The 41461-nt window shown below is 68.0% G+C and carries 37 protein-coding genes, 1 pseudogene and 1 riboswitch; of the genes and pseudogenes, 15 read left to right on the forward strand and 23 right to left on the reverse strand.

The features are described 5' to 3' along the window. From RKE40_RS22695 to RKE40_RS22720, 6 genes and pseudogenes are all read left to right on the forward strand, one after another. A pseudogene (locus RKE40_RS22695) lies at nucleotides 1-107 on the forward strand (IS5/IS1182 family transposase); the annotation flags it as partial. A gap of 648 nt (nucleotides 108-755) precedes the next feature. Next, nucleotides 756-1535 carry a cellulose biosynthesis protein BcsN gene (gene bcsN, locus RKE40_RS22700; protein ID WP_316020480.1) on the forward strand — a complete coding sequence of 260 codons (780 nt, stop codon included), beginning with the start codon at nucleotides 756-758 and terminating at the stop codon, nucleotides 1533-1535. A gap of 21 nt (nucleotides 1536-1556) precedes the next feature. Then, nucleotides 1557-3740, forward strand: a complete 2184-nt coding sequence (gene bcsA, locus RKE40_RS22705) for a UDP-forming cellulose synthase catalytic subunit (protein ID WP_316020481.1) — start codon at nucleotides 1557-1559, stop codon at nucleotides 3738-3740. Continuing rightward, nucleotides 3737-6190, forward strand: a complete 2454-nt coding sequence (locus RKE40_RS22710; RefSeq protein ID WP_316020482.1) for a cellulose biosynthesis cyclic di-GMP-binding regulatory protein BcsB — start codon at nucleotides 3737-3739, stop codon at nucleotides 6188-6190. Before bcsA ends, RKE40_RS22710 begins: the two co-directional genes overlap by 4 nt. 11 nt (nucleotides 6191-6201) lie before the next feature. Next, nucleotides 6202-7221 carry a family 8 glycosyl hydrolase gene (locus RKE40_RS22715; RefSeq protein ID WP_316020483.1) on the forward strand — a complete coding sequence of 340 codons (1020 nt, stop codon included), beginning with the start codon at nucleotides 6202-6204 and terminating at the stop codon, nucleotides 7219-7221. Then, nucleotides 7212-9407, forward strand: coding sequence for a hypothetical protein (locus RKE40_RS22720; protein WP_316020484.1), 2196 nt, complete (start codon nucleotides 7212-7214; stop codon nucleotides 9405-9407). Before RKE40_RS22715 ends, RKE40_RS22720 begins: the two co-directional genes overlap by 10 nt. 76 nt (nucleotides 9408-9483) lie before the next feature. Here RKE40_RS22720 and RKE40_RS22725 read toward each other — a convergent pair whose 3' ends face one another. Together RKE40_RS22725 and RKE40_RS22730 are read right to left on the reverse strand one after the other, a co-directional pair. After that, nucleotides 9484-10395: a polyphosphate kinase 2 family protein gene (locus RKE40_RS22725; RefSeq protein ID WP_316020485.1), complete on the reverse strand. Its 912-nt coding sequence runs from the start codon at nucleotides 10393-10395 to the stop codon at nucleotides 9484-9486. A 161-nt stretch (nucleotides 10396-10556) separates the two neighbouring features. Then, complete coding sequence (locus tag RKE40_RS22730) at nucleotides 10557-11450, reverse strand: LysR family transcriptional regulator (RefSeq protein ID WP_316020486.1); 894 nt, start codon at nucleotides 11448-11450, stop codon at nucleotides 10557-10559. A gap of 141 nt (nucleotides 11451-11591) precedes the next feature. On the opposite strand from RKE40_RS22730, the gene RKE40_RS22735 reads away from it, so the two are divergent. Both RKE40_RS22735 and RKE40_RS22740 read left to right on the forward strand, forming a co-directional pair. Continuing rightward, nucleotides 11592-12581, forward strand: coding sequence for a Bug family tripartite tricarboxylate transporter substrate binding protein (locus RKE40_RS22735; RefSeq protein ID WP_316020487.1), 990 nt, complete (start codon nucleotides 11592-11594; stop codon nucleotides 12579-12581). Between the two features lie 83 nt (nucleotides 12582-12664). Further along, the gene (locus RKE40_RS22740; protein ID WP_316020488.1) at nucleotides 12665-14128 is read left to right on the forward strand and encodes a sulfatase-like hydrolase/transferase; all 1464 of its coding nucleotides are present in this window, start codon (nucleotides 12665-12667) and stop codon (nucleotides 14126-14128) included. A 47-nt stretch (nucleotides 14129-14175) separates the two neighbouring features. Here RKE40_RS22740 and RKE40_RS22745 read toward each other — a convergent pair whose 3' ends face one another. The 10 genes from RKE40_RS22745 to RKE40_RS22790 form a co-directional block, all read right to left on the reverse strand. Next, nucleotides 14176-14913 carry an aspartate/glutamate racemase family protein gene (locus tag RKE40_RS22745; RefSeq protein ID WP_316020489.1) on the reverse strand — a complete coding sequence of 246 codons (738 nt, stop codon included), beginning with the start codon at nucleotides 14911-14913 and terminating at the stop codon, nucleotides 14176-14178. Next, a complete protein-coding gene (locus RKE40_RS22750; protein WP_316020490.1) occupies nucleotides 14910-16058 on the reverse strand; it encodes a saccharopine dehydrogenase family protein in 1149 nt (382 codons plus the stop codon). Before RKE40_RS22750 ends, RKE40_RS22745 begins: the two co-directional genes overlap by 4 nt. After that, nucleotides 16051-16860 carry an amino acid ABC transporter ATP-binding protein gene (locus RKE40_RS22755; protein ID WP_316020491.1) on the reverse strand — a complete coding sequence of 270 codons (810 nt, stop codon included), beginning with the start codon at nucleotides 16858-16860 and terminating at the stop codon, nucleotides 16051-16053. Before RKE40_RS22755 ends, RKE40_RS22750 begins: the two co-directional genes overlap by 8 nt. Before the next feature lie 12 nt (nucleotides 16861-16872). Further along, nucleotides 16873-17535 carry an amino acid ABC transporter permease gene (locus tag RKE40_RS22760; protein WP_316020492.1) on the reverse strand — a complete coding sequence of 221 codons (663 nt, stop codon included), beginning with the start codon at nucleotides 17533-17535 and terminating at the stop codon, nucleotides 16873-16875. 49 nt (nucleotides 17536-17584) lie between these two features. After that, nucleotides 17585-18412: a transporter substrate-binding domain-containing protein gene (locus RKE40_RS22765; protein WP_316020493.1), complete on the reverse strand. Its 828-nt coding sequence runs from the start codon at nucleotides 18410-18412 to the stop codon at nucleotides 17585-17587. A gap of 127 nt (nucleotides 18413-18539) precedes the next feature. Continuing rightward, nucleotides 18540-19448 (reverse strand): 4-hydroxy-tetrahydrodipicolinate synthase, encoded by a 909-nt coding sequence (dapA, locus tag RKE40_RS22770; RefSeq protein ID WP_316020494.1) that lies wholly within the window; start codon nucleotides 19446-19448, stop codon nucleotides 18540-18542. A 20-nt stretch (nucleotides 19449-19468) separates the two neighbouring features. Next, complete coding sequence (locus RKE40_RS22775) at nucleotides 19469-20872, reverse strand: aldehyde dehydrogenase family protein (protein WP_316020495.1); 1404 nt, start codon at nucleotides 20870-20872, stop codon at nucleotides 19469-19471. 4 nt (nucleotides 20873-20876) lie between these two features. Further along, nucleotides 20877-22163 carry an FAD-dependent oxidoreductase gene (locus RKE40_RS22780; protein WP_316020496.1) on the reverse strand — a complete coding sequence of 429 codons (1287 nt, stop codon included), beginning with the start codon at nucleotides 22161-22163 and terminating at the stop codon, nucleotides 20877-20879. Further along, a complete protein-coding gene (locus tag RKE40_RS22785) occupies nucleotides 22156-22419 on the reverse strand; it encodes a 2Fe-2S iron-sulfur cluster-binding protein (RefSeq protein ID WP_316020497.1) in 264 nt (87 codons plus the stop codon). The genes RKE40_RS22780 and RKE40_RS22785 overlap by 8 nt, the downstream gene beginning before the upstream one ends. Continuing rightward, complete coding sequence (locus tag RKE40_RS22790) at nucleotides 22416-23573, reverse strand: NAD(P)/FAD-dependent oxidoreductase (protein ID WP_316020498.1); 1158 nt, start codon at nucleotides 23571-23573, stop codon at nucleotides 22416-22418. The genes RKE40_RS22785 and RKE40_RS22790 overlap by 4 nt, the downstream gene beginning before the upstream one ends. A 158-nt stretch (nucleotides 23574-23731) precedes the next feature. Here RKE40_RS22790 and RKE40_RS22795 point away from each other — a divergent pair, with 158 nt between their 5' ends. The 5 genes from RKE40_RS22795 (at nucleotide 23732) to RKE40_RS22815 (ending at nucleotide 28658) form a co-directional block, all read left to right on the forward strand. Beyond that, on the forward strand, nucleotides 23732-24640 hold the full coding sequence (locus RKE40_RS22795; RefSeq protein WP_316020499.1) for a LysR family transcriptional regulator: 909 nt from the start codon (nucleotides 23732-23734) through the stop codon (nucleotides 24638-24640). Nucleotides 24641-24659: 19 nt separating this feature from the next. Then, nucleotides 24660-24871, forward strand: a riboswitch (cobalamin riboswitch). 280 nt (nucleotides 24872-25151) lie between these two features. After that, complete coding sequence (locus RKE40_RS22800) at nucleotides 25152-26186, forward strand: ABC transporter substrate-binding protein (protein WP_390893499.1); 1035 nt, start codon at nucleotides 25152-25154, stop codon at nucleotides 26184-26186. Next, nucleotides 26183-27220 carry a FecCD family ABC transporter permease gene (locus RKE40_RS22805; RefSeq protein ID WP_316020501.1) on the forward strand — a complete coding sequence of 346 codons (1038 nt, stop codon included), beginning with the start codon at nucleotides 26183-26185 and terminating at the stop codon, nucleotides 27218-27220. The genes RKE40_RS22800 and RKE40_RS22805 overlap by 4 nt, the downstream gene beginning before the upstream one ends. Beyond that, the gene (locus RKE40_RS22810) at nucleotides 27217-28005 is read left to right on the forward strand and encodes an ABC transporter ATP-binding protein (protein WP_316020502.1); all 789 of its coding nucleotides are present in this window, start codon (nucleotides 27217-27219) and stop codon (nucleotides 28003-28005) included. The genes RKE40_RS22805 and RKE40_RS22810 overlap by 4 nt, the downstream gene beginning before the upstream one ends. Further along, nucleotides 28002-28658 (forward strand): class I SAM-dependent methyltransferase, encoded by a 657-nt coding sequence (locus RKE40_RS22815; protein WP_316020503.1) that lies wholly within the window; start codon nucleotides 28002-28004, stop codon nucleotides 28656-28658. Before RKE40_RS22810 ends, RKE40_RS22815 begins: the two co-directional genes overlap by 4 nt. A gap of 30 nt (nucleotides 28659-28688) precedes the next feature. Here RKE40_RS22815 and RKE40_RS22820 read toward each other — a convergent pair whose 3' ends face one another. The 11 genes from RKE40_RS22820 to RKE40_RS22870 all read right to left on the reverse strand — a co-directional run bounded on the left by RKE40_RS22820 (nucleotide 28689) and on the right by RKE40_RS22870 (nucleotide 39018). After that, nucleotides 28689-29654 carry a catechol 2,3-dioxygenase gene (locus tag RKE40_RS22820; protein ID WP_316020504.1) on the reverse strand — a complete coding sequence of 322 codons (966 nt, stop codon included), beginning with the start codon at nucleotides 29652-29654 and terminating at the stop codon, nucleotides 28689-28691. Further along, a complete protein-coding gene (locus RKE40_RS22825; protein ID WP_316020505.1) occupies nucleotides 29651-30760 on the reverse strand; it encodes a 5-methyltetrahydropteroyltriglutamate--homocysteine S-methyltransferase in 1110 nt (369 codons plus the stop codon). The genes RKE40_RS22820 and RKE40_RS22825 overlap by 4 nt, the downstream gene beginning before the upstream one ends. A gap of 25 nt (nucleotides 30761-30785) precedes the next feature. Further along, entirely contained in the window at nucleotides 30786-31511 is a 726-nt protein-coding gene (locus RKE40_RS22830) for an ABC transporter ATP-binding protein (protein ID WP_316020506.1), read from the reverse strand. Next, the gene (locus tag RKE40_RS22835) at nucleotides 31504-32256 is read right to left on the reverse strand and encodes an ABC transporter ATP-binding protein (RefSeq protein ID WP_316020507.1); all 753 of its coding nucleotides are present in this window, start codon (nucleotides 32254-32256) and stop codon (nucleotides 31504-31506) included. The genes RKE40_RS22830 and RKE40_RS22835 overlap by 8 nt, the downstream gene beginning before the upstream one ends. Next, nucleotides 32256-33260 (reverse strand): branched-chain amino acid ABC transporter permease, encoded by a 1005-nt coding sequence (locus RKE40_RS22840; protein ID WP_316020508.1) that lies wholly within the window; start codon nucleotides 33258-33260, stop codon nucleotides 32256-32258. Before RKE40_RS22840 ends, RKE40_RS22835 begins: the two co-directional genes overlap by 1 nt. Beyond that, entirely contained in the window at nucleotides 33257-34114 is an 858-nt protein-coding gene (locus RKE40_RS22845) for a branched-chain amino acid ABC transporter permease (protein WP_316020509.1), read from the reverse strand. The genes RKE40_RS22840 and RKE40_RS22845 overlap by 4 nt, the downstream gene beginning before the upstream one ends. A gap of 34 nt (nucleotides 34115-34148) precedes the next feature. Then, nucleotides 34149-35324, reverse strand: a complete 1176-nt coding sequence (locus tag RKE40_RS22850) for an ABC transporter substrate-binding protein (RefSeq protein WP_316020510.1) — start codon at nucleotides 35322-35324, stop codon at nucleotides 34149-34151. Between the two features lie 55 nt (nucleotides 35325-35379). Next, nucleotides 35380-36069, reverse strand: a complete 690-nt coding sequence (locus RKE40_RS22855; RefSeq protein ID WP_316020511.1) for a 4-carboxy-4-hydroxy-2-oxoadipate aldolase/oxaloacetate decarboxylase — start codon at nucleotides 36067-36069, stop codon at nucleotides 35380-35382. Continuing rightward, complete coding sequence (locus RKE40_RS22860; RefSeq protein WP_316020512.1) at nucleotides 36066-36791, reverse strand: PIG-L deacetylase family protein; 726 nt, start codon at nucleotides 36789-36791, stop codon at nucleotides 36066-36068. The genes RKE40_RS22855 and RKE40_RS22860 overlap by 4 nt, the downstream gene beginning before the upstream one ends. A gap of 26 nt (nucleotides 36792-36817) precedes the next feature. Beyond that, complete coding sequence (locus tag RKE40_RS22865; RefSeq protein ID WP_316020513.1) at nucleotides 36818-37900, reverse strand: 4-oxalomesaconate tautomerase; 1083 nt, start codon at nucleotides 37898-37900, stop codon at nucleotides 36818-36820. A 212-nt stretch (nucleotides 37901-38112) separates the two neighbouring features. Further along, nucleotides 38113-39018, reverse strand: a complete 906-nt coding sequence (locus RKE40_RS22870; protein ID WP_316020514.1) for a LysR family transcriptional regulator — start codon at nucleotides 39016-39018, stop codon at nucleotides 38113-38115. Between the two features lie 294 nt (nucleotides 39019-39312). Between RKE40_RS22870 and RKE40_RS22875 the strand changes: the two genes are divergently transcribed. Then, a complete protein-coding gene (locus tag RKE40_RS22875) occupies nucleotides 39313-40437 on the forward strand; it encodes a metallophosphoesterase family protein (protein ID WP_316020516.1) in 1125 nt (374 codons plus the stop codon). Then, nucleotides 40434-41461 (forward strand): AAA family ATPase (locus RKE40_RS22880; protein WP_316020515.1); only part of this gene is annotated, 1028 nt, incomplete at its 3' end. The genes RKE40_RS22875 and RKE40_RS22880, both read left to right, overlap by 4 nt.

Genomic DNA, 41461 nt, shown 5'->3' on the forward strand with positions numbered 1-41461 from the left:
TCGCCAAGCTCAAAGACTGGCGGCGCATCGCAACCCGCTACGACCGATGCGCCCACACCTTCTTCTCAGCCATCTGCATCGCCGCAGCCGTCATCTTCTGGATCTGATCAATGAGTCCTGAGCCTAGGCCGTGTGCCGGGCGCGACGCGCGCAGAGCGGTGTCGCCCCCCAAGCCTCGCGGAGAGGCCTGCAATAGGCTGCCGGCTGCAGTCCTGGCACGCATGGCGCCGGCCGGCGCGTCGCCTTTTGGCGCCGCAGGACACGAATCGAACATGTGACGCGAAACCGGGCGCCCCGCTCTCCTGCGGCTTGGCCGGCGCCCTTTCAGCAATGCGATCCGCGCCTCCGCGACGAATGCCAGCAAACTTCCATGTGCCGGCGGCAGCACAAAAAGTGATCGCCCCCGCAGCGTGTCAAGCCGCCGATTGACCTAACATTGTGCTTATCGTTGCGCTGACGGGTTGGCCGAACAGCGAGAATCAATTGTATTGGGGGCAGCGAAACTGCTTTCGACAGATGCCCGTTTAACGCGAAGCGCCATGTAAGCTCCCGTTAACGAATATTAACGATGGTCAAGACATGACGGCACGCAACAACCGCTTCGCGCGACCATGACAGGTTGCCGGCAGCTGCCGACCGCTCTTGGTAACAGGCGCGCGTTACGGCGCACCCGACGAGCGGCTCTGGCAGCAGCGGCCGGCGTCGCGGCGATCCTCGCCGGCTGCGGCGAGCAGCGGCTTTCGGAAAGCGATCTGGTGTTCTCCACCCGCGCGGTGAACGTCGACCCGAGCCGGGCGATGGTCGTGCTTCCGCCCGGAGGCCCGCCCGCCGTCGCCGTCACGCAGCGCCAGTACGACAACGCCATCGCTCAGACGATCTCGCTCGCGACGCGCGGCCGCACGCCCGGCGAGAACACGATCCATGTGGCGTTCCTGACGTCTGCGGACCTTCCCGACGGCGAAGGTGTTGCCGGGAACCTGCTGAAGGAGCCCGGGCTCGACGACCATGTCCTTGCAGCGGAAATGGAGGAACGCTTCCCCGGCGTGGCGATGTCGACCTCCGCCGTGTTCGTGCAGAACAAGTACGGCCCCTTCGGTTATGCCTACGGCCGCGGCGTCGGCAATGATGGCTGCATCTATGTCTGGCAGCGCCTGATGCGCGGCGACAGCCTGTTTCGCCCCAAGACGGGTGCGGCGTCGATCCGCCTGCGCGTCTGCGAGCCGGGCGCGAGCGAAGCGTCGCTGCTGCGGCTCGCCTATGGCTACGCGCTCAACGCCTCGCTCGGGCGCAGCGGCTGGGATCCCATCGGGGAAGCGCCGGACCCGGCGCCGAATCTCGGCGAGGCAGGCGCGCCGATCTATCCGGCGCCGCAGCCCTCCTTCGAGGATGTCATGGCGCCGCGCACCACCGTGGTGCGGCCCCGGCCCCGGCCGGCGCGCGTAGCCCCCCTGCGCGATACAGCGCCTGTGGAGACCGCCGTTCCCGACCGCCCGCTCGAAGGCTACCCGACAGTGCCACCGCCGCCCTCACGCTGAGCAAGAAGTCCGTAGCATCTGATGCCAACCGCGATTTACGTCATCGTCTGGGCCGTCACGGCAGCGCTGGTCACGGCGCTGATCGCGCTGCCGATCAGCCTGCAGGCGCATCTGATCGCGGGTACCATTCTGGTCGGCGCGATGATCCTGCTGAAGCTGCTGCGCCCGCTCGGCGTCTGGCGGCTGATCGCGCTCGGCCTCGGGACCGCTGTCGTGCTGCGCTACGTCTATTGGCGCACCACCAGCACGCTGCCGCCGGTCAACCAGCTCGAGGACTTCATCCCGGGCGTCATCCTCTACGTCGCCGAGCTCTACAATATCGGCATGCTGTTCCTCAGCCTGTTCGTCGTCGCGATGCCGCTGCCCCGCCGCGCCACGCCGCCGATCGACCTTGCGAACGCCCCGACCGTCGACGTCTTCGTGCCGTCCTACAACGAGGATGCGGACCTCTTGGCGACGACGCTCTCCGCAGCGCTCGCCATGGACTACCCGACCGGGAAACTGCAGGTCTATCTGCTCGACGACGGCGGCACCGACGAGAAGTGCGCCTCCGACAATTTCGCCGCCGCCCATGCCGCCAAGGAGCGGCGGGCGACGCTGCAGAAGCTCTGCGAAGGGCTGGGCGTCACCTATCTCACGCGCGAGCGCAACCTCAACGCCAAGGCCGGCAACCTCAACAACGGCATCGCCCATTCGCAGGGCGAGCTGATCGTGGTCTTCGACGCCGACCATGCCCCGGCGCGCAGCTTCCTGACCGAGACCGTCGGCTTCTTCGCCCGCGACCCGAAGCTCTTCCTGGTCCAGACCCCGCACTTCTTCATCAATCCCGACCCGCTCGAGCGCAATCTGAAGACCTTCAAGGAGATGCCGTCCGAGAACGAGATGTTCTACGGCATCATCCAGCGCGGGCTCGACAAGTGGAACTCCTCCTTCTTCTGCGGCTCGGCGGCGGTGCTGAGCCGCAAGGCGCTGCTGACCACCAACGGCTTCTCCGGGCGCTCGATCACCGAGGACGCCGAGACGGCGATCACCCTGCATGCCGCCGGCTGGAACAGCGTCTATGTCGACAAGCCCCTGATCGCCGGGCTGCAGCCGGCGACCTTCACCAGCTTCATCGGCCAGCGCTCGCGCTGGGCCCAGGGGATGATGCAGATCCTGATCTATCATCGGCCGCTGCTGAAGCGCGGCCTCTCCCTGCCGCAACGGCTCTGCTACACCTCTACCGCCCTGTTCTGGCTGTTCCCCTTCGCGCGAATGATCTTCCTGATCTCGCCGCTGTTCTACCTCTTCTTCGGACTGCAGATCTTCGTCGCGACCGGTGGCGAGTTCATCGCCTACATCCTCGGCTACATGGTCGTGAACCTGATGATGCAGAACTACCTCTATGGCCGCTATCGCTGGCCGTGGATCTCCGAGCTCTACGAGTTCATCCAGTCGATCTATCTGCTGCCGGCCGTGATCTCGGTGATGCTCAATCCCAGCAAGCCGACCTTCAAGGTGACCGCCAAGAACGAATCCCTCGAGACGCGCCGCGTCTCCGAACTCGGCATGCCCTTCCTGATCATCTTCATCGTCCTGACGCTCGGCGTCGTCGCCCAGTACTGGCGCACCATCGCCGAGCCTTACAATGCCGACACGACCCTGGTCGTCGGCCTGTGGAACATGATGAACCTGCTCATGGCCGGATGTGCCCTCGGCGTCGTCTCCGAACGGCCGGAGGGGCGCGCCGCACGGCGCTTCGCCGTGAAGCGGCGGGGCGAAATGGTGCTGAACGGGGATGCCATGCCGATGGTCACCGAGAACGCCTCGGTCGACGGCATCGCGATCCGGATCGCTCCGGGGACCGCCGCCAAGCCCGCGATCGGGGACCAGGCGCTGATCTCGTTCGAGACCACGCTCGCCATGCCGCGCGGCACGCTGCCGATCAGGGTCAAGCGCATAGAGCAGGACCCGCAGGGACTGATGCTCGGCTGCCGCTACGAGCCGTCCGAGCCGCTGCACAGCCGGATGATCGCCGATCTCGCCTTTTCCGACGCGGAGCGCTGGAGCCGGTTCCAGAAGGCGCGGCGCAACAATATCGGCGTGGTCCGCGGCACGACCCGCTTCCTGCGGATCGCGCTCTTTCAGACCAGTCGCGGCCTGTCCTATTTCCTCGGCCTGTACCGGCTGGGCAAGGTCGCCCCCAAGCCGAGTGCCGCGGAATGACGGCGCACCGTCCACCCCTTCTGCTTCGTGGCCTGGCCGTTGCGCTGGCGATGGCGACGGCGCCTGCCCTCGCCCAGCAACCGGGCGCCGCAACCAATCCGCCGCCGCCCTTCATGATCGCTCCGGGGACGGCACCTACGGCTCCGGCGCTGACGCCGGCGGCGCCTGCCCCGATGACCAGCAAGCCGGCGGCAGCCCCGGCTCCCGCCGCCGGACCCGGCTTCAAGCCGCTCCTGCCGGCGGCAAGGGTGACGCTGGAAGGCGAGGCCGACACGCGCAGTTGGGCCTTCTACCTGACGGAGGAAGAGGCGAATTCCGACCTCGCCCTCGACATCGCCTTTCAGAACGCGCTGGTCGTCATGCCGGAAGCCTCGCGCCTGACGGTCCGGGTCAATGGCGAGCGCGTGGTCGAGACACCAGTCGCCTCGTCCGATCGGATGGCGCGCCTGTCGACCAATCTGCGCAAGGGCCTGCTCCGGCCCGGGCAGAACACGATCCGCTTCGAGGCCATCCAGCGCCATCGGACCGATTGCTCGGTCGCATCGACCTATGAGCTCTGGACCCGCATCGACGGCGCCGGAACGAAGCTGAGCTTCCGCTCCCCGAGCGCGGCCGAGCTGCGCCTGCGCAGTATCGACGACCTGCCCGCAATCGGCGCCGACGAAACCGGACAGACCACGATCCGCATCGTCGCGCCCGGCGCTTCGAGCGCTGCGGCTGCGAACATGATTTTCGCTGTCTCGCAGGCCGCGGCGCTGCGCGGGCGCTACGGCCAGGCGGTGGTGCAGGTCTCGGAACGGGCGCCGGGCCGCGCGAGGCCGGGCACGCTGACCATCGTGCTCGCGACGACTGCGGAACTGCCGGAACTCCTGACGCGGGTGCCGGAGGAGGCGAAGGCACGCAGCTTCGTCGGCTTCATTTCCGACGCGCGCCTCGGCCCGTCCACCCTCCTGGTCACGGGGGCGAGCTGGCCGGATATCGAGAACGTGGTCGCCACACTGCTCACGGCGCCGGTTTCCCGGCCGACCAACCTCAACCGCCGCATGATGGACACGTCGAGCTGGCATCTGCCCGACGCGCCCTTCCTGTCGGAGGCACGCGCGCTGCGCTTCTCCGAGCTCGGCATCGCCAGCCAGGAATCCTCCGCCCGGCGCCTGCGGACCCGCGCCGTCGTCGCCTTTCCGGGCGATTTCTATGCCGCCGCCTATGGCGAGGCGACACTCTATCTCGACGCCGCCTATTCCGCCGACGTGCTGCCGGGCGACAGCCATATCGAGGTCTTCGTCAACGGCAACGTCGCCGCGACCGTTCCCTTGAATGCGACGACCGGCGGGCTGTTCCAGCAGTTCCCGATCACCCTGCCGCTCCGGCATTTCCGACCGGGCATCAACGAAATCTGGTTCGAGGCGGTGACGCTCACCAGCTCCGACCTGTCCTGCGGTCCGGGGGCGACCCTGCCGGGCCGGAATCGGTTCGCGCTGTTCGACACGACGAGCCTCTCCTTCCCGGACTTCGCCAAGATCGGCGTGCAGCCCAATCTCGCCGCCGTCGCCGGGACGGGCTTCCCCTATTCGTTGGCGACCCGCACGCCTTTGATCCTAGGCCGTCACGACACCGCCAATTACGGGGCTGCTGCGACCCTGCTGGCCCGGCTGGCCCAGCGCGCCGCGCGGCCGCTCGCCGTCGACGCCCTGACCAGCGTCTCGACCGTGAGCGACCAGCCGGCCCTGATCGTCGGCGCTGCAAGCCAGCTGCCGCCCGGCCTCCTGCCTCGCGTCGGCGTGTCGGAGACCGTCAGGACCACCTGGCCGACCCGAGCCGATGCCGTGGTCGTCGCACCGGAGAACGATGCCGGTGCCGTCTTCGACGCCGTGATCAACCGCTTCCAGGGCCAGAAGGCCCCGGCCGTCGCCGAGAACACGCAACCGACGACCGACGCGCTGCGCGATCGCTGGCGCAGTTCGCTGGGGGGACCGCTCGCCCGCTATTTCGTCGCCTTCGACCAGTGGCTGCAGCGCAACTTCCATCTCTCCTTCGCCCAGCTGCGCATCCCGTCCTCCAACGAAGCTCTCTACGAGCCCGCGGATGGCACGGACCTGATCGCTGCGCAGGCCGTGGAGCCTGCCAGCAAGCAGGTCTGGACCGCCTTCGTCGCGCGCCGCGAAGAGACGCTGGAGGCGACGATCGCCCGTCTCGTCACGCCTGGGAACTGGGCCAATCTCGCCGGACGGGTCACGGCGTTTCGCGGCACCCAGGACGTTCACGTCGTCGCAGCGAACGATCCCAATTTCGTCATGACGCGCAGCTTCTCGCTGACGAACATGCGGCTCATCCTCGCCAACTGGCTCTCGGACAATATCGGCGCCTATGCGCTGGCCCTGCTCGCCGCCTGCATCGCCCTCGGCATCTCGACCTCGCTGATGCTCGGCCGCCTGGGGCAGAAGCCATGAGGCGCTCTCCCATGAAACGGCTGCTCGGAGCCCTCGCAGCGATCATGCTCGCCTTCGTCCCGACGGCGCAGGCTGCCCTGCCGCTCGAAGCCTGGGAGCTCTATCGACAGAAATTCGTCATGGAGGACGGGCGCGTCGTCGATGATATGAACGGCGCGATCAGCCACAGCGAAAGCCAGGGCTACGGCCTCCTGCTCGCCTGCCTCGCCGGAGACCGGACGAGCTTTGCCCGCATCCTCGCCTTCACCCGCACCGAGCTGCTGATCCGCGACGACGGGCTCGCCGCCTGGCGCTGGGACCCGAACGCGACCCCGCGCGTCACCGACGTCAACAACGCGACCGATGGCGACCTGCTGATCGCCTATGCGCTGAACTGCGCCGGCACAGCCTGGGCGATGCCGGGCTACACCAACGCTGCGCGCCAGCTGGCGCGGAACATTGCGAAGACGACCTTCCTGGCGCGCGGCAGCGAGACCTGGCTGATGCCGGCCGCGAGCGGTTTCTCCGAAAAGGACCGCGCCGACGGCCCGGTGATCAACCCGTCATACTGGGTCTTCGAGGCCCTGCCGGTGATGGCGCGGCTGACCGGCGACAATAGCTGGCTCAAGGTTCAGGCGACCGGGCTCAAGCTGCTCGACACGCTCGCCAAGGCGAACATGCCCGCCCCCGAATGGATGTCGGTCAAGGCCGAGCCGCGGCCGGCAGACGGCTTCCCGGCGCAGTTCGGCTACAATGCAATGCGCGTCCCGCTCTATCTCCTGCGGGCGGGCCTCGCCGAGCCGGCGCGCCTCGCGCCATTCCGCGAGGCCTGGGCCAACAGCCCCGCCATTGTCGATGTCCGTACCAGGAAGGTCGTCGAGGAGCTCTCGGATCCGGGCTACCGCATCCTCGTCGCAGCCATGGCCTGCGCTCTGGACGGGACTGCGATCCCTCAGGATCTGAAATCGTTCCAGCCGACGGCCTATTACCCCTCCACCTTGCATCTGCTCACCCTGGCGATGCTGAGCGAGAGGTACGCCCGATGCATGTGAAGGCAATCCTGCTCGCGGCAGTGGCATCGGGCGCGCTGTTCTACGGCCTCGGCCGCTACGGACAGGGCGTCGAGCTGCCGGCAGTGAGCCAGCCCGGCACGCCCGGCGCCCTGGCGCTGGAGCAGCCGCACGCGGAGACGGGCGAGGCGAGATCGGAGCTTGCCCAGGCGCAGCAGCCGGGGAACCAGCCCCCCGGGGCGCGCCAGGGCCAGCCTCAGGCGCCGGTGGACGAGAGCGCACTGCGCTATTTCGCCAGCCAGGGCGATACGCGGCGCTTCGAGGCGGAGCTCGCCCGCCTGCGGGCGCTCTATCCGCAGTGGCGACCGCCGACCGACCTCAACACGCCGATCCCGGTCGGCGACCCCGAGCTCGAGCGGATGTGGAAGCTCTTCGCCGAGGGCAAGCTCAGCGAGGTCCGGGCCGCGATCGCCCAGCGCGCCACGAAGGAGACCGGCTGGAGCGCACCAGCCGACCTCGTCCAGCAGCTCGACCAGGCCGAGGCCGGGATTCGCCTGGTCAACGCTTCCAATGCCCGGCAATGGGAACAGGTGATCAGGATCGGCACCGAGACGCCTGCCCTGCTCACCTGCGCCAATGTCGATGCGCTCTGGCGTGTCGCCGAGGCCTTCGTGCGGACCGAGCGCATGGACCGGGCGCGCGACGCCTATTCCTATGTCCTCGCCAATTGCGACAAGGCCGATGAGCGGCTCGGCACGATGCAGAAGGCGCTGGGAACGCTGCCGGATGAGCAGATCAGCGCCCTGCTGGCGCTGGAGAAGCAGAACGAATTCACGAGCATCCGTGACGAGCTCGCCCGCCGCCGCATCGGCCGGGCGTCCGAAGACCCGAAGCTGGTGGTGAGCGCCGACGACCTGCGCCGGCTCGAGACGCTCGCCAATGCCGAGACGACACCGGGCGACCCGATCCTGCTCGGCTTCTACGCCCTGCACCATGGCGAACCGGCCAAGGCGTCTGACTGGTTCCGGATGGCGCTCGCCCGCAATGGCGGAGCCAAGGCGGCCGAGGGCGCGGTGCTCGCCTTCGCGGCCAGCGGAAAGTACCAGGAAGCCGAGGCGCTCGGCTCGCAATGGCTGGAGGCAGGCCAACCCAACCGCAAGGCCTATCTCGACGCCCTGACGGCGCTGCTGACGCAGGAGCCACCGCCGCGCCTGGAGCCGGCCGTGCTGGCGCGCATCGTCAAGACGGTCAGCGGCGACCGCTATGCGCTCGGGGCCGCGGCGCTCGGCTGGTATGCCTATAATTCCGGCCAGATCGTGCCGGCCGAGACCTGGTTCGAGACCGCCCTGGCCTGGGACAAGGCGCATGAGCCGGCGGCCTTCGGACTTGCGCTGTCACGCCAGCGACTGCGCGACGCGGCGGGCCTCCAGGCGATCGTCGCCGAATGGCGCGGACGCTCGCAACGCATCGCCGATATTCTCGATCCGCGCCGGCGTGCCCTGCGCTCCCGCGAGCCGGCACCGCCGCGCGAGGTGCGGACCATGCCGACGGCGGCCGAACACGAACTGGTGGAACGTGCTCCAGCGGAACGGATTTCTCCCGCTCCGCCACGGGCATCCGTGCAGGCAGAACGCCGTGTCACCAGAAGCGAGCCTGTCGAAGGCTATATCCCCGTCGAGCGTCCGCCCGCCATCCGCGAAGCGGCGCGCGCAACCAGCCCTGGCAGCTGCGGCAGCGGCAATTCGGGTGCAGCGGCGCTTGCGCGCGGCTGGTGCCTGCTCAATCTCAAGCGCCCGGCTTCCGCCATGCAGGCCTTCGAGGCGGCGATGCGGACCAGCACCGGCCAGGTCGCCGCCGACGCAGCAGCGGGCAAGGCCTATGCCGCCATCCAGCAGGGACTGACCACCGAGGCGAGCGCGGCTGCGGCCTCCGCCGCGTTGCCGCCTGCCCGGCGGCGCGAGCTCCAGGCCCTGCTCCTCGCCGAACGCTTCTATGCGCAGTACGACGCGAAGAACTACAATGCGGCGCTAATCACGCTGGGCGAGCGCGCGAAATATGCGCCGGAGACCACCGATCTGATGCTGATGCGCGGCTGGTCCTATTTCAACTCAGGCCGTTACTGGGATGCGCGCAAGGTCTTCAGCGCGCTCTACAAGATCGACAGGTCGCCGAAGGCTCTTGCCGGGCTGAGCGCGATCGACGACGCGACCCGCAGGAACCGCTACTAGATCGGCGCTCGCCCGGCCGCTCGGGCCGGCAGCCTGCGCGGCTGCCTCAGACCAGGGCGATCGCTGGCCGCCGCCTTCAGCTCTTGTGCTTTCCGCCGCCGGAGCCATTACCTTCGCTGGCCAGCTCCACGCGGGCGCGCTTCATGGTTTCGCGGGCCTCGGCGTCGAGCTTCGGGAATTGCGGGTCGAGTTCCTCGAGCTTGTCGGCGACGGCGGCCGCCACGACCAGGCGGCTGAACCATTTGTTGTCCGCCGGCACGACATACCAGGGCGCGTGCTTGGCGGCGGTGCCGGCGATCGCCTCCTCATAGGCGTTCATGTAGTCCGGCCAACGCTTGCGCTCGGCGAGGTCGCCGGCGTCGAACTTCCAGTTCTTGTCGGGCTCGTCGATGCGCTCGAGCAGACGGCGGCGCTGCTCGCCTTTCGAGACGTGCAGGAAGAACTTCAGAACGACGGTGCCGTTGCGCGCGAGATGGCGCTCGAAATCGCGGATGCTGTCGAAGCGCTCCTCCCAGATGTCGTCCTTGACCAGCGCTGGCGGCAGGTTCTGCTTCGCCAGGATCGCCGGATGGACGCGGGCGACCAGCACCTCCTCGTAATAGGAGCGGTTGAAGATGCCGATATGACCGCGCTGCGGCAGGGCACAGGTCGTGCGCCAGAGGAAATCATGGCGCAACTCGACCGTGCTCGGCGCCTTGAACGAGGTCACCTCGCAGCCCTGCGGATTGATGCCGGACATCACATGCTCGATCATGCCGTCCTTCCCGGCGGCATCCATGGCCTGCAGCACGATGAGCACGGACCAGCGCCCCTCGGCATAGAGGCGCTCCTGCAAGGCGTGGAGGCGCTTGGTCCCGCTCGCGAGCAGTTCCTTCGCATCGTCCTTGTCGATATCGAGGCCCGCAGTGTCGTTGGGGTCGATGTCGGCGAGCTTGAAGCCCTTCCCGTCCGTGATCCGGAAGCGCTTAATCAGGTCGTCTTTCAGCATCGTCATCGCTCCGGTGGACGCACAGCCTTCCAGTCGGCCTCGATGTCGATGACGACCCAGCCTTCGGCTCGGCCCCGGCGGGGCCTCGCCGAACTTAGCGGCATGCGATCCGTGGTCATAGGCCCATCAGGGTTGCCCCACGCGCGAGGTGCCGGAGCAGGCTATCCCTCGCCGGCGGCGACCGCGCGTGCCACCGCGACGAAGCGCCGAAGCACCGGTGTCTCGCGATCAAGTGGCCAGGCGGCGACGAGTTCCGAGACCGTCGAATCCAGTCCCTTCAGGGACCGGTAGACCACGTTCTCGAGATTGAGCCGCGACACCGATTGCGGCACCAGCGCGACGCCGATGCCGCCGGCGACCAGGCCGATCATGGTATGGATCTGGTGGACCTCCTGCGCCACCTGGGGCTCGAAGCCGGCGCGGCGGAAGGCGGCACGGAAGCGGCCCTCGACATAGCGGCGCTTGCCGGGCGGGGTCATGATGAAGCGCTCCTCGCGCAGCGCGGTCAACGGCACAGCCTCGAGCTGCGTCAGCCGGTGGCCGGCCGGCAGCGCCACCACATAGTTTTCGCGGAACAGGGGCAGCGTGCCGAGGCCCGGCTCGCTGAACATCGGCCGCAGCAGGCCGACATCGATCCTGCCGGAACGCAAGGCCTCGACCTGCTCCTTGGTGACCATCTCCTGCAGGACCAGCGAGACTTCCGGCAATTCCCGGCTGAGCCTCGAGACCAGCACGGGCAGGATGTTGAAGGGACATGCCTCGACGAAGCCGATGGTCAGCCGGCCGATCTGCCCCTGCGCCGCCCGGCGCGCGCCCGCCACCGCCAGATCGAGCTGGCGCAGAATCGCCAGCGCGTCGCTCTGGAAGTTCCGGCCGGCATCGGTCAGTGCGACGCGGCGCTTGGTGCGCTCGAACAGCTTCACCTCAAGCGTCTCTTCGAGCTTGGCGATCTGCTGGCTCAGCGCGGGCTGGGTCACGCCGAGGCGCGCCGCCGCCCGGACGAAATGCAGCTCCTCCGCGAGGGTGACGAAAAAGCTGAGCAGTCTCTGGTCCATGCCGCGACCCTAGCCATAAAACTAATAAGTAAAACTAATTTCTTGATCGCCGATTATTGGATCAGTCTTGAATTCACATGCGCGCGGCCGGCAGAGCCGCCGCTTGGCGTGGCGCGATTGGGAGTCTCGGGGATGATGGGCATGAAGCAGAAGGACGGGTTTCTCCGCCTTGCGAGCTGGACGGCGGCGCTCGCGGTCGTGCCCGCCCTGTTCTCGGCTTCCGCCACGGCTCAGACGGCCTGGCCGAGCAAGACGATGCGGATCGTCGTGCCCTACCCGGCGGGCGGCAATGTCGACCTGCTCGGGCGGCTGATCGGGCCGAAGCTGAGCGAGGCGCTCGGCCAGACCATCGTCATCGACAACAAGCCCGGCGCCGCCGGCGCCATCGGCGCCACCGATGCGGCCCGCTCGGAACCCGACGGCCACACCCTGCTCATCGGCGACATCGCGACCCATGCGATCACCCCGGCCTTGCAGGACAAGCTGCCCTACAACCCTCTCACCGACTTCGCCCCGGTGATGCGGCTGACCTCGGTCTCGCTGCTGCTGGTGATCAATCCGAAGAACCCGGCCAAGGACCTGGCGGCGCTGCTCGCCGATGCCAAGGCCAATCCCGAGAAGGTCACCTACGCTTCGGCCGGCGTCGGCACGCCGCAGCAGCTCGCCTTCGAGCTGCTGAAGGAGAAGACCGGCATCAAGGCGACGCATGTGCCGTATCGCGGCTCGGCTCCGGCGATCAACGACGTGATCGCCGGCCATGTCACCGCGATGATCGACGGCACGGCCGTGCCGATGGCGCGCGAAGGCACGCTGCGCGCGCTCGCCGTGACCGGAGCGAAGCGCTCGGCCGCCATGCCTGACGTTCCGACCGTCGCCGAGGCCGGCGTCCCCGGCTATGAGTTCGTCTCCTGGCACGGTGTCTTCGTCCCGGCCGGCACGCCGCCGGCCGTGGTCGAGCGGCTCAATGCCGAGCTGAACAAGATCGTCGCCGATCCGGCCGTGCGCGAGCGCATGGCCGCGCTCAACATCGAGCTCGTCGGCGGCACCTCCGCGGCCTTCGGCGATTTCATCAAGGCCGAATCCGGCAAGATCGCGGAGCTCGTCCGCATCTCCGGCGCCAAGGCGAACTGAGCCTGGCCATGCAGAACGTCTCCGGCGATCAGGCTGGCAATCCAGCGGCGGGCGCAGCGTCCTCTCCGCCGGGAGACCGCCACGTGCTGTTCGTCACGGTCGATCAATGGCCGGCGCGCCTGCTCGGCATCGCCGGCCACCCAACCGTGGAGACGCCGACGCTCGACCAGATCGCCCGCACAGGCACGCGCTTCACCAACGCCTATGCCGAATGCCCGATCTGCATCCCGGCCCGGCGCTCGATGATGACGGGCACGAGCCCGCGCGGCCATGGCGACCGGGTCTTCCAGCCGGCGCTGCCGATGCCCGAGGGGATGCCGACCCTGGCGCGCACCTTCCGCGATGCCGGCTACCAGACGGCAGCGATCGGCAAGCTGCATGTCTATCCGCAGCGCGACCGGATCGGCTTCGAGGAGGTGCTGCTCGCCGAGGAAGGCCGCGGCCATCTCGGCGGCATGGACGATTACGAGCTGTTCCTGACCGACAAGGGCCAGCCCGGCCAGCAGTTCATGCACGGCATGAGCAACAATGAATACAGCTGGCGGACCTGGCACCTGCCGGAAGAGCTGCACGTCACCAACTGGATCACCTTCGCGGCGGCGCGCACGATCAAGCGGCGCGACCCGACGAGGCCGGGCTTCTGGCACGTCTCCTATACCCATCCGCACCCGCCGATCGTGCCGCTGGCCAGCTATTTCGAGCGCTATCGGGCGCGCGATGTCGACGCACCGCTGATGGCGGACTGGGCCAGGGACCCGGCGGCGCTACCCTATGCGGTGCGCGTCGCGCACAATTACTGGGAGCAGCTGCCGCCGGCACAGCTCGCCGACATGCGCCGCGCCGTCTATGCGCTCTGCACCCATATCGACCACCAGCTGCGGATCCTGATCGGGACGCTGCGCGAGGAAGGCCTGCTCGACGACACGATCATCCTGATCTGCGGCGACCATGGCGACATGCTCGGCGACAACGGCCTCTACGCCAAGCGGCTGATGTACGAGGCCTCGGCCGGCGTGCCGATGCTGCTCTCGGGAGCGGCGGGAGATGGCCGCGTCGGCACCGGTGTCACAGATGGCCGCCTCGTCGGGCTGCAGGACATCATGCCGACCCTGCTCGATCTCTGCGGCCTGCCGATTCCGGAGAGCTGCGAGGGCCTGTCGATGGTCGGCGAGCAGCGCCGCGAGATCTTCTACGGGGAATCGCTCGAAGGGGCGAAGGCGACCCGTATGGTGCATGACGGCCGCTACAAGCTGATCTGGTACCCGGCCGGCAACCATTTCCAGCTCTTCGATCTCGACGAAGACCTGCAGGAAATGCGCGATCTCGCCGGTGATCCCGGCCATGCCGGAATCCGGGCGCGCCTCGGCGAGGCGCTCGCAGCCAGACTCTATGGCGAGGACGAGGCCTGGCTGCAGGATGGCAAGCTCGTCGGCATGACCGAGCCGGAGCTCGTCATGGCGCCGAATCGCGGCCTGTCGGGGCAGCGCGGCCTGCACTATCCGCCGATCCCGCCGACCGACCCCGCCAAGGCGGTGGGCTCAGGCTGATTGCTGCGCTGTCCGGCGGCATCAGACAGCCGGCCAGCGAGCCTCCTTCAGTCCTTCGGATAGACCGGCGGCATCAGGCTGCGGGCGAACCAGTCGACGAAGCCGATGATGTCGAAGACAGGGCGCCCGGTCGCCCTGGCGATCGCAGCCGAATGCGGCGGCAGATTGGTGCATTCGCACAGGATAGCACCGGCATTCGGATGCTTCTCGACCAAGGCCTGGGCCGCCGCGACCACCTCCTGCTCGAGTACGGCAAAATCGGAGACACCGCCCTGCGCGCCATAGACGCGGCGGAACAGGCTGTCCGGCGCCAACCCCTCGATCGGCGTATCCGTCCGCACGCCGACGGCTGAAAGATGGCGGGCGCTCAAGGCCTCGGGCGCGAAGGTCAGGATGCCGACCTGCTGGCCGGCCGGCAGCATCGCCTCGATCAGCGGCGCCTGCAGCAGGCTGCTGGTCGCGACCGGCACGGGCAGCGCCGCCGCGAGCTCCTTCTGCAACAGGGCGAGGAAGCCGCAACTCGTGGTGATGCCACGCACCCCACAGGAGACGAGATCGAGCGCCGCATCGATGAAGGGCTGTAGGAAATCACCCGGCCGGCCATGCACGATCGCGGCCGGGTCGGCACCGCGCACGACGCGAAACTGCACCGGCGTGGACCAGCTGCGGGCGTTGCCGATGTCGCCGGGAAGCCGCCGGAAATGCGTGTCGAGCATCAGGATTCCGATGCCGAGATCGCCAACCGTCCCCGCCTGCGCACGCGATCTGTCCGTGCCGCTCGTCATGCCGCGCTCCTCGGGCTGGTCAGGCCACCTTCTTCCGCACTAGTCGCAAAGAACCAGGAGAGGAAGCGATTGGCGCTGAGGGCGGAGAAGGGAATCTCCTCCTGCGCGCAGAGGCCGGGTTTCCCGATCACGCCTGTGCGCAGGAGATCGAGCACCGCGGCGACATGGGCGGCGGCGGTGCGGCGCATCGCGCTGACCGTACTGCCGCCGATCTGCGCCGGGACGACCTCGCGGGTGAACTGCTCCTCGACGCTGCGCCCATCCTGCCGGGAGGTCGCGCTGACCGAGATCAGCAGTCGGTCGTCGACGATCTCCGGCAGCGCGTTGAGGAAGAGGTTGCGTAGGAGGTCGGTCCTTCCGCGCAATTTCACGTCGTCGAGCAGGAAACGCATATAGTCGAGATGGCCGGGATAGCGGATCGTGCGTGAGGTCAGCCGCGCGACCTGCCCCTCCAGACGCGCGCACAGGCTCGCTGGAATATTGCCGGAAACGAAGTCCTCATAGTCTCGGCCGCCGAGACGCAAGCGGCCGAGATCGCTGAGGGTCGGCAGGCTCGCGCGCCTGCCTTCGACCAGAGCCGTCGAGGGCTGGATGTATTCGCGCAGCAAGGCATCGACATCCCAGGTCAGCCCGTAGCCGAGCCGATTGGCCGGCTCGCGCGGCAAGGTGCCGATGCGGACATCGACCTCCGCCTTCCCCGAGGTCCGGGAAACGAGGTCGAGCACCAACTGCGAGACCAGTCCCGGCGCGATACCGCATTGCGGGACGAAGCAGCTGGCGGCCGAACGGGCCTCGCTCAGCACCGCACCGAGCCCGGCGGTATCGTCGCCGAGATCGAGATAATGGATGCCGTTGCGGCGCGCGGCGACGGCGACCATCGGCGTGGCCGAGGCCGGCAGCGCCGCGACTACCGCCTGCGACTGCGCCAGGAGGCGGTCGAGCTGCGTGGGGTTGCCGGGATCGACCTCCGCCAGCGGCAGGCCGAGCGCCTCCATGCGCCGCCGCGCTGGCTCGGTCGGGTCGACGAGGGTGACCTCGAACTCCGGTGCCTCGCTCAGGAGCAGCGCCAGCGCCGAGCCGACGCGGCCGGCGCCGACGATGACGACCTTGAACGGGTGTTCGGCCTGTTGCACGGGCTCAGCCATGGAAGCGCGCGAGGAACGCCTTGAGGCGCTCATTATCGGGACGCCGCAGGATGGCGTCGGGCGAGCCCTGCGCAACGATGCGACCATTCTCCATGAACACCACCCGGTCGGAGACGTCGGCGGCGAAGGAGATCTCGTGCGTGACGATGACCATGGTCATGCCCTGATTGGCGAGATCGCGCACCACACCGAGCACTTCGCCGACGAGCTCGGGATCGAGCGCGCTGGTGACCTCGTCGAGCAGCAGCGCGTCGGGCTGCATGGCGAGGGCCCGGGCGATGGCGACGCGCTGCTTCTGGCCGCCGGAGAGCTGATCCGGCCGGGCGTCGCGCTTCTCGGCGAGGCCGACCTTGGCGATGTAGTCCATCGCGATCTCGACCGCCTCGGCACGCGGTTTCCGCTGCACGATCACCGGGCCCTCGATCACGTTCTCCAGCACGCTCATATGCGGAAACAGATTGAAGTGCTGGAAGACCATGCCGACATGGCGACGCAATTCGCCCTGCCCGAGTAGATCGCCGCTGCCGCGATATTTCTCGCCGACGCGGCGGTTGCGGAAGAGGATCTCGCCGGCGTCCGGCTTCTCCAGCATGTTCATGCAGCGGATGAAGGTCGACTTGCCGGAGCCTGACGGTCCGATGATCGAGACCACCTCGCCAGCCTTGAGGGCGAGGTCGATGCCGTGGAGCACGGTCAGTGCCCCGAAGCATTTGGTGATGCCACGTGCCTCGAGCACGATGTCGGAGGCGTTCTGGAGCGAAGCCGAAGCCGAGGAAGCGGGGGCGGGCGAAACGGAGGTCATGGGCGCTCTCGATCAGTTGCCGCGGCGCATGCGGTATTCGATGTAGTCGGCGAACTTCATCATCGGGAAGAGGATGACGAAGTAGAGCACGGCGACGACCGTGTAGGATTCGAGCGGCCGATAGGTCTGGCCATTGACGATGCTGGCCATGTAGGTCAGGTCCGCGACCGAGATCACCGAGACCAGCGAGGTGTTCTTGAACTGGGTGACCGACTGGTTGATGAAGGCCGGCATCATCCGGCGAATGGCCTGCGGCAGCACGATGCGCCGCATCACCTGCCAGCCCGACATACCGATCGCCGCGCCTGCCTCGAACTGGCCCTTGTCGATCGAGACGATGCCGCCGCGGAAGACCTCGGCATAGAACGCCGCCGCATAGAGCGAGAGCGTCAGCAGCGCCGCCGCCCAGTTGGGCATGTCGAAGCCGAGCAGCAGCGGCAGCGCGTAATAGATCCAGAGTAGCTGGACCAGCAGGGGCGTGCAGCGAAACAGCTCCTGGAAGCCCTGCGCGAACCAGTTCAGCGGTCCGATGCCCGACAGCCTGGCGAAGCAGACGGCGAGGCCGAGGACCAGGCCGATCGCGATCGAGCCCACCGTGTAGACGACGGTGATCCACGCCCCCCACAGGAAGAGATCGCTGGCCTGGATGATCGGGGCGAAGCTCCAAGTATACATGTCTTGCTAGCCTTCCTTGGGGGCGGCCCTTTTCGGGCCGCCCTATGCTTCAACCACCGAAGCCAAAGCCTTCCGGCATGTCGTCGAGCGTGATGCCGAAGGGCGCCAGGCTGTTGACGATCCAGGTCTGGTTGTTGCCGATGCGGCGGTTGTACTCGGCCCAGGCCGAGATGAAGGAGCGCCACTTCTCGTCGCCCTTCCAGTTCAGCGCGACGACCGAAGGCGTCGAGAGCACCGGGCTCGGCACCATGACCTTGCCGATGCCGTTCGCCTTCTTGGTCATCACCAGCCCGTTGAGCATGGTGTTGACGAGGCCATCGGCCTTGCCGCTGACAACGGCGACGATCGCCTCGTCGCGCGTCTTGAAGCGCAGCATCTTGGCCTTGGGCAGGTATTGCTGGGCGATCAGGTCCTGCGAGGAGCCGAGATCGACCGAGAAAGTGTATTTGGGGTCGTTGAGCTCGGCCCAGCTTAGCTTGGAGAGCTCGGGCTTCGGCGAGACGATGACGAAGCTGTTGAAATAGGTCGGCGCCGAGAAGGCGACAGACATGGCGCGCTGCGGCGTCGCGGTCACGCCGAGCGCCAGATCGACCTTGCCGCTCTGCACGTCGAGGATCGAATTCGGCCAGCTCGACTCGACCACTTCGAGCTTGACGCCGAGTGTCTTGGCGATGTCGCGCGCCATCTCGATGGCGAAGCCGCGCCATTCGCCGGTGCGCGGATCCTTGTTGAAGTAAGGATCCTCGTTGATGATGCCGGGGATACGCAGCACGCCGCGCGAACGCACGGATTCGATGCTGTCCTGCGCCTGAACCGGCGACTGGAATGCCGCCAGCCCCAGGCCGGCCGCAAAAATTGCACTGATGATCTTCTTCACGACAGATGCCTCCGTTCCCTTGCCGATGATCTTCGGTCTTGCCCCCGGCATGCCGGGTTATCGGAGGAGCCTAAGGAAGGCACCTCCGCAAACAATGCGAGAGTAGGCCGCTCGCCTACCGGTTTTCTTATATGTTCCGCGTACCCTCGAAGGCCTTCAGGCTGGCTTCGAGCGCTTGCAGATTCTCGGGCCGCAACGCCGCGAGCGGCGCGCGCACCTCGGCCGAGATCGCTCCGCTGCGGGCCAGCGCAGTCTTCACCGGTACCGGGTTGCTCTCGATGAAGAGATGGCCGGTGACATCGAACAGCGCCTGATGGAGACGGCGTGCCTCACGCGTCTCGCCCCTGGTCCAGGCAGCGCACAGAGCCACGATCTCGCGCGGCAGCAGGTTCGAGGCAACGCTGGTGACGCCATCGGCGCCGACCGCGAGAAATGGCAGGGTCAGCCCGTCATCGCCGGAATGGATAACGAAATCCTCGCCGAGCGCCCGCCGCAGCTCGGTGATCCGTTCGGTCCTGCCGCCCGCTTCCTTGATTCCGACGATATGCGGATAGGCCTTCGCCAGCCGCGCGGCCGTCGCCGGCGCGATCTCGACTCCGGTCCGGCCCGGCACGCTGTAGAGCATGATCGGGATCGTCACCGCTTCGGCGACGGCGGCGAAATGGTCGAACAGGCCGTCCTGCGAGGGCTTGTTGTAATAGGGGGTGACGACGAGGATGCCGTCGGCCCCGAGCGCCTCCGCGCGCTTCGCCTTGGCGACGGCAAGAGCGGTCGCATTCGAGCCGGTGCCGGCCATGACGAAGGCGCGGCCCTTGGCGGCAGCGACCGTGATGCGGATGACCTCGTCGGCCTCCGCCTCGGAGAGGGTCGCAGCCTCGCCCGTGGTCCCGACCGGCACGAGCCCGGCGACGCCGGCTGCGAGCTGGGCGGCGATCAGGCGCTCGAAGGCGGGGGCGTCGATCGCGCCGTCGCGGAACGGAGTGACGAGGGCGGTGAAGACGCCGGAGAGGCGCCGGCGCAGCTCTGAATCGATCATGACTTTCTCTCCCATCTCACTCAGTCGATGACGACCTTGGTCTCGCTCATTTCGCGCAGGGTCATGTGGATGCCCTCGCGGCCGAGCCCGCTCGACTTGATGCCGCCGAACGGCACGTTCTCGGCGCGGAAATCCGGGCCTTCGTTGATCATCACGCCGCCGACCCGCAGCTCGCGGGAGAAGCGCTTCACCAGCGCATGGTCATTGGTGAACACGCCGGCTTGCAGCCCGTAGGGGCTGTCGCTGACCTCACCGATCACCTGTTCGGGATCGCTGAAGCGGCGCACCGCCAGCACGGGCCCGAAGGTCTCGCTACGTACCAGCTCGGCCTCGGCCGGCACGTCGTCGAGCAGTGTCGGCGCGAACATGGTGCCGCGGCGCCGGCCGCCGGCGACGACCCTCGCCCCCTGCGCGACGGCGAGCCTGACCCGCCGCTCGACCTCCGCCGCTGCCGGCTCATCGATGAGCGTGCCCATCGCGGTCGTTTCATCGGCGGGGTCGCCGGTGCGGACATCCTCGATCAGCGCCGCAATGCGCGTGATCATCGTGTCCCGGATCTCTTCGTGCAGATAGAGGCGCTTCACGGCGGCGCAGCTCTGGCCAGCGATCTCGAAGCGGTGCCCGATCGCGGTCTGCGCGGCGCGGTCGAGATCGGCATCGGGCATCACGATCAGCGGGTCGTTGCCGCCGAGCTCCATCAGGCAGCGGACGAGGCCCGAGGCGTTTTTGAGCGCGAGACCGGCCGCCGGCCCGCCGGTGAAGCTCAGCAGGTCGATATCGCCGCTGGCGATCATGGCGGCGACCTCAGCCCCGCCATGGACGACACTGAACAGCCCCTGCGGGAACCCCGCCTTGATGGCGAGCTCGCCGAGCCGCTCCGCTGCAAGCGGCGCCTTGGGCGACGGCTTGGCGACGACGGCGTTGCCGGCGGCGATCGCCGGGCCGAGCTTGTGGCAGAGCAGATTGAGCGGGTAGTTGAACGGCGTGATCGCCCCGACGACGCCGGCCGGCTCGTAGGTGATCGCGGCGAGCTTGCTCGGCGCCCCCGCCACGATCGCGGTCGGCAGCACCTCGCCGTGCAGGACGGTGATCGCGTCGCCGCTGAGGCGCAGCGTGTTCTGGGCGCGGCGGACCTCGTTGCGCGCCTCGGTGATCGTCTTGCCGACCTCGGCACAGATGATCTGCGCCATCCCTTCGGCATCCTCGGCGAGCAGCTCGGCGAGGCGATGAAGCAGGCCCTTGCGCTCGGCCGGCGTGCTGAAGCGGAAGGCACGCCAGGCCTTGCGGGCGGCCCGCAGCGCATCAGCGACCGCGACCTCGTCGGCGGTCTCGACCTTGCCGACGCTCACACCGGAGAAGGGGTTGAAAACGTCGATCGTCGGCCGGGCGCTGCTTCTGAACGATTTTGCGAGAGTGCCATTCACGGCTCTAGGTCTCCGTTTGATCAATCGAGAAATTGGCGAGGGCGGCAAGAGAAACCGGCCGCAGCGGCCAACGCGGCGGCGAAGCCGAGGGCAGTGCCTCACCACGCAGTTCATCGAGCATCGGGCCGCAGAAGCGCCCCTGGCAGGCACCCAGCCCGAAGCGACCCATCAGCCGGATCTCCCGGGCCGAGGCGTCGGCCGGCAACGCGGCGAAATCGGCATAGCGGCGCCCCTCGCAGCGGCAGAGCATGGTCTGCGCTGTCGGCGGCGTCGCCTTGCTGTGCAGGGCCTCGGCAAGCGCAAGCTGGAAGTTCCGTGCCTTGCTCAGATCCGCTTCGAGCGATGCGGTGGATGCCGTGCGCCCCAAGCCCGCGAGGATCGCCGACGCGGCGCGCTGGCCGTCTAGGATTGCCGCATCGGCACCGAGAATCTCGCGCCCGTCGCCGGCGAGCAGCACGGGAATCTCTGCCCCGGGAGCCGGCTGGGGGATGCCGGCACGGTTCGGCTCCAGCCCGTCATGGATCAGCAGATGGCGAGCCTGCAGCAGGCTCTTGGCGGAGCCCGAGCGGACCCGGATCGCGAGCCCCTGCCCCGTCTCGCTGACGCCCAGCACCTCGCTATCACTACGATAAGGCACGCGCTTCAAGGCGAGCGCCGCGGCGTAGGCGGCCGCTTCGGCGAGCTGCGGCCCGGCCGTCATCAGGCCGGCCAGAGCTTTCGGCTTCTGCCATGGCCTTCCGCGCTCCAGCACGGCGAGCGGCGGGTTGCCGGCGCGGGCGAGCTGGGCAGCGACGGCGAGCAGCAGCGGGCCACTGCCGGCAACGACGATCGGACCTTCCGGCGGCCGGCCGGTTTCCTTGAGCAGGACCTGGGCGCCGCCCGCGCTCATTACGCCCGGCAGCTCCCACCCCTCGAACGGGTGGATCTTCTCGACGGCGCCGACAGCGACGATCGCTGCCCGGACGCGACGCGCAAAGACGCGGCCGGCCATCCGATCATCGAACAGGAAGCGCCCCGCCCCGTCGATGCCGAGGAAGACCGTCGAGGTCCGCAGCTCGATCAGGCCCGCCGCACTTTCGAGACGCGAGGCCAGTTCCGCCCAATTGCGCCGGTGCCGCGCCGTACCTTTCCAGACTGGCGGCGCGTCCGGGGCCGGCTGGCGATGGATGGCGCCGCCGAGCCGGTCGCGCTGCTCTATCAGCAGCACCCGCAGACCGGCTTCCGCCAGGGTCACGGCCGCAGCGACGCCCGCAGGCCCGCCGCCGACGACAAGGACCGGTAGCTCAGTCATGGTGCAGTCCGAGGCCGGGCTGGGGAGCAAGGCGCATGCCGGAACGCGCCGGCGTTAGGCAGGCTTCGACGGGCCCCTCGCCCGCAATCGCGACGACGCAGGCCTGGCAGGCGCCGATGCCACAGAACACGCGGCCACGCACGGCTCCGCCCTCGGGGCCGAGATCGGCGATGCCGGCGCGCAGCAATGCTGCGGCGATGGTCTCGCCCGGACGGAAGGAAACCGGGCGGCCGATCCAGTAGAAGCAGGGGTTCATGCCAGGGCCTCGACGGCGGCGAAGCGCTGGGGCGAGAGCAGGGAAAGATCGACGCCCGGCGCCTCGCCGAGGATCATCCGGGCAGCGCTGGCGCCCATGAACGGGCCGAGGCAGATGCCATCGCCCTCGAAGCCGGTGGCGACCGTGACCCCGGCCAGATGCGGATGCGGGCCGATGATCGGCAGGCCGTCGCGCGAAGCGGTGCGGACACCGGCAAAGGTCCGCAGCACGCGGCGCTCGCGCAGCGGCGGATAGAGATCGAGCGCATCCCGCAGGATCGCCGAGATCGTCACGGCGTCGGTCGCCTGGTCGGCGCGGTGGTCCTCGCGGCTGCCGCCGATCAGGAACTGGCCGGTGACCAAGGGATCGATGACGAGGCCGATATGGGCGTTGTCACGGACGATGCCGCGCTTGGCGGCAAGATAGGAGGCCGCCATCAGATGGCCGTCGATCGCTGGCCGGCCGGCGGCGGCGCGGTCGGTCACGACCATCTGGCCCTTCCGCGGGATCAGGATATCGCCGAGACCGAGCAGGCCGACCGAGCCGATCCCGGCGGCGACGAGGACGGCGTCGGCCGCCAGAAGCTCGCCGCGGACCGCGACCCCGACGGCCTGCCCGCCCTGCATGACGATCTCGGAGACGGGCGCATTGCGCCGGACCGCGACGCTGCTTCGCTGCAGCAGGCGCTGGGTGATCTCGTAGCCGAGCGCGTGGCCGTCGTCGGGAATTTCAAGCGCGAAGCAGACGCCTTCGCCGAGGCCCGGAATGCGCGCCAGCAGCGTCGGCCGGTCGACATCCAGCACGCGCTCGCCGGCGGCGGCGAGATCGGCGCCGTGCTCGGCGACGAGATCAGCTTCGAGCGGCGTGCGGGCGACGAGGAAGGTCGAGCGGCGATGGAACAGGCCGCGCAGCAATCCATCGGCCTCGCAGCTTCCATAGAAGGCGCGGGCGTGACGGGCGAGGTCCATCATCGGACCGGGCTTCTTGCTCGCGACCGAGACCGCGCCGTCCGAAGCGCCGGTCGCGCCGGCCGCCGGACCGGAGGCATCGAGCAGCGTGACCCGCGCCCCGGCCGCCGCCAGGAAATGCGCGGCTGCGGCGCCGACGATTCCGGCGCCAATCACGGCAACATGGAGGGAAGGAGAGCGGGCCATGCGAGGCGACGGGCGTCCTGAAAAGCGATGCGCGACCCTCGGTCGCTTCGCCTTTCGGGTCGATCCAAATGATCCGCCCCGACTTGCGCCATTGTTTGAAAGTGGCGGAAGGCCGCCGCCTATGGATATGAGTGGGGCTCCCCGCCGCGGAACGAGCCATGCGCGAAGCCAATCTGACGCTGATCCAGACCTTCTTCATCGTCGCGCGCGACGGCTCCTATTCGGCCGCGGCCCGCAAGCTGGGGATGAGCTACCAATCCGCCGCCAACCATGTCCGCCGGCTCGAACAGGTGCTGGAGGAGCGCCTCGTCCTCTCCGAGCAGGGCGCCAAGACGGTCACACTGACGCCGCGCGGGCGCAGCCTCTACAAGCTCTTGCTGCCGGAGCTCGACACGGTCCTGGCGAGGCTCGACCGCACGCTCGACAAGGAGCGGCCGGTGCTGCGCATCGGCCTGCCGCAGGCGATCTTCTACTATCTGCTGCCGCCGATCCTGGCCCGGTTCCGGGAACTCTTCCCACAGGTCGAAATCCTCGCCTATGAGCGCGACACCTCCCTCCCCGAGATGATCAAGGATGGCAGCCTCGATCTGTGCATCACCGAGCGCTATTTCGGTGACCCCAACGTGCCGCAGCATCTGGTCTGCACCTATCGGCCGGCACTCGTCTTCCCCACCGCCTGGGGCGCGGCCCCGGCGCCGGGCGAGATCCGGGAATGGGCGCAGAGGCGCCCCTTCGTGACCTATGAGCCCGGCCAGCTGCTGCGCAACCTCGCCATCGACTACCTGCGCCCCGACGGGTCGGAGATGGAGATCGCGATCTCGACCTCCGGCAGCTCGAGCGTGAAGCGCTGCGTCGAGGCCGGGATCGGCTTCGCGATCATCCCGGCCTGGTGCCTCGACGGCAGCGAGACCAGCATCGCCGGACTCGAAATCGCCGAACTGCCGGAGATCCCGATCTATTTCGGCGAAGCGAGCTTCCTCGCCCGCAACCCTTATGTCGTGACGCTGCGCCAGCTCTGCGGCAACCTGATGCAGACGGCGTCGGGCCCGCAGCTTCCGACCGCTTGACGCCGGTCCTTGCCGATCTATGGTCGCAGCCGATCATGGTTCTCCAGGCGTCACGCCCTGGAGCTAAGAGGGAATTCGGTGAGGCGCGCAGCGCCGAGGCCGAGGCTGCCCCCGCAACTGTAAGCGGCGAGCTCTCCACCCATCGTCCACTGGCGCTCCGGCGCCGGGAAGGCCGGACGGAACCAGCATCGACCCGCGAGCCAGGAGACCTGCCCTGATCATCGGAAGGTCTTTCGGGCGGGGTGCTCCGGAGGGTTGCGGACAAGCGCGGGACGAGGATCCCGCCGCTCCGTCGCAATCGCCTGCTTCCCGCCTTCATCTCGGGGAGCGATGAATCCAGATGCCCATCTCTACGAGCGCCGCCGGCGCCTTTGCTCGCACCAGCTTGACAGGTCGCGGCGCAGCCCTCTATCAGCTTTGTTATAACATTACATATTGGCTCAAGTCGCGCCGACTTGGCCCATGCCTCGGCGCCGGCCGTTCTCTCCCGCCTTCGAAGGGTTTCATGCACATGGTCCAGCGTTTCTCTCTCCCGCTGGCCCTGGCTGCCGGCCTGTGCCTCGCTTCCGGCGCGCAGGCCGCGCCGACGCAGTATCCGCCGACGCAGTATCCGCTGACGCTGGAGAACTGCCGGGAGACCATCACCTTCAACCAGGCGCCGAAGCGCGTGGTCGCCGTCGGCCAGACGCAGACCGAGATCCTCTATGCGCTCGGCCTGGGCGACCGCGTCGTCGGCACCGCCGTCTGGTTCAGCCCGGTCGCCAAACCTTATGAGGCGGTGAACGCCAAGGTGAAGCGGCTCGCCGACAATGACCCGAGCTTCGAGGCGGTGGTCGCCCAGGAGCCCGACCTCGTCACCGCGATGTTCGAATGGCATATCGGGCCGAACGGCATCGTCGGGAAGCGCGACCAGTTCGCCAAGGTCAAGGTGCCGACCTATGTCTCGCCGACCGACTGCGTCGGCAAGGACAATTCCGGCCCCGGCGACGGCGTGCGGACCAAGATGTTCTCGATGGAGCTGGTCTACCAGAACATCCGCGAATTCGGTCAGATCTTCGATGTGTCCGACCGCGCCGAGGCCCTGATCGCCGAGCTGAAGGCACGCGAGGAGAAGGCGGTGCAGTCGGTCGCCGGGATGAAGGCGCGGGACGTGCCTGTCGCCGTCTGGTTCTCCAGCAAGGACATCAAGGGCGATGCCTTCATCGCCGGCAAGAACGGCGTGCCGGCCTATATCCTGTCGAAGCTCGGCGCCCGCAACGTCATCACCACCAATGAGGAATGGCCGCTGGTCGGCTGGGAGAGCATCGCCGCCGCGAACCCCGCCGTGATCGTCGTCGTCAAGATGGACCGCCGGCGCTTTCCCGCCGACGACATCGATCTCAAGCTCAATTTCCTGAAGACCGACCCGGTGGCGAGCAAGCTCGATGCCGTCAAGCAGGACAGGATCGTGGTGATGGATGTCGGCGCGACGCGCGCCGGGCTCGACACCGTCGACGGCATCGAGGCGCTGGCACGCGGCATCGAGCGCTTCGGCCTGGCCCGGTGAGCCACCACCCCGTCCAGCCGAACTGGCCGGCGCGGATCGGCATCGCGTTCGCAGCGCTGGCCGCGCTGGTCTTCGCCATCGCGCTCGCCGTGACCATCGGCGAGATGCGGATTCCGCTGGCGACCGCCTTTCAGGCGCTTGGCAACGGGCTGTTCGATCTCGGCTATCCGGTCAGCGCGATCCAGCAGGGCGTGATCTTCGACTACCGGCTGAGCCGGGCGCTGCTGGCCGGGCTGTGCGGCGGCGCGTTGGCGCTGTCGGGCGCGATCCTGCAGGCGCTGCTGCGCAACCCGTTGGCCGAGCCCTATATCCTCGGCATCTCGGCCGGCGCCTCGACGGGCGCGGTGGCGGTGATGATCCTCGGCTTCGGCGGAGCGGTGCTGACCGTCTCCGGCGGCGCCTTTCTCGGCTCGGTCGCGGCGCTGCTGATCGTCGCGCTGCTGGCCGCGGGCGCCGGCGGGGCGAGCGATCGCGTCATCCTCGCCGGGGTCGCCGGCTCGCAGCTCTTCAACGCCGCCACGGCGACGATCGTCACGACGCTCGCCAGCGCCGAGCAGGCGCGCGGCGTGATGTTCTGGCTGCTTGGCAATTTCGGCGGCGTGCGCTGGCCGGACGTCTTCGTCGCGACGCCGGTCGCGCTCGCGGGCTTCGCGATCTGCATGCTGCACGCCAAGGCGCTCGACGCCTTCGCCTTCGGGGCAGATGCTGCCGCCTCGCTCGGCGTCGCGGTGACGCGCGTGCGCATCGTCCTCTTCGCGGTGACCGCGGTGATGACCGCGACCATGGTCAGCATCGTCGGCACGATCGGCTTCGTCGGCCTCGTCATCCCGCATGCCGCCCGTTTCCTGGTCGGCCCCGGCCATGCCCGCCTGCTGCCGGTCTGCCTCGTCATCGGCGCGATCTTCATGATTTTGGCCGACATCCTCTCGCGCATCCTGGTGCCGCAGCAGATCCTGCCGATCGGCGTCGTCACCGCGCTAGTCGGGGCGCCAGCCTTCGCCATCATCCTCTATCGCGCCAGGCGACCGGCATGACGCTCTCGGCACGCGACGTTTCCTGGGGCACCTCCGGGCGGATGATCGTCGGCGGCGTGACGCTCGAAGCGGCGCCCGGCAAGATCCTCGGCCTGATCGGGCCGAACGGCTCCGGCAAGTCGAGCCTGCTGCGGCTGCTCTGCCGGCTGCGCAAGGTCTCGTCCGGCGTGGTCGAGCTCGATGGCCGCGATATCGGCCAGGTGTCGCGGCGCGAGCTCGCCCGCCGCCTCGCCTTCGTCGAGCAGCAGGCGACGACCGAGATCCAGCTCTGCGTCTGCGACGTCGTCCGCCTCGGCCGCACCCCGCATCGCAGCGCCCTCGCCTCCTGGAGCGCGGCCGACGAGCAGGCAGTCGATGCGGCGCTGGCGCGGGTCGGCATGAGCGAACGGCACGACCAGCTCTGGCACACACTCTCGGGCGGCGAGCGCCAGCGCGTGCATATCGCGCGGGCTTTGGCGCAGACGCCGAGCGAGCTCATCCTCGACGAGCCGACCAACCATCTCGACATCCAGCACCAGCTCTCGATCCTGACCCTTGTCCGCCGGCTCGGCGTGACCTGCATCGTCGCCCTGCACGACCTCAACCTCGCGGCGCTGTTCTGCGACGAGATCGCGCTGCTGCACGAAGGCCGCCTGGTCGCCTCCGGCACGCCCGAAACCGTGCTGACCGAGGAGACGATCCGGCGGGTCTTCGGCGTCGCGGTCAGGATCGGTGCTACGGCCTCCGGCCGGCGCCATATCGAATACCTCGTCGACCCCGACTGCTATGGAGAGGCCGCGCCATGACCGCTTCCGACGTACAGCATGCCGTGACCGGCTACTGGACCGCTCGCGCGCCAAAATTCGACGGCGTCGCCTCGCATGTCGCCCAGTCCGCGCTCTGGCAGGAGGTCCTGGAAGCAGCCTTTGCCGCCAAGCAGCCGCTCGACGTCGTCGATCTCGGCACCGGCACGGGCGCCTGCGCGCTAGTCGCGGCCGCGCTCGGCCATCGCGTGCGCGCCTATGACGGGGCGGAGGGCATGCTCGCCGTTGCACGGGCCGCCGCGAAAGCGCAGGGCCTCGCCGTCGACTTCATCGCCGAGACGCTGCAGGACGCGGCGATCGCGCCGGGCTCGGCCGATATCGTAACGCTGCGCAATGTGCTGTGGACGCTGGAGCAGCCGATGGCGGCGCTGCGCAAGGCTTGCGACATCCTGCGCCCGGGCGGACGGGTCGTGGTGTCAGACGGGCTCTGGTCGGTCGCGCCGCAATACCGCTCGACCTATCCGGCCGATATCGCCGCCCGCCTGCCGCTGCACGACGGGCTTACCGAGGACAAGGCGCGGCAGATGCTGGACGAGGCCGGCTTCGGCCCGGCCACCTCCTGGCAGCATCTGTTCCTGGCCCCGCCCTATCCCGGCGACGTGCCGATGTTCGTGCTGTCTGCGATGCGGCCCTGAAGGCCGCACCGGGGAGCGCCGCCCTTTCCCTCAGTGGCCCGCTGCCGGAACCGGCGGCGTGCCGTGGGTGTGGAAGCTCTCGATTGTCTTCAGCCCCCAGGCCTGACCCTTCTTCCGCTCCTCCTCCGTCCAGGTGACGGTCTGCCAGTCCGGATCGAGGATCAGGCGCGCGCCGGCATTGGCGATCTCGACGCGATTGCCGGCCGGCTCGTAGACATAGAGGAAGAAGGTCTGCTGCACGGCGTGCTTGTGCGGCCCCGTCTCGATGTAGACGCCGTTCTCAAGGAAGATGTCGGCGGCTTCCAGCACATGCTCGCGCTGGTCGACGGCATAGGTGACGTGGTGGAAGCGTCCCAGGCTGCCGGTGTGGTCGCGGGTATAGGCGATGTCGTAGCTCTTGTTGTTGACGGTGAACCAGCAGCCGCCGACCTCGCCGGAATCGAGCACGATCTGCTCGGTGACGCGGCTGCCCAGCGCCTTCGGCAGGAAGTCGCGGATCGCCGCGACGTCGCGGGCGAGCAGGTTGAGATGGTCGAGCCTACGGACAGCGCAGCCGCGGCCATGATTGCGCTGCGGCTGGTTCTTAAGCGCCGGGCGCTCATGCGGCGGGGCGACATATTTGTTGGTGTCGAAATAGATCTCGAAGACATGATCGTCCGGGTCGCGGAAACGATAGGCCCGGCCATGGCCGAGATCGCCATCGACCCAGCCGATGCCGCAACCCATCGCCTCGATCGCCTCGACACGACGCCGCAGCGCCTGCTCGCTGGTCGCCCGGTAGGCGACATGGCCAATGCCGGTGGTCTTCGCCGCCGTCAGCTTGAGCGTATGGAACTCGTAATCGTCCCATGCGCGCAGGAAGACGCTGTCGCCCTCGCGCCCGCTCTCGGTCAGCCCGTAGACATTGACGAAGAAATCGAGGCTCTCGGCCGGCTTGTCGGTGAGAAGCTCGACATGCGCGAGATGGGCGATGTCGAAGCAGGGTTCGCTGCTCATCCCCAGACCTCCTTGGCGACTTCGAGGATGCGCGAGAGTTTTGCCCACTGCTCGTCCTCGGCGAGGACATTGCCCTCCTCGGTCGAGGCGAAACCGCATTGCGGCGAAAGGCAGAGCTGCTCCAGCGGCGCGTATTTCGACGCTTCCTCGATCCGGCGCTTGAGATTGTCCTTGCTCTCGATCTCCCCGAACTTGGAGGTGACGAGGCCGAGCACGACCTGCTTGTCGCCCTTCGGCAGGAAACGCAGCGGCTCGAAGCCGCCGGAGCGGTCATCGTCCCACTCCATGAAATAGCCGTCGACATCGATCTGGTTGAAGACCATGTCCGCCACCGGTTCGTAGCCGCCTGAGGCGATGAAGGTCGACTTGAAGTTGCCGCGGCAGGTGTGGGTGGTGATCTGCATGTCGGCCGGCTTCGCCTTGAGCGCGGCGTTGAGCACGTCGCGATAGACGAAGATCAGCTTGTCCGGATCGTCGCCGCGCTCGGCCAGCATCTTGCGCTGCTCGGGATCGCAGAAATAGGACAGGCTGGTGTCATCGAGCTGCAGATAGCGGCAGCCGGCGTCGTAGAAGGCCTTGATCGCCTTGGCATAGGCCTTGCCGAGATCCTCGTAGTAATCCTCCATCCTGAGATAGGCGCTCGGGTCGATCGCCTTCCGCCCGCCGCGGTAATGCAGCATGGACGGGCTCGGAATCGTCATCTTCGGCACGCGGCTGGTCACCGAGGCCAGGAACTTGAAATGGGCGAGATGCGGGTGGTCGGCCGGGAAGTCGAGCTTGCCGGTGACGCGGATGCCGTGCCCCTTGGTCGCGACGCCCTTGAACTGGATTCCCGCATCGGTCTCGTAGGTCGTGACGCCGGTCAAGCCGTCGAGGAAGTCGAAATGCCAGAAGGCGCGACGATATTCGCCGTCCGTCACCGCCTGCAGGCCGACCTCTTCCTGCTTCTTGACGAGTTTCCTGATCTCCTCGTCCTCGATCCTGGTCAGATCGGCCTGGCTCAACTCGCCGGCAGCATGCTTGGCCCGGGCGTCCTTGACCGGCGCGCTGCGCAGCAGGCTTCCGACCATGTCGCCCCGGAACGGCGGCTTCTTCCTCTGGGTCATGACGTTTCCTCCCGGTTCTCGTTGATCAGGCAGCGGCCGTTAGGCCGAGATGGTGTTCGAGGCGCTCGGGCTCGGCGATCAGCGTAGCACTGCGCTCGGCCAGGACCACGCGCCCGCGTTCGAGCACGATGGCGTCATCGGTCAGTTCGAGGATCTTTCGCGCATGCTGCTCGATCACGATGGCGGAAAGCCCCTCCTCGCGGAACAGGCCCTTCAACGCCTTGAGCAGTTCCTCGACGATGATCGGGGCGAGGCCCTCGGTCGGCTCGTCGAGCAGCAGCAGCTTCGGATTGAGCATCAGCGCCCGGCCGATCGCCAGCATCTGCTGCTCGCCGCCGGAAAGCTGGTTGCCGAGATTGGCCTTGCGCTCGGCCAGTCGGGGAAACATGCGAAAGACGCGGGCCGCGTCCCACGGCCCCGGCAGCGCCACCGCCGTCAGATTCTCAAGCACCGTCAGCGATTTGAAGATGTTGCGCTCCTGCGGCACCCAGCCGATGCCGGCATGGGCGCGTTGCTCGGGCGAGGCCGTGGAGAGGTCGCGCCCGGCGAGCACGATCCGCCCGCCGCGCCGTCGCGTCACGCCGATGATGCTGTTGACCAAAGTCGTCTTGCCGACGCCGTTGCGGCCGAGCAGCGCGAGCGAGCGCCCTTCGGCAAGGCTGAGGTCGATATCGAACAGCACTTGCGCCTCGCCATAGCCGGCGCTCAGCTTCTCGATCCTCAGGAGTTCGGATGGCGCTGCTTCAGGCATGGGCGCCCTCGCCGAGATAGGCCGCGCGCACGGCTTGATCCCGCGCCATCTCCTCCGGCGTCCCCTCCGCCAGCACGCGCCCGTTGACCAGCACGGTGATGCGCGTCGCGAAGCGGAAGACGAGGTCCATGTCGTGCTCGATCAGCAGGACCGAGACATCGTCCGGAAGCTCGGCAACCGTCTGCATCAGCTCGCGCCGCTCGGCCTCCGGCACGCCGGCCGCCGGCTCGTCGAGCAGCAGGACCGTGGGCCGCGCGGCAAAGGCGGCGGCGATCTCGATCTGGCGCTGCTTGCCATAGGGCAGCGTCGCGATCTTGCGGTCCATGATGTCGTCGAGCCGGAAACGGTTCAGGATCTCGGCGGTCTGGTCGACGAGTTCGGAGTCGCGGTCGAGCGCGCGGAAAGGCTGACTGCCGCGGCCGAGCCGCTCGGAGGTGACGAGGGCGATCATCTCCAGCGGCGTCATCGTGCCGAAGAGCTGATTGATCTGGAAGGTGCGGGCGAGGCCGCGCTTGACCCGCGCCTCGCGCGGCAGCCTGGTGATATCCTCGCCCAGCAGCGCGATGCGCCCGGAGCTCGGCCTGAGCACGCCGGTGAGCTGGTTGACGAAAGTGGTCTTGCCGGCGCCGTTCGGGCCGATCAGGGCGTGGCGTGCGCCCTTCGCGAGCGAAAAGTCGACATGGTCCGTCGCGGTGATCCCACCGAAGCTCTTGCAGAGGTCGAAGGTCTGGAGAGCGACGCTCATCACGCGCCTCCCTTGCCGAGGCGGGCGAAGCGGCCGACCACCGTCTTGATCGCGCCATGGATGATCTCTCGCCCGCCGAGCACGAACAGCACGAGGAAGAGCCCGATCCAGAACATCCAGTATTGCGGGGTGAAGCTCGAAATCGCGTCCTGCAGCAGCTTGAAGGCGATGGCGCCGACCAGCCCGCCATAGAGATAGCCGGCGCCGCCGATGATCAGCACCAGCATCAGATCGGCCGAACGATGGAAGTCGAGCACGTCGAGCGAGACGAACTGCGTGGTCTGGGCGAGCAGCGCCCCGGCCGCGCCGGCATAGGCGGCCGCCAGGGTGTAGGCCGCGGCGAGGCGCCGCCCGTTCGGGACCCCCGAGGCCGAAGCGCGCAGCGGATTGTCTCGGACCGCCCGCAGCGAAAGCCCGAAGGGCGAATGCACCACCCGCCGCGCGATCAGGAACAGCACGAAAAGGACGCTGAGCGAATAGAGATAGGCGGTGCGGCCGAAGATATCGAACTCGAACTGGCCGAGCACCGGCTTCATCATCACGCCTTGCAGCCCGTCGGCGCCGCCCGTCAGCGAGCCGAAGGAATTCGCCAACTCGTAGAGGATCAGCGCCACGCCGAGCGTCACCATCAGCCGGGTGAGATCGCTGCCGCGCAGGACCAGCGGGCTGGTCAGGAGGCCGACCAGCCCGGCGGCCGCCATGCCGCAGGCAAGGCCGGCGACCGGATCGCCGGTGACGTGCTTGGCCAGGAGCCCGGCCGCATAGGCGCCCATGCCGAGAAAGGCGGCATGCCCCAGCGAGACGATGCCGGCATAGCCGAGGATCAGGTCGAGGGAGAGCGCGAACAGAGCGAGGATCGCGATCTCGTTGAGCAGCAGCAGATGGCTCGGGAACAGTACGAAGGCCGCGAAGGCGAGTATCCAGAAGGCGATCTCGGCCGGGTGCCAGCGGCGGCCGGCATAGAGCGCCTGCCGGACGCGGGCCTCGAAACTCTCGGCCCTCATGCCCGCGCCCTCGCGAACAGCCCATGCGGCCGGGTGATCAGCAACACGACCATCAGCGCATAGATGATGAAGGCGCCGACCTGCGGCACGAGATATTTGCCGACGACATCGGCGACGCCGAGCAGCATCGCCGCGAAGAACGGGCCGGTGATGCTGGAGGTGCCTCCGACCGTGACGACGATCAGGAAGTAGATCATGAATTTCAGCGGAAAGGTCGGGTCGAGCCCCATGAGTTCGATGCCGAGCGCACCGCCGAGACCGGCCAGCCCGCTGCCGAGCGCGAAGGTGAGCGCAAAGAGCCGGTTGACGGGAATGCCGAGCCCGCGCGCCACCCGCGCATCGTCGACGGCGGCGCGCAGGCGGCTGCCGAAGCGGGTGTGGGTAAAGCCCCATTGCAGGGAGACGGCGAGGATTCCACAGATCGCGATGACGAAGAGCCGATAGCGGCCGATGCCGACCCCGGCGATCTCGAAGCGCCCCTGCAGCCAGGCCGGCAGGCGGATGAACTGCTGGGTCGAGCCCATCAGCCAGTCGGTGCCGGCCACTGCCATGAAGACGAGGCCGATCGAGAACATCACCTGGTCGAGATGGCTCTTGGCGTACATCGGCCGATAGATCAGGCGCTCGAGCACGATCCCGATCACGGCCGCGGACAGGAAGGCGAGCGGCAGGCTCGCCAGGAAAGGCAGGCCGAGCCGCTGCATCGCCAGCACGGCGACATAGCCGCCGAGCATGGCGAAGGCGCCGTGGGCGAGGTTGACGAAGTTCATCAACCCCATCGTCACGGAGAGCCCGCAGCCGAGGACGAAAAGCACCATCCCATAGGCGATGCCGTCGAACAGGATGGTCAACATGCGTTTCGTTCCGCCCGGGCCTGGCCCGCTGCCGTCACTTGCGGGCCTTCACCGGGTCCTTGACGTCCTTGATCGTCGCGAACTCGACATTCTGGAGCTCGGAGCCGACCTTTTCGGTCTTGCGGACATAGATGTTCTGGATGATGTCGCGCGTGTCCGGGTCGATCTTCACCGGCCCGCGCACGCTTTCCCAGGACGCCCCCTTCATCGCCGCGATCAGCTTGTCGCCATTGGCGTCGCCCTTGGTCGCTTCCAGCGCCTTGGCGATCAGCTTCATGCCGTCATAGCCACCGACCGCCATGAAGTTCGGCCGCATGCCGGGATTGGCCTTCTGGAAGGCCTCGACGAAGGCCTTGTTGGCCGGGCTGTCATGCGCTGCCGAGTAGTGATGGGTGGTGATGGCGCCGAGCGCGACGTCGCCGATGCCCTGGAGAATGTCGTCGTCGACCACGTCGCCCGGGCCGATCAGCTTGATGCCTGCCTTGTCGAGGCCGCGCTCGACGAACTGCTTCATGAACTGCGCGCCGACGCCGGAGGGCACGAAGACGAAGAGGGCATCGGGCTTGGCTTCCGAGACGCGCTGCAGGAAGGGCGCGAAGTCGGGGCCGCGCAGCGGCACGCGCACGCTCTCGACCGTGCCGCCGGCCGCCTTGAACTTGTTGGCGAAGGAGGTTTCGGCATCGATGCCCGGGCCGTAATCGGTGACGACGGTGAAGACCTTCTTGATGCCGTTGGCCCAGGCCCAATCCGCCATCGGCTCGGATGCCTGCGGCAGCGTGAAGGAGGTGCGCGCGATATAGGGCGAGGCCTCGGTGATCGTCGCGGTCGCGGCCGCCATCACGATCTGGGGTACCTTGGCCTGTGTCGCGATCTGCGCGGTGGCCATGGCGAGCGGAGTCAGGCCGAAGCCGGCCAGCACCGAGACCTTGTCGTTGACGACCAGTTCCTGCGCGAGGCGGCGCGTCGCGTCGGCGTTGCCGGCATCGTCCTTGAGGATCACTTCGAGCTTGCGCCCGCCATGGACGGCGCCCTCCTGGGCCAGGAAGAGCTTCACCGCGGCGTCGATCTGCCGGCCGGTCGAGGCGAAGGGCCCCGTCATAGGCAGGATGAGGCCGATCTTCAGCGCCTCCTGCGCCAGTGCCACGCTGCTGACCGACGCGGCCAGCGCGAAGCCCAGCACTCCTTTGAGAACAGTCCTGCGATGCGTCATGTCGTTCCTCCCCGAGAGTTCTGCTCGATCCCCGTTTGCGGGGTTCTTCTTGTGCTCAGTCGTCTTCGTCGTCGCGATAGACGAGGCCTGCCTTGGCTAGGCCTTCGCGCATAGCGTACATGTCCAGGCCGAGTTCGCCAGAGGCCAGACGCCGCCGCTTTTCCTCCTCGCCGGCCTCGCGCTTGCGCCCGGCTTCGGCGACGGAAGCCGCATCGAGGCGCGGCACGACCACGACCCCGTCATCATCGGCGACAACGACATCGCCGGGATTGACCAGCGCCCCGGCGCAGACCACCGGGATATTCACCGAGCCCAAAGTCGCCTTGACCGTGCCCTTGGCCGAGATCGCCCGCGACCAGACCGGAAAGCCCATCCGGGTCAGCACGCGGACATCGCGCACCCCGGCATCGATGACGAGGCCGACGCCGCCGCGCGCCATCAGCGAGGTCGCGAGCAGGTCGCCGAACATGCCGTCGGTATTGTCGGTGGTGCAGGCGACGACGAGGACGTCGCCGGGCTTCACCTGCTCGATCGCGACATGGATCATCCAGTTGTCGCCGGGCTGGGCCAGTACCGTGACAGCGCTGCCGGCGATCTGCGCGCCGGCATAGATCGGCCGCATATAGGGCTTCATCAAGCCGCTGCGCCCCATCGCCTCATGCGTGGTCGAGACGCCGAGTTCGGCCAAGGATGCGATGTCGGCGGCAGCAGTGCGCTTGTTCGTCCTGACGACCACGGGCTTCATGCCAGCGTCTCCAGCGCTTCCGGGAAGAGGCGCTGATACGCCTCGCCATAGGTCATCGCCTTGCCGGAATTGCGCCCGCCCTGCATGCCGCGGTTCAGCGCGACGCGGGTGTAATATTCCCAGAGATGCTTCTGGGCGGCGAGGATCTCGAAGGCCTGGCGCTTCACCTCCCAGACCTCGTCGATGTTGAGGATGACATTCGGCTTGAAATTGCACTGCTCGGGCTGGTGCGGCTCGAACAGGAAGAGCGGCGGCGCCGCATAGGCGCGCTCGGGGTTGGGCTTGTGGCCGGCCGCCTGGGCGATGATGCGCGCCTCCTGGGCGAAGCGCGTCGCCTCGGGGTGGTCGACATTGTAGGGGTCTTCGAGCGCGTGGGTCAGCACGAAGCTCGGATTGAGTTCGTGGAAGATGTCGATGGCGCGCTCCAGCATCGGCTCGGTCGTGCGCAGCGGGTAGTCGCCGGCGTCCATGAACTCGATCTCGGCGCCGAGGAGCGCAGCGGCGCGCTCGGCCTCATCACGGCGCTGCGCCTTGACGTCCGCCATCTTCACCCCCGCCTTCTTCCAGGCGAACTGGCTCTCGCCGCGCTCGCCATAGGACAGGCAGAGAATCTTGACGCGGAAGCCACGCCTTGCGTGCAGCGCGATCGCGCCACCGGCGCGCCAGACGAAATCGCCGGGATGGGCGGTAACGACCAGACCTGTCTTCTGCGGGCTCGGCATCGATCGAAAGTCCTCTTGTCGCGAACTCAGGCGGCCGGCCGCGGCGCCACGAAGGCCTGGCCGTCCATCAGGATGCGGGCGGTACGCAGCAGCCCGGCCCGTTCGACCACCGGCTTCTCGGGCGTGCCGCCGACCGTCAGGCGCACGGTGAACTCGCCGGTGGGATGCTCGACCGAGAGCGAGCGCTCCCTTCCCGAAGGCATGATGGCGACGGAAGCCGCCGGCGATCCCGGCAGGGCAGCGGCGGTCGCGACCGTGACGGCGGCGAAAACGCCGATCGAGGCATGGCATTCATGCGGGATGAAGCTGCGCGTCGCGATGGCGCCACCGGCGCGCGGCGCCGCAACGAGCGCGATCTTCGGCACGACCTTGCCGGAAACGTCGCCGAGATTCATCAATGGGCCCGCTGCCAGCCTTATGCGCTGGATGCGCGCCTTGAGCTCGAGATCCTTGTCGAGCTCTTCGCGCGGCTCATGGCCGGTGCGGCCGAGATCGGCAGCCCGCATCACGATCACCGGCATGCCGTTGTCGATCAGCGTGACCTCGACGCCGTCGACGATATCGACCGCATTGCCGGTGGGCAGCAGAGCGCCGCAGACCGAGCCCTCGGTACCGAGGAAGCTGATATCGATCGGCGCCGAGGTGCCGGGCACGCCGTCGATCCGCGCTTCTCCGGTGACGCCCGCCTGCCCGTCGCCGGTCTGCATCACGAGATCGGCGACGGTGCCGGTGTTCAGCGTGCGGACGCGCACCGTCGTCGAGGCGCCGGCCGCCGGGACGAGGCCACGCGCCAGGGCGAAGGGCCCGATACCGGCGAGGATGTTGCCGCAATTCGGGGTCGTGTCGACGCTGGCGGTCTCGATCCCGACCTGTGCGAAGAGGAAATCGATGTCGCAGTCCGGCTCGGTGGAGCGCGAGACGATCGCGACCTTGCTGGTCAGCGGATGGGCGCCACCGAGGCCGTCGATCTGGCGCTTGTCGGGCGAGCCCATCACCGCAAGCAGGATGGCGTCGCGCTCGGCCGGATCGGAAGGCAGGTCCTGGCTGAGGAAATAGGCGCCCTTGGAGGTGCCGCCGCGGATCAGCATGCAGGGTATCGCGATCTGCATCGGCTCTCGGCCTCCGGCCGTGATCTTGGCGCCAGCGATGAGGCCGTGGCTCGAACCTGAACGGGCCGGGATCGCGGACAGCCTTGGCCTCGCCGCCAATGCGGCCCGGCGCGGTATCCTGCTCCTCCCCGTTCGCCGCGACCATGGCCGCCGGCGATTGCTTATTCAAATGACAAGAATGCAGCGTTTCATGCACAACTCTCAGTAATCGATCAGCTGGTCAGGCGCTCGCTCTTCAGCGCGTCGACGACCAGCGAGAGCAGTTCACGCGCCGCGGGCTTCAGGGCCACGCCCTTGCGCGTGATGATCCCGAGCGTGCGCGTCACCGTCGGCGAGCGCAGCGGGATCGCCGCAAGCTCCTCGGCGGCGGCAATGTCGAGCGCGAGCTGCGGCAGGATGGTGAAGCCGAGGCCGGCACGGACGAAACTCACCGCGGTCGCGACACGCTGGACCTCGTAGCGCCAGGCGAGCTTCTCGCGGCGGGCGCCGAGCGCATCGTCGATCAGGATGCGATTGCCGGTTTCGGCGCTGATGCGGACCAGTGGCAGGCCCTCGAGCTGGGTCCAGGTCAGCGAAGGCGCGGCCGCGAGCTGCGAATTGCGCGGGCAGACAAGCACGAAAGGCTCCTTGACCACCGGCTTGAGATCGAGATCCCAGCGGTTGGCGGCGACGATGGTGATGCCGAACTCGGCCTCGCCGGACTGGACCTTGTCGGCGATCTCCGAGGCAGAGTTGTCGTGCACCCTGATGTGGATGTCCGGATGGCGGCGCACGAACTCCGCGATCACCTCCGGCATGCTGCGCATCGCGATGGTCGGCAGGCAGCCGACCTCAACGCTTTCCCCCACCTCCTCGGCATCGAGACGCAATTCGTCGAGGGAGGTTCCGAGCTCCTCGAAGATGCGGCGGGCCTTGGGCAGGAGGGCGGTGCCGGCCTTCGTCAGGGAGACCTGGCGCGTCGTCCGCTGCAGGAGCTGGATACCGAGCCCCTCCTCGAGCTTGCGGATGCGGTGGCTCAGCGCCGTCTGCGACAGGTTGAGATGGGAGGCAGCAGCATGGAAGCTGCCGCGCTCCGCGATGCTTACGAAGGCCTGCAGGCCGAGCACGTCGATCCTCACAAGCGGCCCTTCCCTGCGCATGGTCGGTTCTGATGCAAGATTTTCATCAAACCGGAGATTGTTCAAATCCACCTTTTCGCGGCCTCTGTGCAGCAGATCCCAGAATATCGCGATCCTCGTTGCGAGACCGATTCCGAATTTGCCCGCAAGATATTGATGGTGCTTAGAAATTACGCAGAATCTTCGCCAGTGGGAGCGGCGACGAACTCACGGCATGGGCCCGCCCCCATCGTAACGCCGTGCCTCGCCTTGACGAATCCCGCCGCAGGCTGACTTCATCCGGCCAGAGGCATGATGTTCCGTTTCATCCACTCATCGGACCTGCATATCGGCAAGCGCTTCGGCAACATGCCGGAGGAGCTGCGCGGCCGCCTGCGCGATGCCCGCCACACCGTGCTCGACCGGCTCGCCGCCCAGGCACGCGCCGCGGGCGCCGGCACGATCCTGCTCGCCGGCGACTGCTTCGACACGGAGACGCCGAGCCCGGCCATGCTGCGTCAGGCGCTCGCCGCCATGGCCGGCCACACCGGCCTGCGCTGGGTGATGCTGCCGGGCAACCATGATTCCCTGCTCGCAGACGAGCTATGGGCCGCCGCCCGCTCAGCCCTGCCGGCCAATGTCGTGCTGGCGACGGAACCGGAGCCGATCCTGCTGGAAGCGGCAGTCGCGCTTCTCCCCGCCCCCTGCACGACGCGCCGCCCAGGCCGCGACCTGACCGAATGGATGGATCGGGCGGCCACACCGGAAGGTGCGCTCAGACTCGGCCTCGCCCATGGCGCGATCCAGAGTTTTTCCGAGGACGGTTCCGGGCTCGACATCATCGCGCCCGACCGCGCCTCCCGCGCCGGGCTGGACTATCTCGCGCTCGGCGATTGGCATGGCCAGATGGCCGTCAATACCCGCAGCTGGTACAGCGGCACGCCCGAGCCCGACCGCTTCAAGCATGGCGAGCCTGGACGGGCCCTCCTCGTCAGCCTGCCGGCCCCGGGCGCCCTGCCCGAAGTCACCCCGGTCGAGACCGGCAGTTTCGCCTGGCGCAGCCTTTCCCTGGAACTGCTCTCCGGCGACGATGCCGCAGCTCTGCTCGCGGCACAGTTGCCGGCCGGAGCTGCCCGGCGCCAGACGCTGTTGCGCATCGTCGCCTCCGGCCGCCTGCGCCCAGCTGCGCGAATGGCATTGGAAGCCGAGATCGCAGCCGTCGCCCCGGAATTCGCCGATCTCCAGCTCGACAGCGAAGCGCTGGCCGCCGATTGCGAGGATACCGATCTCGACGCGATCGATCGGGCTGGCGCCCTGCGCCAGGCCGCAGAGTTGCTGCTCGCCGAGAGCCGCGATGAAAGCCGCCCGGAGGCCGAGCGCGAGATCGCCGGCGAGGCGCTGGTGCGGCTGTTCTCCTATTGCGACGCGATGCAGCCATGAAGCTGACCGCGCTACGCCTCCACAATGTCCGGCGCTTCGCCGGCACCGGCGTCGCCGTCGAAGGCATCGGCGACGGCGTCAACGTGCTCTGCGCCGTCAACGAGTTCGGCAAGTCGACCTGCTTCGACGCGCTGCATGCGCTGTTCTTCCAGCCCTATAGCGGCACGCCCGGTGCGGTGCAGGCGCTGCGGCCCTATAGCGGCGGTAGCCCCTTGGTCGAGGCCGATATCGCGACGCCCGAAGGTGCGTTCCGCCTGACCAAGCAGTTCTATGGCGGCAAGCGGGCGATGGTGCGCGAGCTTTCGAGCGGCCGGCTGATCGCGCAGGCCGACGAGGCGGAAAAGTTCATCGGCGCTCTGGTGCAGGGCGGCACTACCGGCCCGGCGGGGCTGCTCTGGGTGCGCCAGGGCATCACCGGCATCGAGCGCCGCGCCAAGAGCGAGGAAGAGAGCGAGAAGCGGGCGCGCGAATCCGTGCTGCTCTCGGTGCAGGGCGAGGTCGAATCGCTGACCGGCGGCAGGCGCATGGCGCAGGCCGTCGCCGCCTGCGAGGAAGAGCTGTCGCGGCTGGTGACCGCGACGCGGCGGCCCAAGGCCGGCGGCCCCTACGCCCTCGCTCTCGACGAACGCGACCGCCTCGCCGAAGCCGAGCGCAAGCTGGCGACCGAGGTCGCCGAACTACGCGCCGCGCTCGACCGGCGCCGCAGCATTCGCAACCGGCTGGACGAACTCGAGGATCGCGACGAGGAGAATGCCCGGCGCAGCGCCCTGGCGCAGGCCGAGAAGGACCTCGCCACCGCCAAGACCCAGGGCGAGGCGCTGAAGACCGCCGAGGCGCAAGCCGCCCTGGCCCGCAGCCAGCGCGATGCGGCCAACCAGGCGCTCTCGGCCTATCGGCGCAGCCTGGCGCGCCTTGCCGAATTGCAGGCTCTCGAAAGCGAGGGCACGGGCAAGCGCGACGACGCCCTGGCCCGACAGCGCGCCGCCGCGGAGTTCGGCCGGGCCGCCGCTGCCGCGGTCGAGGC

Origin of the sequence: Allobosea rubneri (genome assembly GCF_032464875.1) — a bacterium.
Taxonomy (GTDB): Bacteria; Pseudomonadota; Alphaproteobacteria; order Rhizobiales; family Beijerinckiaceae; genus Allobosea; species Allobosea rubneri.

Coding starts and splice junctions, on each gene's coding strand:
- bcsA (WP_316020481.1), top strand. CDS start 1,557: ATGCCAACCGCGATTTACGTCATCGTCTGGGCCGTCACGGCAGCGCTG.
- RKE40_RS22710 (WP_316020482.1), top strand. CDS start 3,737: ATGACGGCGCACCGTCCACCCCTTCTGCTTCGTGGCCTGGCCGTTGCG.
- RKE40_RS22715 (WP_316020483.1), top strand. CDS start 6,202: ATGAAACGGCTGCTCGGAGCCCTCGCAGCGATCATGCTCGCCTTCGTC.
- RKE40_RS22720 (WP_316020484.1), top strand. CDS start 7,212: ATGCATGTGAAGGCAATCCTGCTCGCGGCAGTGGCATCGGGCGCGCTG.
- RKE40_RS22725 (WP_316020485.1), bottom strand. CDS start 10,395: ATGCTGAAAGACGACCTGATTAAGCGCTTCCGGATCACGGACGGGAAG.
- RKE40_RS22730 (WP_316020486.1), bottom strand. CDS start 11,450: ATGGACCAGAGACTGCTCAGCTTTTTCGTCACCCTCGCGGAGGAGCTG.
- RKE40_RS22735 (WP_316020487.1), top strand. CDS start 11,592: ATGAAGCAGAAGGACGGGTTTCTCCGCCTTGCGAGCTGGACGGCGGCG.
- RKE40_RS22745 (WP_316020489.1), bottom strand. CDS start 14,913: ATGACGAGCGGCACGGACAGATCGCGTGCGCAGGCGGGGACGGTTGGC.
- RKE40_RS22750 (WP_316020490.1), bottom strand. CDS start 16,058: ATGGCTGAGCCCGTGCAACAGGCCGAACACCCGTTCAAGGTCGTCATC.
- RKE40_RS22755 (WP_316020491.1), bottom strand. CDS start 16,860: ATGACCTCCGTTTCGCCCGCCCCCGCTTCCTCGGCTTCGGCTTCGCTC.
- RKE40_RS22760 (WP_316020492.1), bottom strand. CDS start 17,535: ATGTATACTTGGAGCTTCGCCCCGATCATCCAGGCCAGCGATCTCTTC.
- dapA (WP_316020494.1), bottom strand. CDS start 19,448: ATGATCGATTCAGAGCTGCGCCGGCGCCTCTCCGGCGTCTTCACCGCC.
- RKE40_RS22780 (WP_316020496.1), bottom strand. CDS start 22,163: ATGACTGAGCTACCGGTCCTTGTCGTCGGCGGCGGGCCTGCGGGCGTC.
- RKE40_RS22785 (WP_316020497.1), bottom strand. CDS start 22,419: ATGAACCCCTGCTTCTACTGGATCGGCCGCCCGGTTTCCTTCCGTCCG.
- RKE40_RS22790 (WP_316020498.1), bottom strand. CDS start 23,573: ATGGCCCGCTCTCCTTCCCTCCATGTTGCCGTGATTGGCGCCGGAATC.
- RKE40_RS22795 (WP_316020499.1), top strand. CDS start 23,732: ATGCGCGAAGCCAATCTGACGCTGATCCAGACCTTCTTCATCGTCGCG.
- RKE40_RS22800 (WP_390893499.1), top strand. CDS start 25,152: ATGGTCCAGCGTTTCTCTCTCCCGCTGGCCCTGGCTGCCGGCCTGTGC.
- RKE40_RS22810 (WP_316020502.1), top strand. CDS start 27,217: ATGACGCTCTCGGCACGCGACGTTTCCTGGGGCACCTCCGGGCGGATG.
- RKE40_RS22815 (WP_316020503.1), top strand. CDS start 28,002: ATGACCGCTTCCGACGTACAGCATGCCGTGACCGGCTACTGGACCGCT.
- RKE40_RS22820 (WP_316020504.1), bottom strand. CDS start 29,654: ATGAGCAGCGAACCCTGCTTCGACATCGCCCATCTCGCGCATGTCGAG.
- RKE40_RS22825 (WP_316020505.1), bottom strand. CDS start 30,760: ATGACCCAGAGGAAGAAGCCGCCGTTCCGGGGCGACATGGTCGGAAGC.
- RKE40_RS22830 (WP_316020506.1), bottom strand. CDS start 31,511: ATGCCTGAAGCAGCGCCATCCGAACTCCTGAGGATCGAGAAGCTGAGC.
- RKE40_RS22835 (WP_316020507.1), bottom strand. CDS start 32,256: ATGAGCGTCGCTCTCCAGACCTTCGACCTCTGCAAGAGCTTCGGTGGG.
- RKE40_RS22840 (WP_316020508.1), bottom strand. CDS start 33,260: ATGAGGGCCGAGAGTTTCGAGGCCCGCGTCCGGCAGGCGCTCTATGCC.
- RKE40_RS22845 (WP_316020509.1), bottom strand. CDS start 34,114: ATGTTGACCATCCTGTTCGACGGCATCGCCTATGGGATGGTGCTTTTC.
- RKE40_RS22850 (WP_316020510.1), bottom strand. CDS start 35,324: ATGACGCATCGCAGGACTGTTCTCAAAGGAGTGCTGGGCTTCGCGCTG.
- RKE40_RS22855 (WP_316020511.1), bottom strand. CDS start 36,069: ATGAAGCCCGTGGTCGTCAGGACGAACAAGCGCACTGCTGCCGCCGAC.
- RKE40_RS22860 (WP_316020512.1), bottom strand. CDS start 36,791: ATGCCGAGCCCGCAGAAGACAGGTCTGGTCGTTACCGCCCATCCCGGC.
- RKE40_RS22865 (WP_316020513.1), bottom strand. CDS start 37,900: ATGCAGATCGCGATACCCTGCATGCTGATCCGCGGCGGCACCTCCAAG.
- RKE40_RS22875 (WP_316020516.1), top strand. CDS start 39,313: ATGTTCCGTTTCATCCACTCATCGGACCTGCATATCGGCAAGCGCTTC.